Genomic DNA, 56504 nt, shown 5'->3' with positions numbered 1-56504 from the left:
CTGGAGGACAATCGCGGGATGGTCGCGATCGCCGAAACGATCGATAGCCGGATCAACCGCGAATATGTGATCTATCGCCGGGATCTGTGACCGGGCGGCGCAGGCCGGCAAGCGGAGCAACGCGGGAACGTTAGAACGGCGATCGGGGTTGTTGCAGGGCACGTCGGCGCGAGGCCGCGGCACCAGTCGAGGAACCGCATCGAGATGAAATCAGCGGACGGCAAAGCGGGAGAGCCCCGGTCGGGCGACGGCGCGGGCCCGCTCGGCTCCGTGTTGCTGGTGGAAGACGACGCGGTGCTGGCCCTCGCGACCGAGGACAGCCTGCGCGAGGCGGGCGCGAGCGAGGTGACCACCGTCGCTACCACTGCGGCGGCGCTCGACCAGTTGCGCGACAGCAAGTTCGACCTTCTGATCCTGGACGTGCACCTCGCCGATCGGGACGATGGCTGGGCTATTGCTGAGCTCGTCGCCCAGATCGGCCCGCAGCCTCCGCGGATCATCTTCTCCACCGGCGCGCCCGACTCCATTCCCGAAGAGATCGCCGAACTCGGCCCGGTGCTGGAAAAGCCATACGACTTTTCCGAGCTGGTGGCCCACGCCCGCGCCCCCCGCCGCAAGGGTCTGCTGGCGCTGTTCCGCCGCTAGGGCGCTCGAACTCCTTTTCCCCGGTCCGGCGCGCGATGCCGCGCTCCCACAGTCGCATCCGCTTCGCACGTAAGGGATCACGCACGAAAAAAAGGCCTCCGCTCGGTTTCGAGCGGAGGCCTTTCGGGATCGTATCACCTGCCGCTTGGACGGGAGGGGGGTCTCGGCGGTGACAAGGACATAATGCCCCGTTCGGAAAGGGGTTCCGGCAGCGAGGAAAAAATTTTCGCAGACCCTTGGACCAAGGGACTAACCCCCTATCCTGCTTGTCAAACCTCCCTCCAATCGGCAGGGACGGAACCGACCTCCGGACCGCTCGTTTATCGCGCGTCCAAACGGGAAAGGGATTCATGTCGCTCGGAGAACAAGTAGCCGCCAACCTTCCGTATCTGCGTCGCTACGCGCGCGCACTCACGGGTTCGCAGCAGACAGGAGATGCCTTCGTCCGCGCCACGCTGGAAGCGGCGCTGGAAGACGAAGATCTCAAACAATCGCTCCAATCGGGGCGGGTGCCGCTTTACCGCGCCTTCAACAAGGTGTGGTCGAGCGCTTACATGGAAGTGCAGGACGATGACGATACGTCCGGCTCCGGCGAGCACGAGAATGCCGCGCACAATCGGTTGAAGGCGGTCACGCCGCTGAACCGGCAGGCGCTGCTGCTGACCACGCTGGAAGATTTCTCCATCTCGGAAACCGCCGAGATCATGGACATGGAAGAAACCGATGTGGAAGCGATGGTGCAGGATGCCATCGCCGAAATCGATCGAGAATCGGCCACGTCTGTCCTGATCATCGAGGACGAGCCCCTGATCTCGATGCAGCTCGAGGATCTGGTGCGCGGCCTGGGTCACGACATCTGCGGCACCGCCGCCACGCGCACGCAGGCGCAGCAGGTGGTCGCGGAACAGACCCCCGGCCTGGTGCTCGCCGACATCCAGCTCGCCGACGGATCGTCCGGGCTCGATGCGGTGGACGACATCCTCGCGATGGGCAGTGTGCCGGTGATCTTCATTACCGCCTATCCGGAGCGGCTGTTGACCGGGGACCGGCCGGAACCGACCTATCTGGTTACCAAGCCGTTCCAGGAAGCGACCGTGCGCGCGGCGATCAGCCAGGCCCTGTTCTTCAATTCGAGCCGTCCGATCGACTGATCCGTCCGGCATATCGAATAGCGAAGCGCCCGACCGCCACTGGCAGTCGGGCGCTTTTTCTTTGCGTGAAGTCCCTAGCAGGCGATCCGTGGCTCCGGGCCGATATTCAGCCCTGCAAGTCGCCCATCTTGTTCCCATCCTTCTGCCGGCGGGCGCGCATGGCGAACTCGCTCGGCTTTCGGACCGGCACGGACAGCGTGCACTCGACGCCGCTCCGTTCGAAGCGCAGGCTGACAGGATGCTTGAGCTCGTGCGCGACGATCTTCTCCACCAGATCGGTGCCGAATCCGCGCTTGCGATCGGCGGGAACGCTCGGCCCTTCCGATTCGACCCACTCGATCCGCGCCAGATCGTCGCGAACCAGCGACCAGGTTACGCTGAGGTGGCCGCCCGCTACCGACAGCGCGCCATACTTGGCGGCGTTGGTGGCGAGCTCGTGCATCGCGAGGCCCAGCGACAGGGCATCGTTGGGCGCCAGCTCCACCAACGGACCGTCGATGGTCAGTATGGTTTCGTCCGAACGCGCATAGGGGGCGATTTCGGTCTCCACCACCGCGCGGATCGGCGTGGTGCCCCATTCCGAATTCGTGAGCAGGTCGTGCGTTGCCGACAGTGCGCGAATGCGCCCGTCCAGGCCGTTGGCGAACTCTTCCAGCGTGGTTGCCCGCCGCCGGGTCAGCGAGACGATAGACAACACATTGGCGAGGGTGTTCTTGACCCGATGGTTCAATTCGCGGGTCAGCGAATTGCGGATCGAATTCTGCTCGGCGAAGAAATCGAGCGAGGCCTGGTCCTCGTACGCCTGCTTCGTCAGCAGGCGCGCGACGATCATCGACAGGGTGGCGACGGCAAGGCCGAACAGCAGCGTTATCATCGACAAGGTCGACAGCAGTTTTCCGCGCTGGCTTTCCACCTGCACGGTCATCGGGCGGTTGGCGACACGCACCTGCGCGGTAACGTAGCGCCCGGTCCTGAACTCGGGCGCGTGCGTCGCCAGCAACGTGCCGCTCTCGGGCGTCCCATCGTACAGCCGGATACCGCGCGCATCCGATACCTCCGGCGTGAGGACCGATTCCAGAAAGTCCTCGCCGTCGAAGGGACTGTAGATGAAGCCGATCAGCACCCGCTTGCCGCCGCGGATCTGGAAGACCGGCATGTAGATCAGGAAACCCGCATGGTTCCCGGTACCTTCCTGCATCAGCTTTACGGGACCGCTCGCGGTGGGACGCATCGTGCGAACCGCTTCGTCCATCGCCGTCCGGCGGGTCGCTTCGGAATACATGTCGAAGCCCAGCGCACGGCGGCTGCGCTCGGTATCGGGTTTCAGGAACGTGACCGGTACGGCGAAGGGCTGGGTCGGCGGGGGTAGCGGATGCACCCGCATCTGGCCCGGCACCTGTTCGGTCATCGCCATTTCGAAGGCGCCGATCTGATTGCGCGGCACGATCTGGGCCCAGCCGATCCCCTCTGCCCCCCGATAATCGGAATCGATTCGCAGTTCGTTTACGAAACGGCGGAACAGGCTGGCCGGAACCGCGTCCACCGACCCGAACAGCGCGGCGCCGGCACGCAGATAGGAACTGGACGTGTTGCCGCGGCGATCGAGGGCGGAAGCGATCGAGCGGGCCGCTTCGTTGAGATGGGCACGCTCCTGGCGCTGTTCGCCCCGTTCGATGGCGAACACGCTGACCAGGGTTATCACGACAATCAGCATGAAGATTGCGAGCGGCAAAGCGCGGGGGAATCGGATCAGCCAGCGGCTGTTCCGGCGCAGATGAGTAGTAGGTTCCGGATTCAATTGATGCTTGCCCATTGCCGGAAGGGACACCGGCTACTTGCCAACTCTGCGTTGGGGAACCACATGGGATGAAATTCGTTCCTCGGTTTCTCATGGGATCGCGGACTTTTGGGGGCACACGCTGCCCTCTCGTCTGGAGGGAGCTCTTCGATAACGGCATGACATCTGACGAGACGAAAAAAGCTGGGGCGGGTCAGGCACGTACGACCGCGCATGCATCCGGCAAGGGCAGACCCGACTGGTCGTCGGGCCTGCGCAGATTATACGATTCGGTTGTCGACGAGCCGCTTCCGGACAATTTCAAGGACCTGCTGTCGCAGCTCGACAAGGACAGCGAAGGTTCGAAAGACGGGCAGGGATGAGTTCGACGAAACGAACGGCCGCCGAAAAGGCCGATTTCAAACGTGAGCTGACGGAAGTCGTACCACACCTGCGTGCTTTCGCGCGCGGCCTGTGCGGGCGCCCGGACATGGCTGACGATCTGGTGCAGGAAGCGTTGCTGAAGGCATGGGCCGCGCAGGAGCGGTTCGAACCGGGCACCAGCATGCGGGCGTGGACCTTCGTGATCCTGCGCAACGCCTATCTCACCGATATGCGGCGCAACCGCTTTCGCGGCGATTACGACGAGACGGTGGCCGAACGGATCCTGACCGCGCCGGCGGGGCAGGAGGAGCCGATCCACCTGTCGGACATGCACCGTGCCTTGCTGACCCTTCCCCCGGAACGGCGCGAGGCGCTGTTGCTGGTCGGGGCCGGGGGCTTCTCCTACGAAGAGGCGGCGACGATCTGCGGTTGCGCGGTCGGCACCATCAAGAGCCGCGTTGGCCGGGCGCGTTCGGCGCTCAACGCGATGCTGGCCGACGGGTCCATTCCCCAGCGCTCGCGTGCAGACGACGGCGCGCACCGCGCCATCCTCGAAGAGCTGGACGATGTCGCGGCGGGCAACGGCGTGGCCGAACCGACGCTCGGGCGGAAATAGGCTCCTCTGCGCGCGCCGCGTGAACACTCGTTCGCGGCGTTGCGCTATGGTATGGGCTGACCATGGAAACGATGTCGCCTGAGGGGACGCCGGAGGGGGCGGAGCGGTCGCCGTCCACCGATCCGCTCGGGGTGCAGGAGGACGTTTCCGCTCCTGCGCGGCAGATGACGTTCGCCGACCAGGAATTGCGGCTTATCAGTCTGCTCGTGCTTATTCTGGGCGCAGGCCTTTTCCTGGCCCTGCCTTTCGTCCTCTCGATCGGCTCGGTCGTCTTCCTGCCGGTGACGACCGCGATCATCTTCACGATCCTGCTCGCGCCGCTGGCGGATCGCCTGTCGGGTTGGGGCGTGCCCAACACGCTTGCCTCCATCCTCGCCATCCTGTTCTTCATCGGGGTGCTGGCGATCGCCTTCGCGGTGATCCTTCAACCCGCCATTTCGCTGTTCGATACACTGCCCGCCCTGATCGAGCAGGTCGGAGCGCGCTTCGCCGAGCTGCGCAGCCAGTTCGGCTGGCTCGCACGCGCCAACACGGTGTTGAACGAGGCGCTGGGTCAGGAGGGGAGCGACCGCGTCGTGCTCGCCAGCCCTTCCTTCGTGCAGGAACTGGCGATCGGCGCGCCGAGCGTCGTACTGGAGGTGCTGCTGACCTTCCTCATGACCTTCTTCATGGTCGAGGCGCGCATTCGCATGCGGCGCAACCTGCTGTTCGGGCGCAGCAGCTTCGGCACCAGCCTGAAGGCGGCGCGCGTGATGCGCGAGGTGCAGGATCGGGTGGCGGCCTATATCCTTACGGTGGCCTGGATCAATCTCGGGATCGGCGTGATCGTTACGCTAGGTGCGTGGATCCTGGGCGTCAGCGCCCCGATGATGTGGGGAGGCCTCGCCGCCCTGCTCAATTTCATCCCTTATATCGGCCCGCTGGCGATGACGACGCTGCTCGCCCTGTTCGGCATCGGCACGTCCGAAACGGTGTTCTGGGGGCTGATGCCGGCCGCCGCCTATCTGTGCCTGCATGCAGTGGAGGCGAACATCGTCACCCCGTCCATCCTCGGCGCGCGTTTCACCATGAACCCGGTGATGATCCTGATCGCGTTTTCCTATTTCACCTGGATCTGGGGTGCGCTCGGGGCGCTGCTGTCGGTCCCGCTATTGCTGATGCTGACCGCGTTCTTCGACCATGTCGGACGACCCAACCTGGTGGGGTTCATTTTCGGCGAGCCGCTGTTCGATGCTAGCGCCATGGCCGACGAACCGGACGAGGAAGCGGTCGAAACCTGACGAGGGTCGGTGGAAAAGCAAAAGGCCCACCATAACGGCGGGCCTTCCACGTTCTCGAACAATCGGATCAGCCGCTCAGGCGGGATATTCCCAGGTCGTTCCGCGCGCCAGATTGTCGCTCGCGAACTTCCAGTTGAGCTTGTCCTTCGTCAGCGCCTTCAGATATTCCGGCCGCGCGTTCTGGTGGTCGAGGTAATAGGCGTGCTCCCAAAGGTCGATCACGAGCAGCGGGTTGATGCCGTCCTGGTCGGCCAGCGTATCGCCGTCATGCGTTTCCTCGATCGAGAGCTTGCCGCCCTTCTCGGCCAGCCAGACCCAACCGCTGGCGAAGTGGCCGGCGCCGCGTTCCTGCAGCTTTTCCTTCAGATCGTCGAGCGAACCGAAGGCATCGTCGATCATCGCCTTCAGCTCGTCGCTGGGCGACACGTCTTCGCCGACCATCGAGTGCCAGTAGAAGCCGTGGTTCCAGCTCTGCGCCGAATTGTTGAACAGGCCCTGGTCGCTGCCACGCGCGGCGGCGACGACTTCTGCAAGCTTCTTGTCCTCGTGGTCGGTGCCCTCGATCGCCTTGTTGGTCTTGTCGATATAGGCCTTGTGATGCTTGCCGTGATGGTAGCTGAGCGTCTCGGCGGAAACGGCCGGGGCGAGCGCGCCGTCGTCATACGGCAGTGGGGTGACTTCGAATGCCAATGGTATTCTCCCGTTGCATGTTGGAAAATCGTGTCGTTCGCCCCACCAACGCATGGGCCGGGCGAGAGTTGCAGCTAGCGCTCAATTTCCCGATCGGTCGCCGTGGCCACCGCCACGTTCATCGTCACGTTCGCGATCGTGCGCATGATGTCGGGCAGCATCTCCACCGCCACCAGCAGCGCGAGCGGCTCTATCGGCACGCCCATGGCAAGCGCGATCGGCCCGATGGAAATGACGAAGCTGATCGTGCCGGGCAGACTGACCGAACCCACCGATATGACCAGCGCGACCGCGATGCCCGCCGCCAGCAGGCCGGGGGAGAGGGCCACGCCCGTCAGATGCGCGACGTAGATCGCCACCGCCATGTTCATGCCCGGGCTGGTCGCGCGAAAGATCGCGACGGCGAGCGGCAGGACGAAGTCGCTCGTCTCTTCGCGCAGGCGCAGGGTCCGCGCGCTTTCGAGCATGGCGGGCAGGCTGGCGAGCGAGCTTTGCGTCGAGAGCGCCACCGTCTGCGCGGGCAGGACCGCGCGGGCAAAACGCGCGAGGCCGACCCCGCCCGCCAGCCAGGCCAGCAGATATGCGGCGACCAGCGTCAGCGCCCCCATCGCGGACACCGTCAGGATGTAGTGCAGCAGCGTCAGGAACGCGCCGTTCCCGCCCGCCCTGACCGCGACGCCGAGTGCGAGCGCGAAGACGCCGACCGGCGCGACCCACAGCACCCAGCCGATGATGACCAGCATGGCATTGCCGAGCGCGCGGAAGAACCGCCGCAGGACGTCTCCCTGCCCGCGCGGCAAGCGCGACAGGGCGACCGCGAACAGCGCGAAGAAGATCGTCAGCGGCAGCATCGCGGTTTCCGCGGCGGCCGCGATCAGGTTGGGCGCGACGAGCGAGGCGATGAACTCTCCCACCCCCGGAACCTCTTGCGCCGGGCCATTCGCTCCGGCCGCCAGCAGGGCGTTTGCCGCGGCGGGTATCGGGAAAATGTCGAGCAGCAGCGGCATCAGCACCGCGCTCGCCACGCTGCCCAGCACCAGCGCCAGCGCCATCCAGCCCAGCATGCGCCGCGCCACCGCACCCGCCCGCGCCGCCTCCACCAGCTGGCTGATCCCCATCACCAGCAGCGCGCCGACCAGCGGGATGATCGTCATCTGCAAGGCGCGCAGCCACATCGCGCCGATGGGGGCGGTGATCGCGAGCACGGCCTCCTCGACCTGCGTGCCCGCCAGCAGCGAGCCGACCAGCAGACCTCCGACCAGCCCGGCAAGCGTCCACCAGACCGGAATCCGGATGCTTACCAGCCCGCCGTCGGCATCGCGGTCTTTCTCGCTTTCGGTTACGGCCATGCACCCACCCCTTCACATCGCGCGGATCACGCGTAACAGACGGGTGGCAAACAACATACATGCGCGCAATGCGGGAATGGATTGCAGATGGGACGCAAATTCTTCGGCACCGACGGGATTCGGGGCGAGACCAACACCGGGGCGATGACCGCCGAGATGGCGATGCGCGTGGCGCAGGCGGCGGGCGCGCATTTCCGCCGCGGCGACCATCGCCACCGGGTGGTGATCGGCAAGGATACCCGCCTGTCGGGCTATATGATGGAAAGCGCGCTCGTCGCGGGCTTCACCAGCATGGGGGTGGATGTCATCATGACCGGACCCCTGCCCACCCCGGCGGTCGCGCTGCTGACGCGCGAGATGCGCGCCGATCTGGGCGTGATGATCTCGGCCAGTCACAATCCCTATCGCGATAACGGGATCAAGCTGTTCGGTCCCGACGGGTTCAAGCTGGACGACGATACCGAGACCGCGATCGAGGCGCTGATCGAGCAGCAGCCCAGCCTGGTGCCGGCCGCCCATATCGGCCGCGCCCGCCGGATCGAGGATGCGCGCGGGCGCTACATCCACGCGGTCAAGCAATCGGTCAGCGACGACATCAGCTTCGACGGGCTGAAGGTGGTGATCGATTGCGCCCACGGGGCAGCCTATCAGGTCGCGCCCAGTGCGATCTGGGAACTGGGGGCGGAGATCGTGACGCTGGGCGTCGATCCCGACGGCACCAACATCAACGACGGGGTCGGCTCCACCGCGATCGCCGCGGTGCAGGCCAAGGTGATCGAGGAAGGCGCCGATATCGGCATCGCGCTGGACGGCGATGCCGACCGGCTGATCGTGATCGACGAGAAGGGGCAGGCGGTCGACGGCGACCAGATCATGGCCCTGATCGCGACGCGCATGGCGGAAAAGGGCGAGCTTACCGGCGGCGGCGTGGTCGCCACGGTGATGAGCAATCTCGGCCTCGAACGCCATCTGGCCGAGCGCGGCCTGACGCTGGAGCGGACCAAGGTCGGCGACCGCTACGTGCTCGAGCGTATGCGCGCGGGCGGCTTCAATGTCGGGGGGGAGCAGTCGGGCCACATGATCCTGCTCGATCACGCGACCACCGGCGACGGCACGGTCGCGGCCCTGCGCGTGCTGGCCAGCCTGGTGCGCGAGGGCCGCCCGGCGAGCGAGGTGCTGCACCGCTTCGAGCGCGTGCCGCAAGTGCTCCACAATGTGCGCTATGCCGGCGGTCACCCGCTCGAGGCGGACAGCGTGAAGGCCGCGATCGCCGATGCCGAGGCGGAGCTGGCCGACAAGGGCCGCCTCGTCATCCGACCGAGCGGCACCGAACCGGTGATCCGCGTGATGGCGGAAGGCGACGACGAAGCGCAGGTCGAGACCGTCGTTACGCGTATCTGCGATGCGGTGCGCGAGGCGGCCGGCTGATGCTGGAGATGCGGCCCGATTGCGAGCGCTGCGGCGTCGATCTTCCGGCGGAAGCTCCGGGAGCCTTCATCTGCAGCATGGAATGCACCTTCTGCGCGCAGTGCGCCGACGCGCTCGACGATCTCTGCCCCAATTGCGGCGGCGAAGTGATGGACCGTCCAACGCGGAGCAAGGCCTTGCAGCAGAAGTACCCGGCTTCCGCGCAGCGGCGGTTCGAGGCGTGAGCACTCCTCCGCGTATCCTCGCCATCGCGGGCTCCGACAGCTCCGGTGGGGCCGGCATCCAGGCCGATATCAAGACTGTCACCATGCTGGGCGGCTACGCCATGACCGCGATCACCGCGATCACCGCGCAGAATACGCGCGGCGTGCAGGCGGTCGAAACGCTGTCCGCCGACCTGGTCGGCGCGCAGATCGATTCCTGCATCGGGGATATCGGGGCGGACGCGATCAAGATCGGCATGCTCGGCTCGCCCGCCATCGCGCGCGCGGTAATCGAGCGGCTCGACAGCTTCGACGGGGCGGTGGTTTTCGACCCCGTTATGGTCGCGACCAGCGGCTCCGTTTTGGCGGACCAGGATACCATCGCCGCCTTTTCCCAGTTGATGAGCCGCGCGACGCTCGCCACGCCCAACCTGCCCGAACTCGCCGCGCTTACCGGCCTACCCTGCGACAGCCCGGACCAGATCGCCGGGGCCGCGACCCGGCTCGCCAGCGATTACGGTTGTGCGGTACTGGCGAAGGGCGGTCATGCCGAGAGCACGCGCGTGATCGACCGGCTGGTCCATGCCGACGGCTCCTTCGCTTCGTTCGACGATCCCTGGATCGATACGCGCCATACGCATGGCACCGGCTGTACGCTGTCGTCGGCGATCGCGACGCTGCTGGGCCACGGCCAGCCTCTCGAACACGCGGTGCGGCTCGGTCGACGCTTCGTGCGCGAGGCATTGCAGAAAGCGCCGGGTTTCGGTGCGGGGCATGGACCGCTGGGCCATCAGGCGGTGCGCGGCGACTGACCACGCCCAGCCGGGCAGCCCTACCGGTCGAGGTCGTAGAACTCGGCGATATGCGCCCACGCCTCTTCGGCCGTCTCGCACCAGGTGATGAGGTCGAGGTCGCGCCTCGACACGGTCCCTTCGTCGGCCAGCGCCTCGAAATCGACCACCCGGTTCCAGAAGTCCTTGCCGAACAGCAGGATCGGCATCGGCTTCATCTTGCCGGTCTGGATCAGGGTCAGCAGCTCGAACATCTCGTCGAACGTGCCGAAACCGCCGGGAAACACGGCCACCGCCTTCGCCCGCAGCAGGAAGTGCATCTTGCGCAGCGCGAAATAGTGAAAGTTGAAGCTGAGATAGGGCGTCACATAGTGATTGGGCGCCTGTTCGTGCGGCAGGACGATGTTCAGGCCGACCGATTCGCCGCCCGCATCGCTCGCGCCGCGGTTGGCGGCTTCCATGATCGACGGGCCCCCACCCGAACACACGACGAACTGCCGCTTGCCATTCTCGATGATCGCCTTCTCGGTGATCATGCGCGCCAGCGTATAGGCCTCGTGATAGTATTTCGCCTTGGCCGCCAGGCGCTCGGCCACCGGCTTCTCCTCCTCGGTCGCAGCTTCCACCGCGGCTTCGGCCTGTTCGGGCGAAGGAATGCGGGCCGAGCCGTACATGACGATGGTGGAGCCGACCCCGGCTTCCTCCAGCAGCATTTCCGGCTTCAGCAGTTCCAGCTGGAAGCGGACCGGGCGAAGCTCCTCGCGCAGCAGGAAGTCGCGGTCCTGGAAGGCGAGGCGATAGGCGGGATGGCGCGTCTGCGGCGTGTCGCTCGGCGATTTCTCGGAGAATTGCGCCTCTTCCTGCGCCTTGTAGAATTTCCGGTCGCCGATGGGGCTATCGTGTTCGTTCTTGTCGCTCATTGCTGCGGCCCTAGTGCGGGCCGCGCGGGTCGGCAATGGCGCTGTTATCGGCTCAGGACTTGATCCATGCCCGCAGGACGAAGGCGACCGCGCCCAGCGCCGCGACGCTCATCGCCCAGATCGCGGCCATCCAGGCGAGCCGCCGCCAGAGCGGGGCATCGTCAGCCTCGGACCGTTCGGGCCCCATCAGTGATAGCCCTCCGCCCCGACCTTGCCCCGGAACACCCAATAGGCCCAGGCGGTGTAGCCGATGATCAGCGGCATGGTGATCGCGACTCCGACCAGCATGAAGACCTGGCTGCGCTCTGGCGCCGCGGCGTCCCAGATGGTCAGGCCCGGCGGCACGACATAGGGCCACATGGTCACGCCCAGTCCGGCCATGCCGAAGAAGAACAGCGCCAGCGCCAGCCAGAACGGCTTCGAATGGCGCGCCGCCTTGAGCGAGCCGAGCAGCGCCACGGTCACCACCGCGGTCAGGATGGGCACGGGCAGCGCGTAGTAGATTTCCGGCGCGGACAGCCAGCGGTCGGCATATTCGGGCCGCAGGCCGAGATTGTATAGGCTGACCGCGCCCATCAGCAGCACGGTCGCGACCGTGGCCCAGCGGGCCAGCCGCCGCGCGCGATCCTGCACCTCGCCGTCGAGCTTCCACACCAGCCAGCATGCGCCCAGCAGGGCGTAGCCCGCCACGGTGCCGACCCCGGTCAGGAGCGTATAGGGCGTCAGCCAGTCCCACCAGCTGCCGCTGTAGGCGCGGTTGGTGACCTCGATCCCCTGCAGCAGCGCGCCCAGGATCATCCCCTGCGCCAGCGCGGCGACGAAGCTGCCGAGACTGAACCCCACGTCCCAGAACTTGCGGTGGGCATCGTCGCGCCAGCGAAACTCGAACGCCACCCCGCGAAAGACGAGGCCCAGCAGCATGGCGATGACCAGCGGATAGGTCGCGGGCAGGATTACCGCGTAGGCGAGCGGGAAGGCGGCGAACAACCCGCCGCCGCCCAGCACCAGCCAGGTCTCGTTCCCGTCCCACACGGGCGCGATCGAGTTCATCGCCCGGTTGCGGCCATGGCCCACCTCGAAGGCGGGGAAGAGGATGCCGATGCCAAGGTCGAACCCGTCCATCACCACATAGGCGAAGATCGCGAAGGCGATGATGAAGGCCCAGATGGTCGTGAGATCGAAATTCACCAGCATGCTCAGCGCTCCATCCCGGGCGGCAGCTTGTCGGCGTCGAATTCGATGCTTGCGCGCTGCAGCGCGGGCGTGATCCCGGCGGTGCGGATGGGGCCCTTCTCGCCGATCCGCACGCCGCGTTCGCCCGGTTCGGGGTTCTTGCGCATCAGGCGCAGGATATACCAGGTGCCGACCCCGAAGACCGCAAAATAGACCACGACGAAAGCGATCAGCGAGGCACCCACGGCGGGCGCGGCCAGCGGGCTCGCAGCCTCGGTCGTGCGCAGCATGTTATAGACCACGTAAGGCTGCCGACCGACCTCCGTCGTGACCCAGCCCGCGATCACCGCGACGAAACCGGCGGGCGAGATCAGGAGCGCCGCGCGGTGCAGCCATTTCCAGTCGTAGAGCCGCTTGCGCCAGCGCGCGACGAGGCTCCACAGTCCGATGCCGAGCATCGCGAAGCCGAGCCCGACCATGATCCGGAACGACCAGAACACGATCCCCACCGGCGGCTCCTCGTCGTCGGGAATGGTATCGAGCCCCGCGAGCGGCGCGTTGGGATCGTGCTTCAGGATCAGGCTGGAAGCCTTGGGAATCTCGACCGCGTATTTGACCGTCTTCTCGGCGCTGTCGGGAATGCCGAACAGGATCAGCGGCGCGCCGTCGGGATGGCTCTGGTAGTGCCCCTCCATCGCCATGACCTTCTGGGGCTGGTGCTCCAGCGTGTTGAGGCCATGCGCATCGCCCGCGAAGATCTGGATCGGCACGACCAGCGCCGCCATCCACATCGCCATGGAAAACATCTTGCGCGCGTGCGGGCTCGCCCGGTCGCGCAGCAGGTGCCAGGCCCCGACCCCGCCGACGACGAAGGCTGTGGTGAGATAGGCCGCAAGCACCGTGTGCACGAGCCGATAGGGGAAGCTGGGGTTGAAGATGATTGCCAGCCAGCTGTCGCCGGGCAACATCCGCCCGTCCGGCCCCATGATGAAGCCGGTAGGGGTCTGCATCCAGCTGTTGACCGACAGGATCCAGAAGGCGGAAATGGCGGTGCCGCCTGCGACCATGCAGGTGGCGGCGAAGTGCAGCTTCTTGCCCACCCGCTCCATCCCGAACAGCATCACGCCCAGAAATCCCGCCTCCAGGAAGAACGCGGTCAGCACCTCGTAGGCCATCAGCGGCCCGATCACCGGCCCCGCCCGGTCGGAAAACACCGACCAGTTGGTGCCGAACTGGTAGCTCATCACGATGCCGGAGACGACGCCCATGCCGAACGCGACGGCGAAGATCTTCAGCCAGTATTTGAACAGGTCGAGATAGAGGCTCTTGCCCGTTTTCAGCCACAACCCCTCCAGCACCATCAGATAGCTGGCGAGCCCGATCGAGAACGCCGGGAAGATGAAGTGGAAGCTCACCGTGAAGGCGAACTGGATGCGGGCGAGGATTATCGGGTCGAATGCGTCGAACATCTCGCCCGCACCCTAGGCGACGGGATGCCGGCGCGAAAGTGTCGCGTTTTCACCTTTAGTTGCGCATCCTGCAACAAGTTGCGGGAAACGGTGAAAGTCTGGAATGGATTTCGCAACTCTCGACTTAGGCGACCCGTCCTCGCAGCGCGGAAAGGTCGTATCCGGCATCGGCAGCCAGACGCAGACGCTCTTCAAGCTCGCGCTCATCCGGGTTGGCGATCGCGTCGAGCGTGATCGACCGCGTGCCCGACCGGCAATAGGCCAGCGTCGCGCCAGTCGCCTCCTGGCGCGCCGTACGGTGTGCAGCGACTGAATCGGGCGGGAACACGCCGCCGCTTATCGGAATATGGTGGAATGCCATGCCCTCGGCCTCAGCCGCAGCGCGCATCGTCGCGACGTCGGGTTGGCCAGGCTCCTCTCCGTCGGGCCGGTTACAGATCACGGTGGTGAAGCCGTCCGCCGCCAGCGCCGCCATGTCCTGCGGCGCGATCTGCGGCGCCACGGCGAAGTTTTTGTCCACCCGATTAATGATCACGTCTTTGCTCCTTCCCTCAGGCGCACCAGCGCCACGCCTGCCAGCATCGCTAGCACGAATATCGCCGCCGCGCCCGGATCGATCGCCAGCGCGGCGAAGCCCGGCCCGGGACATAGGCCCGCGATCCCCCAGCCGATACCGAACAGCGCTGCGCCTATCACGAGGCGTGGCGTCAGATCGTTGCGCCTCGGCAAAGCGAATTGCGCCTCGAAGAGCGGGCGCTCCATCCGACGCTGTATGCGCCAGGCGAGGGCCATCGTCACCACCGCGCCGCCCATCACGAAGGCCAGCGTCGGGTCCCACTCGCCGAAAAAATCCAGGAAGCCGCGCACGCGCGCAGGATCGGTCATGCCGCCGATTGCCAGCCCCGCCCCGAACAGGCAGCCCGCCACCAGCGCGACCAACGCACGCAATCTCATCCCAGCACCCGCCAATCGAGCACGTTCATCGCCGCTACGGTCGCGATGCCGGTCGCCATGAAGATCGCGGTCGCAAGCAGAGATCGCGGTGCCAGGCGGCTCATACCGCATACGCCGTGCCCGCTGGTACATCCGCTGCCCAGCCGCGTCCCGACGCCCACGATGAGCCCCGCGATCGCGAGCGGTACAGGCGCGGCGAAATGGCTCGGTAGTCCGCCTGTCACCACGCCGACGACGAGCGCCCCCAGCGGCAGGCCCAGCACGAACAGCCATGCTTCACCTCGGGACATCCCGCTGCCGCCCAATCCCGCGGCGCGCGTCGCGATGCCGGAAACCCCCGCGATCCGTCCATTGCCAAGCAGCATCAGCGCGGCGGCGAGCCCGATCAACACGCCGCCGACCAGCCCGGCAAGCGGAGCGGCCTCGGGAAATCCGGGCAAGCTCATGCCGCGCGCCCGGCGATCGCGATGCGAATGTGCATCTTCGGCTCCGTCACTGGTCGGGAAGGGTCACGGGCAAGCGTTCTATTTGTCCCTGCTCGCCGCCGTCAAGCGATCGGAAGTGGCGCCCGGTCTCGAGGGCCACGTTACAGCAGCGATAGCGAAGGAGGAATTGGATGCCCCGTGAGGATTCGAACCTCAATTGACGGAGTCAGAGTCCGTAGTCTTACCATTAGACGACGGGGCATCGGCCAGCGGGGTCCAGCGACCCACCTGTGGCGAGGCCCGCGCATCTAGTTTCGCCGCACCGGGCCGTCAAGGCCCCGAGGGCGACTGGCCGTCGAGGCGCGCGACTATCCGGCCATGCGCTGCCACGGCGGACGGCGCGCCAGCTTGCCCCCCGCCGTCCGATTGGCTAGGTTCCATCCCAAGTCCCCGTGCGGCCTTTCGCGCGGGAGGAAAAGAACGAGACATATCATGGCGGACATGAATCCGCCGGACTTCGACAGGAGGGCTGGCAAGACGGGGGAAGAACGGTCCGGCAAGGTAGCCGATTATCGCTACAAGAGACCCCCGCAGCCCGAAGACAAAGCCATCGCAGGCGGTGCGATCCGTTCGCGCGGACCGGGCCTATTGCCGCGTCGCGCAGCGCATCCCCGGCGACAGCGCCAGGCCTATGCTGCGCTCGACCTCGGCACCAACAACTGCCGCCTGCTGATCGCCCGCCCATCGGGCGAGAACTTCACCGTCATCGACGCCTTCAGCCGCGTGGTCCGGCTGGGCGAGGGATTGGCCGCGTCCGGCAAGCTGTCCGATGCCGCGATGGAGCGGACCATGGCCGCGCTGCAGGTCTGCGCCGACAAGCTGCGCCGCCGCAACGTCCATCTCGCGCGTTCGGTCGCGACGGAGGCCTGCCGCCGCGCCACCAACGGCCCCGCCTTTATCGAGCGGGTGCGGCAGGAAACCGGCATCGCGCTCGACATCATCTCGGCGCAGGAGGAGGCGCGTTTGGCCGTGCTGGGCTGTCACATCCTGCTGGAGCAGGGGCACGGCCCCGCCATCATCTTCGACATCGGCGGCGGATCGACCGAGCTGGTGCTGATCGAGCCGGGCGACGGGCCGGTGCCGCATATCGTCGACTGGCAGAGCGTGCCCTGGGGCGTGGTTTCCCTGACCGATACCGTCACGCGCCGGGGCGAAGGGAGCGAGGCGCGGGCCGATCGCTATGCCCGGATGCGCAAGACGGTGGACGATGCCTTCGCCGAGTTCGGCGAGCGCATCGCGTCTTTCGCGAAGCACGAAGACATCCGGCTGCTCGGCACCAGCGGCACGGTCACCACGCTTGCCAGCCTCTATCTCGAGCTGCCGCAATACGACCGGCGCGCGGTCGACGGGCTGATCGTGCCCTCCGCCGCGATGCGCGACATCTCCACCCGGTTGTCCACGATGAGCATGGACGAGCGCGGCACGCTGCCGTGTATCGGGCAGGATCGGGCGGAGTTGGTGGTGGCGGGCTGCGCCATCCTCGAATCGATCCTCGACCTGTGGCCGGCCGATCAGCTCGGCGTGGCCGATCGCGGTATTCGCGAAGGCATCCTGCGCAGCCTGATGGCGGCGGACTTCGCGGCGGAAATGACCCGCGAAGCGGTCCGCCGCACACGCGACGAAAGTCTCGCGAAGTGAGCCGCCTGCTGTTGGCCGGAGGCGCGGCATGAGCCGCGCCCGAAGCGATCCCGATCGCAAGCTGCGCAAGGCAAAGGGGCGCACCGCGTCCTCCGCCCGCTGGCTGGAACGGCAGCTCAACGACCCATACGTCAAGCAGGCGAAGGCCGACGGTTATCGCAGCCGCGCCGCCTACAAGCTGATCGAGCTGGACGAGCGTTTCGGGGTATTGAAACGTGCCACCCGCGTCGTCGATCTCGGCATCGCGCCGGGCGGGTGGAGCCAGGTGGTGCGCAAGCTGCGGCCCAAGGCTGCGATCGTCGGCATCGATCTGCTGGAAACCGAACCGATCGACGGCGTCACCATCTTCCAGATGGACTTCATGGCAGACGAGGCACCCGCGGCCCTGTCGCAAGCGCTGGACGGCGATCCCGATCTGGTCCTGTCGGACATGGCGGCCAACACGGTGGGGCATAAGCAGACCGACCACCTGCGCACGATGGGCCTGGTGGAGGCCGCGGCCTGGTTCGCGATCGAGACTCTGGCCCCCGGCGGTGCCTTCGTCGCCAAGGTGCTGGCAGGCGGCACGGATGCCGAACTGCTGGGCCTGCTCAAGAAGCATTTTCGCGCCGTGAAGCACGCGAAACCCCCGGCGAGCCGCAAGGGTTCGTCGGAGTGGTACGTCGTCGCGCAGGATTTCAAGGGCCGGGAGTAAAGCCCGGCCGCCTGATCAGTTGGTCCGTCTAATCAGTTGGAAGGCGCCGCGTTGTCACTCGCCACCGGCTGCTCGTCACCCATCGCATCGACCGCCGAATCGGGCTGCAGCGGCTCGCCCTCGACCACGCCGGGACCTTCGCTTGCACCATCCACGCCTTCGGCCGCGCCCTCTGCAGGCTCGGTCGCCTCGGGGGTCGGCAGCGGCGGGCCGCCACCGTTTTCACGCAGATAGAGAATCACATTGGCGCGATCTTCAGCCTTGCCGAGACCGGCGAAGCTCATCTTCGTGCCCGATGCGAAGGCACGCGGGCTCTTCAGCCAGGCGTCGAGGTTCTCGTAAGTCCAGGTGCCGCCATGGCCCGACAGGTCGCTGGAGAAGGCAAAACCGCCCCGTCCCTCGCCGATCTTCTCGCCCACCACGTGGTAGAGATTGGGGCCGATGCCGTTGGGTCCACCCTGCGCGATCGTGTGGCAGGCGGCGCATTTGGCGAAGATCGCCTCACCCTTCGTCGCATCGCCCTGCGCCAGCAGGGTCGCCAGCGAGGGGCCCTCTTCGGCGCTGGCATCGTCCGCGACGCCCTCGACGAAATAGCCTTCCTTCTCGGGCTCCTCGGAATGGAACACGCGGCTGCTGATGCTGGAAAGGCCCAGCGCCACGACGCCCGAGAACAGGACCCAGCCGAAAATGGTATTGCGGTTGTCGTTCATGCGGACGGTCGGCTTTCGCGATAGAAATTGGATGGAGGAGGTGTTTGCGCCGCGATCTAGTCAGGCGCGCGGGCGAAGGCAAGTCCCAAGCCGGTCCTCGAACCCCCGCGCGCGAGCGCGCTTGCGGCGAACCGGCCGGGCCGCTACCCGGCGCTCCACCATGAGCAGCTTCCCCGGCCCCGCCCTCGCGATGGTAGAGAAAATGCGCGCGGCCGCCGCCGCGCAGCCACACCGTGCGATCGCGTTGCAGGGATCCCCCGGCGCCAATTCGCACCGCGCGGCACAGGAATATGCGCCGGACATGCTGCCCCTCCCCTGCTTCTCGTTCCGCGACGCGATCGAGGCGGTGCAACAGGGTACGGCCGGTTGCGCGATCATCCCGATCGAGAACAGCCAGCACGGGCGTGTGGCCGACATCCATTTCCTCCTGCCGGGCAGCGGGCTGAAGATCGTGGGCGAGCATTTCATGCGTATCGAACATGCGCTGATGGGTCTGACCAAGGGGCCGTACACCGCCGCCTACAGCCACCCGCAAGCGCTCGGCCAGTCGGCGCAGTTCCTGCGCGAGCGGAGTATCGTGCCGCTCAGCCATGCCGACACGGCGGGGGCCGCGGCCTTCGTCAAGGAACGCGGCGATCCCAGCCTCGCCGCCATCGCGCCCGCCATCGCGGCCGATCTCTACGGTCTCGAAATCGCCGAGCGCAATGTCGAGGATGCCTCCGACAACACGACTCGTTTCGTGGTGCTGGCACAGGAAGGAATCAACCCCGCGGACCTCATCGGCGAGACCGCGATGACCACGTTCGTGTTCGAGGTGAAGAACATCCCCGCCGCGCTGTACAAGGCGCTGGGTTGTTTCGCGACCAACGGCGTCAACATGACGAAGCTCGAAAGCTACCAGCAGGGCGCGAGCTTCGCAGCGACCACCTTCTATGCCGATATCGAAGGGGTGCCGGGCGAGGCGCGCGTCGATACCGCGCTGGAGGAGCTGGCGTTTCAGACCAGCGCCGTGCGCCTGCTCGGCAGCTACCGCCAGGCGCGCAAGCGGGGCTGATTGCCGGTCGCTCCACGGTCTGGTAATATCGCGTTGCCATGAAACAGGCCCCTGAAATCTTTCGCTATATTTCGCGCCAGGAGCTGGCGGCGCTCAGCCGCAAATCCGACGCGCGCGCCTTTGCGACGATCGGCTGGCAGGCGCTGCTGGCGATTGCAGCCTTCGCGCTGGCGATCGCCTGGCCCAATCCGCTGACCGTGCTTGTCGCGATCGTGATCCTGGGTGGGCGAATCCAGGCCTTCGGGATCATCACCCATGATTGCGCGCACGGAGCCTTCTTCCGCACGCCCGCGCTCAACCGCTTCGTCGGCAAGTGGGTCAGCGGCGCGATCGCGCATGTCCCGCTCGATCTCTATCGCCGCTATCATCTCGATCACCACCGGCATGCGGGCACGGCGGAAGATCCGGACCGGTGGATGGTCAAATCCTATCCCGTCACCCGCGCCTCGCTGAAGCGCAAGCTGATCCGCGACGTTACGGGGCAGACGGGATTTCGCGACCTGATGGCGGAGATCAACGGTTTCAAATGGTCGCAGACCGGACCCTCGGTGCTGTTCCATGCGATGCTGTTCGTCGCCCTACTGGCGGCGGGCGCACCGTGGGCCTACGCGATGTGGTGGGCGGCGCGGATCTTCGTCTATCCCGCGACCATGCGCCTGCGGCAGATTTCCGAGCATGGCGTCGCGAAGGACCGCGACCATCCGGATGCGCGGGTCAATACCGGCACCACCATCCCGCATTGGTGGGAAGCGCTGCTGTTCAGCCCGTGCAACGTGAATTACCACGTCGAGCACCACATCTTCGCCAGCGTGCCGCCCTATCGCCTCCCCGCCCTGCACCGCCTACTCGCATCGCGCGGCTATTACGCAGCGCACGATTGCATCGCCCGCGGGTTCAGCGACGTGCTGACGCGCGCGACCAGGCCCACTTCCGCCTGAGGCGGAACGAGTCGGCCCACCATCCATTGAAGGGGGCGATGGACGCGGGGAGAGTTGCGTCCAGATAAGGCATGCAAAGCAGGGGGAACTGCGATGAATTACCAATTCGACCAGTCGATGGCGATGAGCCTCGCGCAGAAGGCGATTATGATCGTCGTGATCATCGTCGTCACCTGGCTTCTCGCCAGAGCGGCCAAGTGGGCTTTCGCCAAGCTGGTCGACAAGATCGCGTTCTTTCGCCGCGGGACCGGCTCGGGCAGCAGCCTGGGCGAATCGCTGGGGCGGATCGTCTCGCTGCTGATCTGGCTGCTCGGCCTGATCGGTGTGCTGCAGGTGCTCGACCTTGGCGGCGTGATGCAACCGGTGACCAACCTGCTCAACGCGATTGTGGCCTTCATCCCGAACCTGATCGGGGCGGGCCTGATCCTGTTCATCGGCCTGATGGTGGCAGGGATCGTGCGCGACCTGGTGGTCACGACCCTGCAAACGGTGGATTTCGATCGCTGGGCCAACCGCGCGGGTGCCGACAACGTGACCGGCAACAACGCGATCAGCCGCACGATCGGCGTCATCGTCTATGTCCTGATCGTCATTCCCGTCGCCATCCTGGCGCTCGACGCGCTCGACCTCGAAAGCATCGCGGGACCGGCCAGCGACATGCTGCGCATGATCCTCGACGCGATCCCGCGCATCATCGGCGCCGCGATCCTGCTCGGCATCGGCTATGTCATCAGCCGCTTCGTGGTCGACATCCTGAAGCAGCTCATGGCAGGCTTCGGCGTCGATCGTGCGCTGGGCGAGACCGGTCTGCTGCCCGAGGGCACCCTGGCAAGCAGCATCATCGCACGCGTGGCGCAGATCGCGATCATCCTGTTCTTTGCCATCGCGGCAACACGTCTGCTCAACTTCCCCGAACTGACCGCCATCCTCAACGAGGTGCTGGCGCTCGGCAGCCGGGTGGTGTTCGGCGCGGTGGTGATCGGCTTCGGCTTCCTGATCGCGAACCTGCTGGCGCGGGTGATCGGCGGGACCGAGGGCGGCAGCACCGCCGCGACCATCGTGCGCTGGGCGACGATCGTGCTGTTCACCTTCATGGGGCTGCAATTCACCGGCGTGGGCGAGATCATCACGGAAACCGCCTTCACCGCCATCGTGATCGGCATCGCGGTGGCCGGCGCGCTCGCCTTCGGTCTCGGCGGCCGCGCGTGGGCCGCGCGCCAGCTCGACAAGTGGGACGAACGGACCGCTGCGAGCCCGGGCACCGCGCCGCGCCGCCCCGGGAGCAAGCCCACATCGGCCCCCGAGTCCGACGAGCCGCTGCCGCCGGGGGCCTGATCACTCGTCGCCCGGGGGCTTCACCGCCCGCCGCCAAACCGATACGGGGCGCAGGGTCATGATCCTGCGCCCCGCTTCCCATGCAGATGCTCCCGCCCTCGCCGCGCTAGGCCGCGACAGCTTCTGCGCTGCGTTCGAGCATCTCTACACCCCCGGCGACCTCGCCACCTTTCTGCGCGAGGTCTATTCCGAAGAGGTCGTCGCGCGTGAGATCGCCGATCCGCGCTGCACCCATCGGCTGGCGGAAGGCGAGGACGCTCTGATCGGCTTCTGCAAGCTGATCCACCCCAGCCCCTACGCAGCGCATTCCGACGCGGCGAACCCGATCGCGCTGGGTCAGCTCTACACCGCCCCCGGCCGTACCGGAGAGGGGATCGGCGCCGCTCTGATGGACTGGGCCGAGGCCGAGGCGCGCGAGCGCGGTCACGATGCGATCCAGCTATCGGTATGGAGCGAGAACCGCGGGGCGCAGGCGTTCTACGCCCGCTACGGCTTCGCCAAGATCGCCGATATCGATTTCTGGGTCGGCAACCACCGCGACGACGAGTGGCTGCTGGAACTCAGGCTCTGACGTTACCAGTCGTTGCCCGCGGCAACGGCGCGCTCTTCCGCCGCGGTGCTCTGCCTTCCCAACACCGCATTGCGATGCGGGAAACGACCGAACCGGGCGATCATGCGATAATGGCTGCGCGCGAAGGGCATGCCGAAGCCGCGCCCGAGCTGCGTGAACAGCCGTAACGATAAGAGCTGGTCGGCAATCTGCTCGCTATGCATCAGCGGCATGTAGAGAAACTGCCGCTCCGCCTTCTCCATCCCCCGGTCGAACCCGCGCGCCATGGCGGTCTTCGCAATGGCGCGGGCTAGCGGATCCGTGGCGAAGGCGGTGGCCGAATCGCGAAACAGGTTGCGCGGGACCTGATCGAACAGCAGCACCGCGCCCAGCGCATCGCCGGGGGAGCGCGCGAAGCTTTCCGCAGGTTGCGTGTAGAGCGCCGCCCAGTCGCGCGCGAAACGGCGGCGCAGCATCGCATCGACCGCGTCCGACTGCCGGAAATGGTCGGCCGGCTCCAGCGCGTGGAACCACACCTGCAGCAGCTCTGCCGCCCAGCGCCGATCGGCTCTCAAAGCCATTTCAGCTTCTTGAAGATGGCCAGCAGCAGCACGCCGATCCCGCCGCACACGCCCGCGACCCACCAGAACGCATGCCCGTTCTCCACCCCCGGCATCCCGCCCACATTGATGCCGAGCAGGCCGGTCAGGAAACTGAGTGGCAGGAAGATGCCCGCCACGATCGTCAACATGTAGGTCGCGCGTTCGTTGCTGGCGAGCGCGCGGGTCCGCAGCTCGTCCATCAGCACCACCGCGCTTTCCTTGCTCACGTCGATATCGTCCAGATAGCGGCGCAGCCGGTCGATGGTCTCGGCGATCTCGCGCCGGTCGTGATCCTCGAACCACGGGGGCGCGTCGCGGCTGATCGCCTCCAGCGCGACGTGCTGCGGCCCCATATGGCGTTGCAGGCCCAGGCAGTTGCGGCGGATGGTGGCGATCTTTTCCAGCATCTCCTCCGGATCGTCGTCCATGTCCTCTTCCTCGAGCATGTCGATATGGTCGTTCATGTCGACGATGGACTGGTTCATGCGCGTGACCATCGCCTCCGTTAGCTCCGTCACCACCGCGCCTGCATCAGGTGGACCCGCCCCCTTGTCGATCGCGGCGAGCACGTCGCGCGGGGTCTGCAGGGGAAACCGGCGCAGCGTGACGAGGCGCGTGCCGTCGCTCCACACCTGCATCGACACCATGTCTTCCGGCTCCGCCCCCGGATTGAAATTGATGCCCCGCAGGGTCGCGACCAGCGCATTGCCTTCGCGAAAGGCACGCGGCCGCGTCGCGTCGCTGGTCAGCAGCTCCGCCGTCGGTTCGGGAATGGCGAACCGTTCCTGCAGCCATTCGTAAATGCCGGGCACGGTGCGGCACAGATGCATCCACAGCACCGCCCCGTCCGGCCCGGGCTGCCAGCTCTGGATTTCGTCCCATCCGATCGGGCGGCCACCACCCTTCCCGTCCAGCACGCGGGCGAATAGCAGGGGCGTGTCGCCTTGCGTTCCGTCGGTATTACCGCCGCGTGATGCCATGCTTTTCCTACGCCCCTGGTCGATGCTATGGCGCGTTCATGCCCCATACCCTCTCAAAACCGCAATATGGCGCGATTATATCCCGCGACGCACGGGAAGTTTTTTCCCCTCCAGGACACTGTTCCAAGTGTTCCATCCTGTTGGAATTGCCCCGATGAGTATCGACACCATTCGCCCCTGGCGCACCATCGAACGCCGCAAGTGCCGCCAGATCATGGTCGGCAGCGTTCCCGTGGGCGGCGATGCGCCGATCACGGTGCAGACCATGACCAACACCCCGACAGAGGATGTCGGCGCGACCATTGACCAGATCCGCCGGTGCGAGGATGCGGGCGCGGACATCATCCGAGTCTCCTGCCCGACCGAGGAGGCGACCGCGCATTTCGACCAGATCACGCGCGCGTCGAACATCCCGATCGTCGCCGACATCCACTTCCACTACAAACGCGCGCTGGAGGCGGCGGACAAGGGCGCGGCCTGCCTGCGGATCAATCCTGGCAATATCGGTTCGTCCGATCGCGTGGCGGAGGTGGTGCGCGCCGCGAAGGCGAACGGCTGCGCCATCCGCATCGGCGTGAACGCGGGTAGCCTCGAGAAGGATCTGCTGGAAAAATACGGGGAACCGTGTCCCGAGGCGCTGGTCGAAAGCGCACTCGACCATATCAAGCTACTCCAGGATCACGACTTCCACGAATTCAAGGTGGCAGTGAAAGCCAGCGACGTGTTCCTGGCGGTCGCGGCCTACCAGGCGCTGGGCGAAGCGGTCGATTGCCCGCTGCACCTGGGCATAACCGAGGCTGGGGGGCTGATCGGCGGCACGGTCAAATCCTCCATCGGCATGGGCAATCTGCTGTGGGCCGGCATCGGCGACACGATCCGCGTCAGCCTCTCGGCCGAGCCGGAGGACGAGGTTCGCGTCGGCTTCGAGATGCTGAAGGCGCTGGGCCTGCGCACCCGCGGCGTGCGGGTCGTCTCCTGCCCCAGCTGCGCGCGCCAGGGCTTCGACGTGATCCGCACCGTCCAGGCGCTGGAGGACCGGCTGCAGCATATCAAGACGCCGCTGTCGCTGTCCGTCCTCGGCTGTGTGGTCAACGGCCCGGGCGAGGCGCGCGAGACGGATATCGGGCTGACCGGCGGCGGCAACGGCAAGCACATGGTTTACCTGTCGGGCGTGAAGGATCATCATATCGAGAACGCCGACATGCTCGACCACATCGTGCAGCTGGTCGAGGAACGCGCCGCCGCCATCGAGGCGGAATCGACCGACGCGGGCGAAGCCGAGCCGGTGGCGGCGGAGTGAACGCGGTAATCCGCGCAATTGGCGGTGGGCTACGGACGACATTCATTGGCGGGGCGTCGCTATTCCGCTTCGCCCCGATCATCCCTCTGCTGGCGATCGTGCCCGAATTCGTGCAGCATATCGCCGAGATAAAGCTGGGCATGTTTGCCAGCAAGGATGCCTTCAACGCGTTGGCGATGGACCCTACCCGTTGGGCGTTCGGCTATGCCAAACTAACCGGCCTCGCGCTGGCGATCTTCGCTGCCGCGCGTTTTCATGGCGGTGCGCGGCACCGTTGGTGGGACTTGAGGACAATCGCCTGGGGCCCGTTCCTGATCGCGATAGGTGTGAACGCGGTCGTGACGGCGATCGGCTATGCGCTGGGACAGGTCCTTAGCGGCACCACTCTTCAGGTCGTCACGGTCCTCTACCAGATCGCAACGCTTCCAATGCTGATCTTCCTGGTCGGACCGCTGCTGGGAGATCGATCCATGACATTGCGCCGCGCCTACACCTCCGGATGGCTCCGTGCGCTACTCGCGGGCGCGCTCTTCATGCTCGCGGCGCTCCCGGCGCAGCAGCTTCACCAGCTCGATCATACGCTGGCGATGGGTCAACCTAGCGCGGTCGTATGGGGATTGATGACATGGGATTCCCTGCTGGTCGGACTGATGGCATGCTGGATGGGATCGGGCCTCGCCGCCGGGTACTGGCTCGGCCGCCCGCCCGCTACGGGAGGCGATCGTTCGGGGACGCCGATACATCCGGCCTCCACCGCCTGACCTTGCTCCACGTCGTTCATCACGTCGACTACATGGCACCGCCGCCGGAGCGGGGCACGTTCAAGTTCGACAAGTACCAGCTGGTCATGCGCATCTTGCGCGAGAGTGGCTATCCGCTGGCCGAGCACGCGCCGCCGCCCTGCCCACGCGAATGGCTGGAGGCGGTGCATGACCCGGCCTATGTCGAGCAGGTGCTGACCCAGACCGTGCCGCGCGAGCGGGAGCGGCGGATCGGATTCCCGGTGACCGCGCATATTGCGCAGCGCGTGCAGCACACCAATGGCGGCACCTGGCTCGCGGCGCAGCTGGCGATGGAACACGGCTACGCCGCCAACAGTGCGGGCGGCAGCCACCACTCGCTGCACGAAGGCGGGGCCGGTTACTGCGTCTTCAACGACCTTGCGGTGGCGGCCAACCGGCTGCTGGCACAGGGTGATGTGCGGCGCATCCTGATCGTCGATTGCGATGTTCACCAGGGCGACGGCACCGCCAGTCTGATGGCCGGGCGCGACGACGTCTTCACTCTCTCGCTGCACGCCGAAAAGAACTTCCCCGTCCGCAAGGCGCAATCGAACCGCGACGTGCCGCTGCCGGACGGGATGGGGGACGCAGCCTATCTTGAGGCACTGGCACGGCATCTGCCCGAGGTGATGGACGCGTTCGCGCCCGACCTCGTGCTCTATCAGGCCGGGGTCGATCCGCACCGCGACGACAAGCTCGGCCGGCTCGCGCTGAGCGATGCGGGCCTGGACGCGCGCGACCGCTATGTCGTGGCCGAGGCGCGTCGGCGCGGCCTGCCGGTCGCGAGCGCGCTCGGCGGCGGATACGGCGCGGACCAGCATGAGGTGGCGGGTCGCCATGCCCGATCCATGCTCGCCATGGCGCAAGAGAATGCACGGTTCGCTCCACCGATCGCAAGCACCGTGGCGAGCAGCGCGCCTGCGATGAACGACGAACGGTGGCGCTTCCACGCCGAAACCTCGGGAGGCAGTGCCGCTCGCGCTTCAAGGCCCCGTTAAGCCGCGCTATGGCACACATGAACGATGAAGCGTCGCGATCTCCTCAAATCATCTCTCGCGGTCGGTGCGGCAAGCCTGCTGCCCGGGCGGGTCTTCGCTCAACCGATCGCGGGTAACGTGCGCGACCGGCAACTGGCCGAGATCGCCAAGCGCGAACTCGCCAAGGCCGGCAGTGTGATCTGGCGCCCCGATATCGTCGGCATTGCCGATTTCGGGCTGCATTCCTCCCAGCGCCGGTTCCACTTCGTCGATCTCGAACGCGGCGAAGTGCGCTCGCATTACGTCGCCCACGGCATGGGCTCCGATCCGGAGCACGATGGCTGGCTCAACACCTTCTCCAACCGGGAAGGCTCCAACCAGACCAGCCGGGGCGCGTTCATCACCTGGGAATGGTACAAGGGCCGCTACGGCACCTCGATTCGGCTGGGCGGACTCGATTCGACGAATTCCAACGCGCTCGAGCGTTACATCGTGATGCACCGCGCATCCTATGCCGAGCCCGAACACATCGCGCGCTACGGCAAGCTGGGACGGTCGAACGGCTGCTTCGCCATGGGCGAGGCGGAGTTCAAGCAGGCCCTGCTCAACCTGTCCGGCGGGCGGCTGCTCTATTCCGAGCGCCTCGGCTTGGCGGAAGACGGTTCCACCGCCGCGTCGCCGACGGAGGAAGGCCCGCGCCTGATCCTGCCGGGCGAACCGACCGATATGCAGCGCTACAACCCCGGGGCCTACTGACCGCCCGGGCCGCGCCCGGTCAGGTCTTCAGGTCGTCCACGATCTCCACCACTTCCTCGCTCGTCTTGCGCGCCCGGTTGGCCACGCGCGGCTGATCGAAGGAAGCGATGACCGGCGCGTCGCGGTCGTAGATGTCGTCGAACTTCGCCAGCTTGCCATCGATGTTCGTCGCCATGGTGAAATAGGTGATGTAGACCGGCATGCTCTTCTGGAACGCAACCCGGGTGTATTCGCCCGAAGTCAGCTTCTCCACACCCTCTTCCGCGGTCAGGCCGGCCTGCAGGATGGCCAGCGTCAACGCGAGCTCGCTCGCCCGCTCGGTGCGGATGCAGCCGTGCGACAGCGCCCGATCGCTCTGGTTGAAGAGCTGGCGCGCGGGGGTGTCGTGGAGGAAGATCGCATGCGGATTGGGCATGTCGAGCTTCATCAGGCCCAGCGAATTGCCCGGCCCCGGCTGCTGCACCACGCTGATATAGCCGTTCTCGCCCCGGGTCGCCTTGTAGCCCGCATTGCGCGCCCAGCCGGGATTGTTGAGCACCTTGGTGCCCAATCCTTCGCCCTTTACGATCGATTGCGGCACGGTCCAGGTGGGGTTGAGGATCACACCTTCGACCTGCTCGGCAAGTTGCGGGGTCGCGGTCCGACCGGGTTTTCCGACCACGGTCTTGTACGTCCGCACGATCTTGTCGCCGACCTTCAGGCGCAGCTGGAACTCCGGCACGTTGGTGATGAGATACTGCGAGCCCAGATCGCGCGCCAGCCAGCGCCAGCGATCCATGTTCGCGCGCACCAGCCGCGCTCGGTCGGAGCCCGGCTTCGCCTTCGCCAGCTCCGCCTTCAGTACCGCGTAATCGGGGTGAACCGGCGCAACGGACTTCAGCGCAGCGGCCAGGTCGTCGCTTTTCAGTGCCGTCGCCATGACCGTCCCGGTCGGATAGCGATCGGGGTCGGGATCGACGACGAACCACTGCTTGCGCGCCGCCATCGGCGTGCGGCCGTCGCGCATGTCCTCGATCAACCACACGAAGCGCTGGCTGGCCGCATCGTCCAGCGCCGCCCCATCCCCCGCATCGATCGCGGCCCGCAGCCCAGCTAGATCGTAATCGGAAGGTTCGAGACCCTCTTTGCCGATCGACTCGATCAACGACACCAGCGAGCGCGCCTGAGCAGCGCTCCAGTGCTGGATCAGGGGATCGACCTTCTGCACGACCGGATCGCTGTAGGCCGCGAACGCCGAGTCGACCGTAGGGCGGTCATAATCCGGGTCCTGCGAATCTGCCTGCGCAGGCGTCTTCGGCGCAGCGGCGGGCGCGCGCTCCTGCGGCAGCAGATTGGCCGGGTCGGCGGACTGCGCTTGACCGGGAGCCGTGAAGGCGAAGCTCGCCCCGGCGAGGAGCAGCGAGAGGGAAAGGGTTCTGGGCATCGGGGACATATCCGTATGGGTCGGCGCGTCTAAAGAGAACGCGGTGCGCGGCAAATGTGCCGCAATCGCTCCCCGTCATCAAGCATCCCGGCTTGCAGGAAGCTGAATCGAGGGCGGTTTGCGGCCCGGCGTGACAGCCATGCAACGTGGGGGTAAGCCACTGGACCGATGGGCCGCGAGCATCCCCTTCTGCCGATCCTCGCCGCCTTCGCGGGGATCGGGCTGCTTGCCCTGATGGATGCCTTTATGAAAGGTGCGGCCTTGGCCCTGGGGGCCTACAGTGCCAGCCTGTTGCGCTCGGCCTTCGCGCTGGTCTTCGCCCTTCCTGTATGGCTGGCGACGGGCGCGCGCAGGCCGCCTGCGCCGGTGTTGCGTATCCACCTGCTGCGCGGCGTGGTCGCATCGATCATGGCGCTGGCGTTCTTCTATGCGCTGACCAAGCTGCCGATCGCGGAAACTATCGCGATATCCTTCGTCGCACCGCTCGTCGCACTCTGGCTTGCCGCGATCATGCTCGGGGAGACCATCCACCGCCGCGCGATTTGGGCGGCAGTGCTGGGTCTCATCGGTACGCTGATCATCGTGGGCGGGCGGATCGGGCAGGAAAGGATGACGCCCGACGCGGCGATGGGTCTAGCAGCAATCCTGTTTTCGGCGCTGCTCTATGCATGGAATCTCGTGCTCATGCGCCGTCAGGCCACGCTGGCGCCGCCGCTGGAGGTGACGGTGTTCCACGCCGGCATGGGAGTGATCGTGCTGGGCCTGTTCGCACCGTGGCTGTTCGAGCTTGCCACACCGGCCGCGATACCGGGCGTCGCCATCGCAGGTGCCCTCACCGCGTGCGGATCGCTGGTGCTCGCCTGGGCCTACGCGCGGGCCGAGGCGCAGATCCTGGTGCCGATCGAATATTCCGGCTTTCTGTGGGCATCCCTGTTCGGCTGGCTCTTCTTCGCGGAGATCGTGCGCGGCACCACCATCCTCGGCGCGATGCTGATCGTGGTCGGCTGCTGGATCGGGGCCCGGCGAAACGAGCCCGAACAGGCCCGGGTTTAGCGCCGCGTCAGGGGCGCTCACCTTGACGGCGCGCGTTGCATGGCGCAACGGATCGGCACATTCGCGGCGCTCGACCATTGGTCTGTCGAGAACCCCGCTTCTATCGACAGTGAAAGGACAGGCTTCCCCATGACAGAGGTCGGCAAGGACACGCTCGGCACCCGCAGCACGATGACCGTTGATGGCAAGGAGTACGCTTACTACTCCTTCGCGAAGGCGGCAGAGAAAGTGGGAGACGTCAGCCGCCTGCCCTTCAGCATGAAGGCGCTGTTCGAGAACATGCTGCGGTTCGAGGATGGCGGCAAGACCGTCTCCACCGATCATGTGAAGGCGATCGCCGACTGGCAGAAGAACCCGCATACGGGCGGCGAAATCCAGTATCGCCCCGCGCGCGTGCTGTTGCAGGATTTCACCGGCGTTCCCTGCGTGGTCGACCTCGCGGCGATGCGCGATGCGATCGCCTCGCTCGGTGGCGACACCGCCAAGATCAACCCGCAGGTCGCGGTGAACCTCGTCATCGACCACTCGGTGATGGTCGACGAATTCGGCCATCCCAAGGCGATGGAACAGAACATGGCGCTGGAATACCAGCGCAATGCAGAGCGCTACGACTTCCTCAAATGGGGCTCGAAGAGCTTCGAGAACTTTCTGCGGTGCCCCCGGGCACCGGCATCTGCCACCAGGTGAACCTGGAACACATCGCGCAATGCGTTTGGACCGATAGCGATCAGGACGGCACGCAGGTCGCCTATCCCGACACCTGCGTCGGCACCGACAGCCATACCACCATGGTCAACGGCCTGGGCGTGCTGGGCTGGGGCGTCGGCGGGATCGAGGCCGAGGCAGCGATGCTGGGCCAGCCGATCTCCATGCTAATCCCCGAGGTCGTCGGCTTCAAGTTCACCGGCCAGCTGGCCGAAGGCGTGACCGCGACCGACCTCGTGCTGACCGCAACCCAGATGCTGCGCCAGCACGGAGTGGTCGGCAAGTTCGTCGAATATTTCGGCCCCGGCCTCTCGACCCTGAGCCTCGCCGACCGCGCGACGCTCGCCAACATGTCGCCGGAATACGGCGCGACCTGCGGCTTCTTCGGCATCGACGACAAGACGCTCGACTATCTGCGCCTGACGGGCCGCGAGGAGCACCGCATCGCGCTGGTCGAAGCCTATGCGAAGGAGCAGGGCTTCTGGCACGATCCGGCCAATCCGGATCCGATCTTCTCCAGCACGCTGGAGCTCGACCTGTCGAAGGTCGTCCCCAGCCTCGCCGGTCCGAAGCGCCCGCAGGACAAGGTCGCGCTGCCGGAGGTGGACGAGCTGTTCAATTCCGACCTCGAGCGCCTCTACAACAAAAGCGCGCCCGTTCGCGTCGATGTGAATGATCGCGACCACGACATCGGCGATGGCGATGTGGTGATCGCCGCGATCACCAGCTGCACCAACACCTCCAACCCCGACGTGCTGATCGCCGCCGGCCTCGTCGCCCAGAAGGCGAACGCGAAGGGTCTTAAGCCCAAGCCCTGGGTGAAGACCAGCCTAGCCCCCGGATCGCAGGTCGTGACCGACTATCTGGTGAAATCCGGCTTGCAGGACGATCTGAACGCGATCGGTTTCGACCTCGTTGGTTACGGCTGCACCACCTGCATCGGCAATTCGGGTCCGCTGGCCGAGCCGATCAGCAAGGCGATCAACGGCAACGACATCGTCGCTGCGTCGGTGCTGTCGGGCAACCGCAACTTCGAAGGCCGCGTCTCGCCGGACGTGCGCGCGAACTTCCTTGCCAGCCCGCCGCTGGTGGTTGCCTATGCGCTCAAGGGAACGGTGACCGAGGACATCACCGAAACCCCGATCGGGCAGGACCAGGACGGCAACGACGTCATGCTGGCCGATCTGTGGCCGACGACACAGGAGATCGCCGATCTGCGCGCGGCCAATATCGATCGTGGTATGTTCGAGCGCCGCTATGCCGACGTCTACAAGGGCGACGAGCACTGGCAGGCGGTGAAGGTCGAGGCGTCCGATACCTACAACTGGAACCCGGGCAGCACCTATGTCGCCAGCCCGCCCTTCTTCGACGGGATGGAGATGACCCCCGCGCCGATCGCCGACATCGTCGAGGCGAAGCCGCTTGCGGTGCTGGGCGATTCGGTCACGACCGACCACATCTCCCCCGCTGGATCGATCAAGGAAGACAGCCCGGCAGGCCAGTACCTGCGCGAGCATCAGGTCGCGAAGGCGGACTTCAACTCCTACGGCTCACGCCGGGGCAACCACGAAGTCATGATGCGCGGCACCTTCGCCAATATCCGCATCAAGAACGAGATGGTGCCGGGCGTCGAGGGCGGCTTCACCACCTACGAGGGTGAACAGATGCCGATCTACGATGCGGCGATGAAGCACCGCGAGGACGGCACTCCGCTGGTGGTCGTCGCGGGCAAGGAATACGGCACCGGCTCCAGCCGCGACTGGGCGGCGAAGGGCACCATCCTGCTGGGTGTGCGCGCCGTGATCGTGGAAAGCTACGAGCGTATCCACCGCTCCAATCTGGTTGGAATGGGCGTCCTGCCGCTGCAATTCAAGAACGGCGAAACGCGCGAAACGCTGGGCCTTAAGGGTTCGGACAGCTTCACCATAAAGGGGCTGTCGGGCCTGACGCCGAGCCAGGATGTCGAGGTCGAGGTGACGCATGAGGACGGTTCGTCCTTCACCTTCACCGCCAAGTGCCGGATCGATACCGAAAACGAGATGGATTATTACCGCAACGGCGGCATCCTGCAGTACGTGATCCGCAAGCTGGCGGCCTGACCGCCGCCGCCAGCCTGCCGCAAAAGGGCGGGGGGGGCGGAGCCCGCTCGGCGCGGGCAAGACCAAGCGAACAATACGAAGGGGGCGGCTCTTGGTGGAAGAGCCGCCCCTTTCCCGTCCTTGATCGACTCGGAAACGATCAGGCCACGCCCCCGGCGAGCAACGCGCCTCCGGCCGCGGTGGCGGATAGCTTCACGAGGGCCATGTTGAGCCTTCCTGTTCCGAGCGGGCGGTACCTTGGGCCGCAGAGTCCGGCTGAGGGCGCTTCCCGCGTTTCGAGGAGCCTTTTTTCGGGCGCCGCCTCAAGGCAGGCCCAGCTATCCCGCTATGGAACCGAAGTACCGGGCTTCGTTGCGATATCGCTAGGGCTCGCCGTCGAAAAGGCTGGCTTGGGACCCCCCGCGCGTATCGGTCGGGGGCGTGCGCTCCAGATGCTGCCACCCGCGATCGTTCAGGCAGCGGCCGCGCGCGGTGCGCGCCACCAGGCCGAGCTGGATCAGGTAGGGTTCGACCACATCCTCGATCGTGTCGCGCGGCTCGGCCAGCCCCGCGGCCAGCGTTTCCACGCCGACCGGCCCGCCCTTGTAGATGTCGGCGATCATCAGCAGGTAGCGCCGGTCCATCGCGTCGAGGCCGAGCCGGTCGACCTCCAGCCGCGACAGCGCCGCATCGGCGACCTTCGCGGTTACCATGTCGTCGCTTTCGACATGGGCGAAGTCGCGCACCCGGCGCAGCAGCCGTCCGGCGACCCGCGGCGTCCCCCGGCTACGCCGCGCGATCTCGCGCGCCCCGCCCTCGTCGATCGCCAGGTCGAGCAGCCCGGCCCCCCGCGTTACCACGCGCAGCAATTCCGCCTCGGTGTAGAAATTCAGCCGGACCGGGATGCCGAAGCGATCGCGCAGCGGCGTGGTAAGCAGCCCCTGCCGGGTGGTCGCGCCGATCAGCGTGAAAGGCGGCAGATCGATCCGCACGCTGCGTGCCGACGGCCCCTCCCCGATGATGATGTCGAGCGCGCGGTCCTCCATCGCCGGGTAGAGCACCTCCTCCACCACCGGATTGAGGCGGTGGATCTCGTCGATGAAGAGGACGTCGTTGGCTTCCAGATTGGTCAGCAGCGCGGCGAGATCGCCCGCCTTGGCGATCACCGGCCCGCTGGTGGCGCGAAAGCCCACGCCCAGCTCGCGCGCCACGATCTGCGCCAGCGTGGTCTTGCCCAACCCCGGGGGGCCGAAGAACAGCGTGTGGTCCATCGCCTCGCCCCGCGCCTTGGCCGCGGCGATGAACACGGCCAGGTTCTCCTTCGCCGCCACCTGCCCGACGAACTCGCGCAGGGATTTGGGCCGCAGCGCCGCATCGGGATCGTCCGGTTGCCGGTCGGGCGTGTGGAGAGGGGCGGAATCGGTCATCGCGCGCCGTTCCCAGATGCCAAGATGGATCCTGAAACGAGTTCAGGATGACGGGGGGAAAGCGTCATAGTCACCCCGCCGCCCGCTTCAGCGCGACGCGGATGAGGTCGCTCTCGCTCGCGCCGTCGCCCAGTTCGCCCTGCGCCGTCGCTACGGCACGGGCCGCGACTGCGGGTTTGAAGCCGAGATTCTCCAGCGCGGAGACCGCGTCGGCGTTGGCGCTGCCTTTCGGTAGCGTCACGCCCGCCCCACCAGTCGATCCACCGGGCAGCGCGCCCGCCTTGTCCTTCAGCTCGTTCACGATGCGGCCCGCCAGTTTCGGCCCCACCCCTTGCGCGCGTGCCACGCTGGCCGCGTCGCCCGCCGCGCAGGCATCGCGCAGCTCGCCCGGGCTCAATGCCGAGAGAATGGCCAGCGCCACTTTCGAGCCCACGCCCTGCACGCCGGTCAGCAGGCGGAACCAGTCGCGCTCGCCGCCTTCCGCGAAGCCCAGCAGGCGCATGTCGTTCTCGCTCACCTGCAAATCGGTGTAGAGCGTGCACGCCTCCCCCACCTCGCCGAGCGCAGCGAGCGTCTTGGCCGAGCAATGGACAAGATAGCCCACGCCCGACACGTCGATCACCGCCCAGTCGGCACCGGTTTCGTCGAGGAGGCCCCGAAGTTTCGCAATCATATGGCGCGCTTCGCGATCATGAGGTCCCTTCTGCGCTGACACTTCGCTGCTTGAGCGCGTTTTGTTCCCTGCCCGAGCCGATTCGATTTGGCCAGAGCGAGCACGCGAAACCCTACAGGATGGAACACTTGGAACAGTGTCCAGGGGGCGAAAAATCTTCCGCTCCGATCGCAGCAAATCGTGCGTAATCAGCATGTTGATGGAGCGAGCGCGCATGGACCGGTTTTATCCGAGCGACCGCGAAGTAGGAAAGATGCGCCCGCGCCACGAAGAGCTATCGCATTGCATGCTCGACAGCCGCGTTTGCCGCGATAGAACGCAGCGCCATGAGCTGGAACAGCTTCGGCCACCTCCTCCGCTTCTCCACCTGGGGGGAAAGCCACGGCCCCGCGATCGGCGCGGTGGTCGACGGCTGCCCGCCGGGGATTGCGTTGACGGAAGCCGACATCCAGCCCTTCCTCGACGCGCGCCGTCCGGGGCAGAGCCGCTTCACCACCCAGCGGCAGGAGCCGGATCAGGTCCGCATCCTGTCGGGCGTGTTCGAGGGGCAAACCACCGGCACGCCGATCAGCCTGATGATCGAGAACGTCGATCAGCGCTCGAAAGACTATTCGGAAGTGGCGAAGGCCTATCGCCCCGGCCATGCCGATTACGCCTACGACGCAAAATACGGCCTGCGCGACTATCGCGGCGGCGGCCGGTCTAGCGCGCGCGAAACGGCGATGCGCGTCGCGGCCGGTGCGGTCGCGCGGCTGGTCGTGCCGCAGGTAAGCATCCTCGCCTACGTCGCAGAGATCGGCGGCGACCGGATCGACCCGGTCAATTTCGATGCCGACCAGATCGCGCAAAACCCCTTCTGGTGTCCCGACGCCGACGCTGCGAAGCGCTGGGAGGCGCTGGTCGACGAGGCGCGCAAGGCCGGCTCCTCGCTCGGCGCGGTGGTCGAATGCGTGGCGACGGGCGTGCCCGCGGGCTGGGGCGCGCCGCTTTATGCCAAGCTGGATGCCGAACTCGCGGGTGCGATGATGAGCATCAACGCGGTCAAGGGCGTGGAGATCGGCGAGGGGTTCGCCGCTGCGCGCCTGCGCGGGGAAGAGAACGCGGACCCGATGCGGCCGGGCGAGAACGACGGCGGCCCCCGCTTCCTCGCCAATCATGCAGGCGGAGTCGCGGGCGGCATCAGCACCGGCCAGCCGGTCACCTGCCGCGTCGCGTTCAAGCCGACCAGTTCCATCCTGACCCCGGTCGAAACAATCGACAGCGATGGCGAAGCTACCGAGATCGCCACGAAAGGGCGGCACGACCCGTGCGTGGGCATTCGCGGCGTCCCGGTGGTGGAGGCGATGATGGCGTGCGTGCTGGCGGATCAGAAACTGCTCCACCGGGCGCAATGCGGGTAATCTGCCTGGCCTGAAGGCCGCCACTGCCGCGCCCTTCGATCGGACAACGCGCAGGTTCCGACCGCGATCATTGATATTTCCGATGTTCGCAATCGCACAAAGCCGCTTTTGTGCGGCGCAACAGTGCTTATCTGGTGCTCACGACAGTTTCACACGAGCAAAAGGATATTGCACCCATGGGTATCATCGGAAGCCAGATCAAACCGTTCAAGGCCACTGCGTTCAAGGCGGGCGAGGACTTCTTCGAAGTCACCGACGAGGACGTGAAGGGTAAGTGGGCGGTATTCTTCTTCTATCCGGCCGATTTCACCTTCGTCTGCCCGACGGAGCTGGAGGACATGGGCGAGAAGTACGACATGCTCCAGAAGATGGGTGTCGAAGTGTACGGCGTTTCGACCGACACGCATTTCAGCCACAAGGCCTGGCACGACACCAGCGAGCGCATCGGTAAGCTGAAGTTCCCGTTCCTGGGCGACCAGCTGCACACGCTGTCCAAGAACTTCGACGTGCTGCGTGAAGACATGGGCCTGGCCGATCGTGCGACCTTCGTCGTCGATCCCGATGGCGTGATCCAGATCATGGAACAGACGTGCGAAGGCGTGGGTCGCAACGCGAACGAGCTGGCTCGCAAGATCAAGGCCGCGCAGTATGTCCGCGAGAACCCCGGCCAGGTCTGCCCGGCGGCATGGGAAGAAGGCAGCGAGACGCTGTCCCCCTCGCTCGACCTCGTCGGCAAGATCTAAGCACCTGACACTATCGGCCCGTCGCGACCGGCGGGCCGCTTCTCTCACGGCCCGGGTTTCCCACCCCCTCCCCGGGAAATCCGGGCCGTTCTGTATCCCGCCCCTATTTGGAGACGCCCCATGCTCGACGCATCGATGACCCAGCAACTGAAGCAGTATCTCGGCAATCTGCGCGAGCCGGTGGAGCTTGTCGCCAGTCTCGGCGACGATCCGAAATCGGAGCAGACGCGCGAGCTGCTGGAGGAGATCGCGGCTCTGCACGACGATGTCAGCGCCAGCTTCGACGGCACCGACGAACGCAAGCCCAGCTTCATCATCCGCCGCGCCTCGGATGCGGAGAAATGGGTCCGCTTCGGCGGGCTGCCGATGGGGCACGAATTCACCTCGCTCGTGCTCGCGCTGCTGTGGGCAGGCGGCCATCCGCCCAAGGTCGAACAGGACGTGCTCGACCAGATCGCGGAGCTGGAGGGCGACTACGCCTTCGAGATGTATTTCTCGCTGTCGTGCCACAATTGCCCCGACGTGGTGCAGGCGCTGACCCTGATGGCGCTGTATAACAGCCGCATCACCGCCACTCTGATCGAGGGCGGTACGTTCCAGGACGAGGTCGAGAGCCGCGACGTGATGGCGGTGCCCGCGACTTTCCTCAATGGCGAGATGTTCGCCAGCGGGAAAATGGGCGTGGAGGAAATCCTCGCCAAGCTCGACAGCAATGCCGGGGCGCGCTCGGCGGCGAAGATGGCGGACAAGGACCCGTTCGAGGTGCTGGTGGTGGGCGGCGGCCCGGCCGGCGCGGCGGCGAGCATCTACACCGCGCGCAAGGGCTTCTCCACCGGCATCGCGGCGGAGCGGTTCGGCGGGCAGGTGCTCGACACGATGGGGATCGAGAACTTCATCTCCGTCCCCTATACCGAGGGGCCGAAACTTGCCGCGCAGCTCGAAAGCCATGTCGGCGAATACGACATCGACGTGATGAACCTGCAGACCGCCGCGCGCCTGATCCCGGCGGAGGAGAAGGGCGGCTATCACGAGGTGGTGCTGGAGAACGGTGCCTCGCTCTATGGCCGCGCGGTGGTGCTGACGACCGGCGCACGCTGGCGCAATCTGGGCGTGCCGGGCGAGCAGGAATATCGCAACAAGGGCGTTGCCTACTGCCCGCACTGCGACGGCCCGCTCTACAAGGGCAAGCATGTCGCGGTGATCGGCGGCGGCAATTCCGGCGTCGAGGCGGCGATCGACCTCGCTGGAATCGTCGGCCATGTCACGCTGATCGAGTTCGACGGCCAGTTGCGCGCCGACCAGGTGTTGCAGGACAAGCTGCGTTCCATGCCCAATGTCGACGTCATCGTCTCCGCGCAGACGACCGAGATCCTGGGCGACGGCAGGCGCGTGACGGGCCTCAATTACAAGGACCGCAACGCCGGGGTCGACAAGACGGTCGAGCTGGAGGGTGTGTTCGTGCAGATCGGCCTGATCCCCAACACCGACTGGTTGAAGGACAGCGGGATCGAGCTGTCGCGCCACGGCGAGATCGTGATCGACGAGAAGGCCGCGACCAGCCTCGACGGCGTGTTCGCGGCGGGCGACTGCACCACCGTGCCCTACAAGCAAATCGTGATCGCGATGGGCGAAGGCTCCAAGGCGGCGCTGTCGGCCTTCGACTACCTCATCCGCAACGTCGCGCCGCAGGAGTTCGCCGAAGCCGCCGAATAGGGCGGTTCGCGAAGCCAGCCAAGGCCCGCCCCGCCTGCGTGGCGCGGCGGGCCTTTTCGTGTCCGGCGCAGCTTACGCTCGATCCGTCGCGAGAACGCCCCGTTCGATCAATACATGCCAACTAATCGATTGGACTGATCAGGCTTCGGGGGTCATCCTCTCTCCCATCACGACTCGGGCATGGGCCCGGATACGAAAGAGGAGAGCAGGACATGGATGCCAAGACAGGATCGATCGGCGGTGGATGCCCGGTTACCGGAGACGGCGGGGTTCGCGCCCTGCTCGGCCGGACCAATCGCGACTGGTGGCCCGATTCGCTCGACCTACATATCCTGACCCAGGGCGGGCAGTCGCCCGATCCCATGGGCGAGGATTACGACTACGCCGAGGCGTTCAACGCGCTCGACTACACCGCGCTGAAGGAAGACCTGAAGGCGCTGATGACCGACAGCCAGCCCTGGTGGCCGGCCGATTACGGGCATTACGGCCCGTTCTTCATCCGCATGGCGTGGCACGCCGCGGGAACCTATCGCACCGGCGACGGGCGCGGCGGCGCGTCGAGCGGCCAGCAGCGCTTCGCCCCACTCAATTCCTGGCCCGACAACGGCAATCTGGACAAGGCGCGCCGCCTGCTCTGGCCGATCAAACAGAAATACGGGAAGCATATCAGCTGGGCCGACCTGTTCGTGCTGACCGGCAACATGGCGATCGAATCGATGGGCGGCCCCGTCTTCGGCTTCGGCGGCGGGCGCAAGGACGTCTACGAACCCGAGCAGGACATTTACTGGGGTTCGGAAGAGGAGTGGGTCAACGAAGGCGTCGAGACGCGCATCATTCCGGACGAGGGCAAGGCGCTGGAGAACCCGCTGGCGGCGATCCAGATGGGGCTGATCTACGTCAATCCGGAGGGGCCGGGCGGCAATCCGCACGATGCGGAGGGCATGGCGCGCGACATGAAGGAAACCTTCGCCCGTATGGCCATGAACGACGAGGAAACGGTCGCGCTGACTGCCGGGGGCCACGCCTTCGGCAAGTGCCATGGCGCGGTTCCGCCGGATCAGCTCAGCGGCGCGCCCGAAGCGGGTGAGATGCACCTGATGGGCTTCGGCTGGGCGACCGATGCCGAGCAGATCGAGCAGGGCCACATCACCACGAGCGGGATCGAGGGTGCGTGGACGCCCAACCCGACGCAGTGGGGCAACGACTATTTCCGCCTGCTGTTCAAATACGAATACGAGCTGGTGGAAAGCCCGGCGGGTGCCAAGCAATGGCAGCCGATCGACCAGGAAGAGGCCGATATGGCCCCCGATGCGCGGGACCCGTCGAAGAAGGTCCCGACCATGATGACCACCGCCGACATGGCGCTGAAGCGCGACCCCGATTATCGCAAGATTTCGGAGCGCTTCATGAACGATCAGGCGGCGCTCGACGATGCCTTCGCCCGCGCCTGGTTCAAGCTGACCCACCGCGATATGGGGCCGAAGGTCCGCTATCTCGGCCCCGACGTACCGAGCGAGGACCTGATCTGGCAGGACCCGATCCCCGCCGGGAAGGAAGCGTCGGACAGCACGGTCGCCGACTTCAAGCAGAAGGTGCTCGATAGCGGGCTGACGGTGTCAGAACTGGTGAAGGCCGCGTGGGCTTCGGCCAGCACCTATCGCAAGTCGGACCATCGCGGCGGCGCGAACGGGGCGCATATCCGCTTCGACGAATTGAAGAACTGGGCCGTCAACGACCCCGAAGAGCTGGGCAAGGTGCTGGGCAAGCTCGACGAGCTGCGCGGCGACCTGTCGCTGGCCGACGCCATCGTTCTGGGCGGCGCGGCGGCTGTCGAGAAGGCGGCGAAGGATGCCGGTTTCGACGTCTCGGTCCCGGTCACCACCGGGCGGGGCGACGCGAAGCAGGAGGATTTCGACGCGGAAAGCTGGGAGCCGCTGGAACCCTTCGCCGATGGCTTCCGCAACTATCTGAAGACGAAGGCGAGCGTGAAGACCGAGGACATCCTGATCGACCGGGCCAGCCTGCTGGGCCTGTCGATCCCGGAAATGACCGTGCTGGTCGGCGGGCTGCGCGTGCTGGGTGCGAATACCGGCAATTCCGATCACGGTGTCTTCACCGATCGCAAGGGCCAGCTGACCAACGACTTCTTCACCAACCTGCTCGACATGAACACCTTCTGGGAAGTGGTCGACGAGAGCGGTGACGAGGAGTTCGTGGGCCGCAACCGCAAGGACAAGGCGCATCGCTGGACCGCGACCCGCACCGACCTAGTGTTCGGTTCCAATTCGCAGCTGCGCTCCGTTTCGGAGGTCTATGGCGAGAACGGCAACGAACAGAAGTTCGTGGACGATTTCGTGGCCGCCTGGACCAAGGTCATGGACGCGGACCGGTTCGATCTGACCTGCGCAAAATATCACCGCTGATTGCGGTGGCCCGTTCGGGCAGCGAGGGGCTCCGGCAGCGATGCCGGGGCCCCTTGTGCATTCAGCCCCCGCGGCGCAGCACCAGGTAGAGCGCACCGTCGCCCCCGTGGCGCCGGTGCGCCTTCCTGACCGCCGCTATGGCGCTGCCGTGTTCGCTGGCGGCAAGCCAGTCGAGGATCTTCGCACGGATCGCCCCGCGCCGCTCCCCCCGGTCGGCGGGATCGACCGGGCGGGCCTTGCCGGTGACGACCAGCACCACGCGGGCCTCCATCGCGCGTGCCTGCGTCATGCCGTCCATCAGGCGGCGATAGGCCGCGTCGAGCCCGTGTCCGTGCAGGTCCAGCGATACGTCGGGCCGGATGTCGCCGCCCTTGAGCCGCCGCTCCCAATGCGAATCGAGCTGGCTGCGCGCTAGTGGCCGGACCTGTGGGGGCGGGGGCGGAGGGGCCGGTCGCACCGGCTTCGCGCGCTGGAACGGCGCGGCCTTCGGTGCAGGCGTAGGCGGTAAAGGCGCGGGCGGCGCTGGCACAGCCGGGGGTGAAGCGGCCTGGGCGCGGGCGGCGCTGGCGGGGGCGCGCCGAACGAGCGGCGTCACCGACTTCGCCAGCGCTTCCCACGCCGCAGCCTCGCCCGCCGACAGGCCGCGCGGGTGGCTCATCGCCCGGTCAGGCGCGCATATGTCCCCACCGGCAGCAGCACAAGCGCCTGCCCGCGCGCGCTCATCCCGCCCGCGATCTCTCGCGCGCGCGCGCCATTGCCCCAGAAGGTATCGAAGCGGTTCGAGCCCTTGATCGCCCCGCCGGTATCCTGCGCGATCCACAGCCCATTCGCTTCCGCCCGGTCCGTCTGCAACACCACCGGCGCACCATAGGGGACGTAACGCGGGTCGACCGCGGCACTGCTTTCCCCGCGCACCGGCACGCCGAGCGAACCGAGCGGTCCGTCCGTGGTCAGTTCGCGGAAGAAGATGTAGCTCGGGTTCTCGTGCATCAGCGCCTGCCCCTCCACCGGGTGGTCGCGCAGGTAAGCGACGATCCCCTGCATGGAGGAGGCGTATTGCCCCGGCCCGTCGCCGAAGAGGCCACGCTCTCGCATCAAGGCACCGATGGCGGTGTAGCCGCGGCCGTTCTGCCCGGCGTAGCCGATCCGCATCCGCGACCCGTCCGGCAGGCGCAGCAGGCCCGATCCCTGGATCTGGAGGAAGAAGAACTCGATCGGGTCGGCGACCCAGGCGATCTCCAGCCCGCGCCCCGCCAGCGCGCCCGCGTCGATCGCGGCGCGGTCGAAATAGGGCACGAACGCCCCCGTCTCGTCATAGCGGCCGAGCGGTGGATTACCGGTGCGCTCGCTCGCCAGCGTGTCGGCGGGCCATGCGCGCACCAGATCGGCGGGCACGGCATAGACCGGTGTGTCGTAGCCGGGGATGCGCGTGCGGCTGCCGAGGATTTCGGGTTCGAAATAGCCGGTGGCGAACGCCTTCCCGTCGCCGATCCGGACCGTCTCGAACTGCGTGGCGAAGAAACGGAGCGCGTCGCCGTCCGACCAGTTGGCGGCGGCGGTGCAGGCCGGCTGCCAATCGGTGGGCCGCGTCAGGCCGCTACGGTCGTCCTTGGTCGTAAGCCAGCGGCACGATCCGCGGAAGGCCGAGAGCGCGTCGCTTGCGTCGCGCGGCGTCAGGGCCAGCGATTCGAGCGCGGGGCCGCGCGCGAGATCCGCCGCCGCTGCATTGTCGGGCCGGGGCCCCTCGGGCAGCGGGATGACCGCATTGGGCGGCTTGGGTATGACCCCGGCACAGGCGCCAAGGACGAGCGGCGCAGCAAGCGCCAGCAGCAGGCGTGACATGCGGGCCATCGGCCTGCCCTCCCCTTCGGTTGTCGCGCCGCCGCCCGGAGCGGCAGACGCGAAAGGCCCCTCAGCCTTCGTCGGTTTCGTCGAGTATCCAGTGCGGCCCGGCGGCGTTCACATCGCGCGCGAAGGTCCAGATGTCGCGACTTTCGATCGCATCGTCGAGCGAGCCGGCCACGAGATTGCCCTCGCTGTCGCGCGTAACCGCGGCGATGTCCGATACGAAACGCACGGTGATGCGCGCGGTGCGCCCGTCGAGCACGGCGTCGCGGATCGTCGCCTCCTCGATCCGGATCAGGCGGTTTTCCATGACCTCGCCCGCTTCTTCACGCGCGGTGATCGCACCTTCGAAGCTGGCATAGACATCGTCGTCGCATAGTTCGCGCAGCGTCTCGCGGTCGCCCTTCCAGAACGCCTCCAGCACCATGCCGTAGGCCGCCTTAGCACCGTCGACGAAGCGCGTGATGTCGAAGGAACGGTCCGCCGCGGCAATATCGCGAATGCCGTCCTGCACGAACGGCAGCGCGTTGGCCGGAACCTGATCGTCCGCCGCGGCCTGGACCTGCTGCTTCTCATGCTGCGGATCGGGGGCACGCGGCGACTCGAACCGGTGCGGCACCGGCTCTTCCTCGTGCTCGGCCCGGCGACCGAGGACGGAATAGAGCCTGAGGCCGAGAAAGGCGGCGATCATGGCGAGGATGACGATTTCGTAAATCACGGCTTGGCAGTCACCTGTGGCTTCGCGGGCGGGGCGACTGGGCGCCCCGGGGATTCATTACGGTTCTACTCCCAAATGGTGGACAATATCAAATAGACAACGGCTGAACCGCGAATGCGGGCGGTCGCGGGGCGCAAGGGCGGCACGTCGCACCGCATTGCGAGGAGCGGGCCTTGGTGCTAGGCGCGCGGACCATACCGAAACCATAGCAGGGGGCGGGCGATCCGCAGTCGCCCCTCCCCACTTCGCATCACGACAGGAAAGAAGAGCAGCACATGGCCGACGAAGGCGACATTCTCACCGATCTGGGCATGGACGGCCCGGCTGGCAGCAACGGCAACGGCGCCGACAACGGCCCTGCCGCGGGCATCGTGACGCAGTATATCAAGGACCTGTCGGTCGAGAATCCGAACGCGCCGGCCTGCTATCAGTGGCAGGACCAGCCGCAGATCGACCTGCAGTTCAACATCGCCTCCAACCCGGTGAACGACGAGATCAACGAGGTCGAGCTGAAGATCACGGTCGATGCCAGCTGCGAGAGCGGCAAGATCTACCTGATCGAGCTGCATTACGCGGCGCTGGTCGGCATGCGCAACGTGCCCGACGATCAGGGACACATGTTCCTTTATGCCGAGGCTCCGCGCCTGATCTTCCCCTTCGCCCGCCGCATCATCGCCGACGCGACGCGCGACCTGGGCTTCCAGCCGCTGATGATCGATCCGATCGATTTCAACGGCCTCTACATGCAGCGCCTGGCCGAGAAGGGCCAGGAAGAAGGCATGGGGTCCGTGCCCGGCAGCGCGGACGCGAACTGACGACCGCCACCGCCGGGCCGCGCGAGGGAGAGCCATGCATGCTCCCGGCTGACCGGCGGATCGTGGGCGGAGAGTCCCGGTGAATCTGGTCAAGTCGCTCGGCTCGGTCGGCGGGCTGACGCTCGTCAGCCGGGTGCTCGCGCTCGGGCGCGACGCGCTGCAGGCGCGCTATGTCGGCGCGGGCTTCGCGTCGGACGCCTTTCTCGTCGCCTTCCGTCTGCCCAACATGTTCCGCGCCCTGTTTGCGGAAGGGGCCTTCTCCGCCGCCTTCATCCCGATGTTCAACCGCCGCGTGGCGGAGGGCGGCGGACGGCACGCCGGGGTGGATTTCGCGGAGCGGACGCTGGCGATCCTGCTGCCGGTCCTGATCGTTTTCACCGCGGCGATGATGATCGCCGCTTGGCCGGTGACCTACGCGCTATCGGGCGGGTTCAACGATCCGACGCCCGCGCAATTCGCCTATGCGGTAACGCTGTCGCGGATCACCCTACCCTATCTGCTGATGATCTCGCTGGTCTCGCTACTGGGCGGAATTCTCAACTCGCTGGAACATTACTGGGTCAACGCCGCCGCACCGATCCTGCTCAACGTGGCGATGATCACCGGGCTGGGGCTGTTCCATGGCGAGAACCCCTACGAGACCGCCTGGGTGCAGGCCCTGTCCGTAACGGCGGGCGGTGCCCTCCAACTGCTGTTCCTGATCTGGGGCTGCCGCCGCATCGGCTTGCGCCTGAAGCTGCGCCGCCCCCGCATCGATCCCGAAATGCGACGGCTGTTCAAGCTGATCCTGCCCGCCGCCGCCGGATCGGGCGCCATGCAGATCAACCTGCTGGTCTCCACCGCGCTGGCCGGCAGCCTGCTCGATCCCGGCGCGATCAGCTACATCTACTACGCCGACCGGTTGAACCAGTTGCCGCTGGGCCTGATCGGCATCGGGCTGGGCACCATCCTGCTGCCGACGCTGTCGCGCATGCTCAGCAACGGGCAGGACGAGACGGCGATGCATACCCAGAACCGTGGGATCGAGCTCGCCCTGTTCCTGACCCTGCCCGCGACGGTCGCTTTCCTGACCATCGCGGAGCCGATCATTCGGGGGCTGTTCCAGTACGGGGCCTTCAGCGCGAGCGATACCGCCGCGACGGCGGGCGTGCTCGCGGCCTTCTCGCTCGGCCTGCCGGCCTATGTCCTGATCAAGGTCCTGACGCCCGGTTACTACGCACGTTCCGACACGAAGACGCCGGTGCGGTTCGCGATGATCGCCATCGCGCTCAACATCGTCGGAAACGTGGCGCTGATCCCGACCATCGGCGTGCTCGGCCCGCCGCTCGCCACCGCCTTCTCGGCCAGCGTCAATACCGCGTTGCTGTACCTCACCCTGCGCCGTCGCGGCCAGTTCGCCGCAGACCGGCAATTGCTCCACCGCCTGCCCCGGCTGGCGCTGGCAGCGGTCGTGATGGGGGCGGCGCTGTTCGCGGTTCGCCCATTGGTGGCACCGTTCATGGCGGGGACCATGGGGTGGCGGGCGGCGGCGCTCGCCGTGCTGGTCGCGGGCGGGGGGATCGTATACCTCGCCGCCAGTTTCGCGACCGGCGCCTTCCGGCTAAGTGACGTGAAGGCGCTGGTCCGCCGAACGCCCCCGCCCCCGCAAGAGGACACCGAATAGATCATGCGTATCGTTTCCGGCATCCAGCCGACCGGCAATCTCCACCTCGGCAACTATCTCGGCGCGATCCGCAACTGGGTCCGGATGCAGGACGCGCTTGCGGAAGGGAGCGAAGCGCTGTTCTTCCTGGCCGATCTGCATGCGATCTCGATGCCGCACGATCCGGAGACACTGCGGCGCGGTACGCTGGAAATGGCCGCGGCGCTGGTCGCCTGCGGCATCGATCCGGCGCGCTCGGTCCTGTTCAACCAGGCGCAGGTGCCCCAGCATGCGGAGCTGCAATGGCTGCTCAACGGTACCGCGCGGATGGGCTGGCTCAACCGGATGACCCAATGGAAGGACAAGGCGGGCAAGAACCGCGAAGGGGCCAGCGTGGCGCTGTTCGCCTATCCGGTGCTGCAGGCGGCCGACGTCCTGCTCTACCAGACGACGCACGTGCCTGTGGGGGAGGACCAGAAGCAGCATCTGGAGCTGGCGCGCGACATCGCGCAGAAGTTCAACAACGATTTCGCCCCGAAGGATGAAAACGGGGAGGAAGCACCGGTGTTCACCCTACCCGAGCCCTATATTCCGCCGGTCGCCGCGCGGATCATGTCGCTGCGCGACGGGACCGCGAAGATGAGCAAGTCCGATCCCAGCGACATGAGCCGGATCAACCTGACCGACGATCCCGACGAGGTGATGAAGAAGGTCAAGAAGGCGAAGACCGATCCCGAGCCGCTGCCGTCGGAGCGCGAGGGGCTGGACGGTCGTGCGGAGGCGCTGAACCTCGTCACCATCTACGCCGCGCTGGCGGACGAGCCGGTCGATGCGGTGCTCGCGACCCATCGCGGGCAGGGCTTCGGCGCGTTCAAGCCGGCGCTGGGCGAATTGCTGGTCGAAACGCTGCGCCCGATCTCCAGCCGTTTCGGCGAGCTGATGCAGGATCGCGAGGCGCTCGACGCGATCCTCGCGCGCGGCGCGGCGAAAGCGCGCGAGCGGGCGGTACCGACCCTCGATGCGGCCTATACCGCTCTGGGGTTGGTGCGCGGCTAGAGCGTGGCGGCGGGAACCGCGCGCTCCGCCAAGCATCTGATATCGATAGGACTATTCAATCCGGGTTCAGCCCGACTATGATAGGCAACGACTCATCGTAGGGCATGCTTGTCTGCGCCGTGGCGGGTCAACCGCAGTCGCTTCGCATCCCGAACCAACGAAAGGGTTGCAAACAATGACGAAATTCTCGCTTCTCCATCCGGCGAAAGGACGCCTGTTCAAGGCGGCATCGGTGCCGTTGCTGCTGGCCAGCCTGGCCGCGTGCGCATCGCCCTTCTCCGCCGACGTCTCGCGGTTCCGCACGCAATTGCCGGCGCCGCAGGGCCAGACCTTCGCCGTCGTGGCGGAAGACCCCGCTCTGCAGGGCGGCCTCGAATTCTCGCAATATGCGAACTACGTCGCGGACGAGATGCAGCGGCTCGGCTACACGCGCGCCGCATCGCCCGAGACGGCCAACCTGATCGTCCAGTTCGACTATGGCGTCGATAATGGGCGCGAGCGGGTCCGCTCCACCGGTCTGAACGATCCGTTCTACGATCCGTGGTACGGCTATTCTCCGTATTACCGCAGGCGTTTCTACGGAGGCTGGGGCTACGGTTTCTACGATCCGTGGCTCGCCCCCGGCCCCGACATCCGCAGCTACACGGTCTATAACAGCGACATCGAGCTGAAGATCGACAATCGCGCGACGGGGCAGCGACTGTTCGAAGGCCGCGCCGAAGCGGTTTCGACCAGCAAGCGCCTGCAATATCTGGTGCCCAATCTGGTCGAGGCGATGTTCACCGACTTCCCCGGCGATTCGGGCGAGACGGTCCGCATCACCGTTAAGCCGGAGGACGGCGGGCGCCGCTAGAACAGCGCGCTGCCTCGTTAGGTACATGACAACCGCCCGGGGCCATGGCGTTCCGGGCGGTTTCTTTTTTCGGGGCGAGACACGAAGGAGGAGCGTTGCCACGCTGGCCGCCGCGGGGCGGCGAAGGGATGTTCCCGCCGCCGACGCGCCACGGAGATGGATAGCCCAAACGCCGGAGCGCGGGCGTGGCTGGGGCGACAGGTCGATAGACGGGCGCGATCTTTGCGGGGCGCGATGGACACGGGCGGCCCGTTTCTGCTTTACCACAATTCATGAAGCGCTCTCTTCTCGCCGCCGCGACAGCGGCGCTATGCGTGCAGCCAATGATCGCGCAGGCCGACACCGCGCCCGATCCGTTGGAATTCGTCGATCCGATGATCGGCACCGGCCCCGAAGGACACACCTTCCCCGGAGCCACCGCCCCCTTCGGCATGGTGCAGCTGTCGCCCGATACCGATGCGACCTGCACCGTCCGCGACTGCTACGCCCACGCGGCGGGCTATTCCTACCACGATCCGACCATCCAGGGATTCAGCCACACCCATTTCTCGGGCGCGGGGCATTCCGATCTGGGCGATGTGCTGATGATGCCACAGGTGGGCGCGGTGCTGCTCGATCCCGGCAGCGCGGACGATCCGGATGCGGGCTACCGCCAGCGTTTCAGCCACGACACGGAGATCGCCAGTCCCGGCTATTACGCGGTCACACTGGCCGATAGCGGCATAAGGGCGGAGCTGACCGCGGGCACACGGACCGGCGTACACCGCTATACCTTCCCGGCGGGCGAGGAGGCGCACCTGCTGCTCGATCTGCGCAGCTCGCTCTACGACTATCCGGGCAAGGTGCTGTGGTCGGGGCTGCACCTGCGGCCCGACGGGGTACTGACCGGCTTTCGCGAAACACGCGGGTGGGCACCGGGGCGCAAGCTGTATTTCGCCATGCGCTTCTCCGCCCCGCTGACCGGTCACGCCTTCCTCGATCGCGACGAGGACGTGCCATACAAGGGCTTCCAAGGTCCCGGCCGCGGCAGCGAGGCTCTGGCGGAGAAACTGGGCAAGGCGCTGGAGGCGCGGCTCGATTTCGGCCAGCTCGACGCCCCGCTGGAGGTGCAGGTCGCTTTGTCGGGCGTCGACGAGAACGGCGCGGTGGCAAACCTCGCGGCCGAAGGCGCGGGCTTCGACACCACGCGCGCAGCGACCGAGGCGAAGTGGCGCGAGGCGCTGGGGCGTGTGGATATCGCAGCGCCCGGCCCGATGCGGACCAATCTCTACACCGCGCTCTACCACGCGCTGCTCGCGCCCAGCGTGTGGAGCGATGCCGACGGGCGCTGGCGTGGGCCCGACGACCAGGTGCATCGGGCCGAAGGCTATACCCAGCGCTCCACCTTCTCGCTGTGGGATACGTTCCGCGCGGAGCATCCGCTGCTGACGCTGGTTCAGCCCGAACAGACCACCACCGACACCGTCCGCTCGCTGATCGCGAGCCAGCAGGCGAGCCCCTGGGGCATCCTGCCCGTGTGGCAGTTCGCGGGGCGCGAGACGTGGACCATGATCGGCTATCACGCCGTGCCGGTGATCGCCGACGCCTATATGAAGGGCATGCGCGATTACGACGCGAACGCGGCGCTCGATGCGATGGTCGCGAGCGCGACCTACGCGCCCTATGGTGGCTTGGGCGATTACATGAAGCTTGGCTACGTGCCGATCGACCGCGAGCCCGAAGCGGCATCCAAGACGGTCGAATACGCCTATGACGACTGGACCATCGCGCGCATGGCGCGGGCGATGGGCAGCGACGACGTGGCGCAGCGGTTCGAGCGGCGCGCCGGATACTGGCGCAACAGCTTCGACGCGAAAAGCGGCTGGCTGCGCGCGCGCAAGGCGGACGGCAGCTTCCGCACCCCCTTCGATCCGACCGCGATCAATTACGGCTCGGATTATACCGAGGGCAATGCGTGGCAGTATTCGTGGTTCGTGCCGCAGGACCAGGCCGGGCTGTTCGACCTGCTCGGCGGCGACGCAGCGGCGATCGCAAAGCTCGACGCGATGTTCGACTTCGACAATTCAGGGATCGACTACAGCCATGCCGAGGACATCGCCGGGCTGATCGGGCAGTACATCCACGGCAACGAGCCGAGCCACCATGTCGCCTATCTCTACGACTTCGCCGGTGCGCCTTGGAAAACGCAAGGACGGCTGAAGCAGATCGTCGACAGCCAGTACAAGCCGAGCCCCGACGGCCTGTCGGGCAATGACGACCTCGGCCAGATGTCGTCGTGGCTGATGTTCACCGCGCTCGGCTTCTACCCCGTTACGCCGGGATCGAACCAGTACGCGATCGGCCGCCCGTTCGTGGATCGTGCCGCGATCACCCTGCCGAACGGCAAACGCTTCACGGTGGAGACCATAGGGCTGTCGGACGATCACCCCTATGTCGGCGCGGTCGAGCTCAACGGCGAGCCGCTGACCCGCAGCTGGATCGGCGACGACGAGATCCGCGCCGGGGGCACGCTGCGCTTCACCATGCAGGCGCTGCCGAACAGGGACTGGGGCCACGCGAAGTCTGCGCGCCCCTATTCGATGTCGGCTGCGCGCTAGGTCAGCCGCCCACGGCAGCCGTGTCGTTGGCGCGGTTCGCGTCGGGCAGCTTGTGGTCGGGGTCGATCGTCGCGCTGACGACCGTCTTGCCTGCCGGGATCGTAACTGCGGTGGCGCTGTTCCGGATCCAGCTATCGGCGGGCAGGCGAATGTCCTCCTGACTGCCGTCGGCGTAGGAGACCCGCAGCGTCGCGGGCATGACCAGCCGATCGTGGCTGCCGACCGTAATCTTCGTCATCCCGTCCGTTCCCGCCTCGATCGCGTCCACACCCAGATCGAGCGACCAGTTGTGGGCAAACCAGCCGCGCCAGAAATAGGACAGGTCCTCCCCCGCCCCGCTTTCCATCGCGCGGAAGAAGTCCGCCGGCTTGGGATGCTTGTACGCCCAGGCATCGATATAGCGGCGGAAGGCCGGATCGAACCGTTCGGGCCCCAGAATCTCCTCGCGCAGCAGGACCAGCCCCAGCGCGGTCTTGAAGTAGGTCAGCGGGTGGCGGTATTTCTCGACGATCGTGTCGGTTCGCGCGAGGATCGGCGGCGCGTCGGCATCCTGCAGCAGTGGCAGGATCTCGTCCACCGGATTGCCTCCGCCGGGCGCGTATTCGCCGTCGCGCTTGGGCGCAAATTCGCCATCGTTGAAATCCTCCGACTCGTAGACGTCGATGAAGGTGTTGAGCCCTTCGTCCATCCACGCGTGGCGCCGCTCGTCCGAGCCGACGATCATCGGGAACCACGAATGGCCCAGCTCGTGCGCGGTCAGCCAGAACAGCATGGTGTCGGGCGTGTCCGCCCCGTCGAAGGCGAGCCCCGGATATTCCATCCCGCTCTGCGCGCCACCGACATTGACTGCGGTAGGCCAGGGATAGGGATACCACCGGCGCGAGAAGTTCTCGATCGTGTCCTTCAGATATTCGGTCGAGCGCGCCCAGCCGTCGGCCCCGGCAGCCTGCGGCGGATAGACCGACATTGCGAGCGCCGAGTTGCCGCCCGGCAGGTTGATCCGCGCCGCGTCCCACGCGTAGTCGGGCGAGGCGGAGAAAGCGACGTCGCGCGTGTTCGCCATGCGGAAATGCCAGGTCAGATCGCCGCCCCGCTGGGGCCGGCTCGCCGGATCGCCCACTTCGGCGGGCGTGCGGATCATCACCGTCGCGTCGCTGGTGCGCGCCTGTGCCAGCCGCTCCTGCTGGCGCTTCGTCAGCACCTCGCCCGGATTCACCAGTTCGCCCGTCCCGGCGACGATCATGCTGGCGGGCACGGTGACGGAATAGTCGAAATCGCCGTATTCGAGGTAGAATTCCTGCCCGATGAAGGGCGCGGTATCCCATCCGCGCACATCGTCGTAGACCGCCATGCGCGGATACCATTGGGCAAGGTCGTACATCGTCCCGCCCTTCACCTGGCCCCAGCCCATCCGGCCGCCCCACTCGCCCGGAATGGTGAAGTGCCACGCGATGCGGACGCGGATCGTGCCGCCATCGCCGGCGAGGCTTTCGGGCAGCATGATCTGTAACCGCGTATCGTCGACCAGATATTTCGCCGCGACCGTGCGACCGTCCCGCTCCACCTCGACCCGGTCGAGCACCATGCCATCTGTCTGACCGCGCGACGCCCCGCCGCCCGCGAACACGGCCCGGCTGCGGTCCTTGTAGATGTTCTGGTCGAGCTGCAGCCACAGCGAATCGAGCGGTCCCGGGCTGTTGTTGGTGTAGGTTATCACCTCCTCGCCCGTCAGCGTGGGCGCGGTCGCATCGGGGTGGAGCGTGGCATTGATCGTGTAATCGGCGCGGTTCTGCCAGTATTGCGGGCCGGGCGTCCCGTCCGACGCATGATAGACCGTGACCGGCAAATCCTTCTCGAACGGCGCGAAGGCGGCCTGCGGATCGTACTGCGCCGCCGCGGGCGTGGCGACGCATACCAGCGTGAGCGCGGACAGAAACGGGCGGAGGGATAAAACTGCCATGGGGCGCGCGGGCCTTTCTGCTGGAGAGCGAACGTGCGAGCACTGCATGGGCCGCCCGCAACGGTCAATGCTCGGCGAGCCTAGACAACACGCGGTCCCGCGTTCTAGCGGCGACGCCCATGACCGCGAACAAACCCGGCGATCCCACGACGCTCAACCGCCTGTACGGCCGCTCGAAAGGCAAGGCGCTGCGCGCGAGCCAGCAGGACCTGCTCGACAAATTGCTGCCGCAGGTTGCGGTGCCAGAGGACGGCGAAGTGACGGCGGAGCGGCTGTTCGGCCAAGCGGCGCCGCTGCATTTCGAGATCGGCATCGGCGGGGGCGAGCATCTGGCATACCGCGCCGACATGCTGCCCGATCACGGCTTCATCGGCGCGGAGCCCTTCGTCAACGGGGTGGCGCAGGCGCTGACCCATGTGCGCGACGGGCCAGAGGGCAACGGGCCGCTGCGCAATGTGCGCCTGCATATGGGCGACGCGCTGCAGGTGCTCGATCGCATTCCGGACGGATCGCTCAGCTTCGTTTATCTGCTCCATCCCGACCCGTGGCCCAAGGCGCGCCATGCGAAGCGGCGGATGATGAACGACGGGCCGGTGCGAATGATCGCCGACAAGCTGAAGCCGGGCGGCGAATTCCGCTTCGGCACCGACCACGCCATCTACCTGCGCCACGCGCTGATGGTGATGCGCCGCTTCACCGATGAGTTCGAATGGCTGGTCGAAGGGCCGAAGAGCTGGCAGCGCCGCCCCGGCGGCTGGCCCGAAACCCGCTACGAAGCGAAAGCGCGCAATGTCTTCGAGCACGAGGTGTGGTACTTTCGATTCAGGCGACGCTAGACTACGCTGATGTTGTAAAAACAACGACTTAGCGCAAAACACTTACGCCAGAATTGCCTCCAATTCGCCCCTTTTTCCGCTTGCGTGATTACCCGGTGATTGCCAGAAAAGGCCACGAGGTATCGCATGGCAACAGGAAAAATCAGCAAGCGCGCGGTCGATTCGCTCCCGGTTGGACCAAAGGAAAACTATCTTTGGGACACCGATCTCAAGGGCTTTGGCGTCAAGATTACAACTGCTGGATCAATCAGTTACATAATCCAGTTCCGAATGGGCGGACGAGAAGCGAAGACCCGTCGTTTCACGATCGGATCACATGGATCGCCTTGGACACCGACTACTGCACGCTTGGAAGCTGAGCGATTGTTGGTGATTGTTGCGCAGGGCATTGATCCGGTTGATGCGGAAAAGCAGCGCCGCCGGGAAGCTGTCGACCTCGCCTTCTCGAATTACGCTGACCTCTTCACTCGCTCCTGCAAACGCGAGGGATGGCGTCGCCTCGTGGAGCGATCCATTCGCCTCTACCTCAAGCCCACATTCGGAATGAAGGCGCTGCCAGCGATTACGAAGATCGACGTCGTTTCGGTTCTCGATCAGATGCCGCCCAAGCAGGTGGCAAACCGGCGAAATGTCTTTGCCGTTATGCGCCGCCTGTTTCGCTGGGCCGTCAGTCGCGGAGATATCGATCGCAATCCGATGGAGGGCATGGAAACGCCGCCTCCGGTCAAGCCACGAGAGCGCTGGCTCAAGGATGGCGAACTCCGCCATATCTGGAATGCGGCGCCGGAATGTCATCGCTGCTTTGGTCCAATTGTCAGGCTTCTGATCGTAACCGGACAGCGCCGTGAAGAAGTCTCCGGGATGCACTGGCAGGAGCTCAGTCGCAGCGAAAGATTATGGACCCTGCCCGGATCTCGAACCAAGAACGGAGAACCTAACTCCATTCCCCTCAACGATCTTGCAATCGCCGAGCTCGACCGGGAGGCTCGCGGCGAGAGGTGGCCGCGTAAGGGCCGTGTTTTCGCGACAGCTAGCGGGGCGGGCTTTACGGGATACGCCAAAGGGAAGGTGAAGCTCGACAGCCTGATCGAGGAACGTTGCGAAGAGCCGCTCGAAGCCTGGCGCCTTCATGATCTACGACGAACCCTCGCAACGAACTTCCAGCGGCTTGGCGTTCGGTTTGAAGTCACCGAAGCCGTTCTCAACCATGTGGGCGGATCTCGCGCCGGAGTCGCCGGCATCTACCAGCGCCACGACTGGAAGGACGAAAAGCGCCAGGCGCTCGATGCCTGGAATGACCACCTCGCGACGGTTCTGTCCGAGAGTGGGGAGACGACCTAAAATATTGGCGAGGGCTAGGGCGTCTGCTGGTTCAAACGTCCGACAAGAGCGGGTACCAGATCCTCAATGTGTTGATGATATGCGCGTACCGCTCGGTTTGAGCCATCGAACCCTTGCTGCGCTTTTCGCTCAATTTGCTCAAGGGCATGCGGCGCGCCAGGCCAAATCACCGGCTCGAGTTCACGTAGCGGATGGAGTCTGTCGCTAATGCGTTCGACCAAATGTACGCGAAACCGATTGCCTGAGCTTGCCGCGATGTCTCTGAAGGCGCGCGCCAATCGGTCGGCATAAGCACCTCGCGTGTCGTTTGATCCTTCGTTGATTGTCAGTGATTTGTGATCGTTGTCGGGAGCCTGCTCCAAAAGCAGGGCGTTGACTTGCAGAATGTCGCGCAAGGCCTGTTCGGTAAGCAGCGGTACGCGAAATCCTTCGCCGGGCGTGAGGTCGACCAGCCCTTCACCGACAAGCTGGTTCAGGCTGTCTCTTACCGGCGTCATGCTCACTCCGAAATCGTCAGCGAGTCGCATCGCCTCAAGCTTCGTACCGGCCCGGAAGCGCCCTTCCAGCAATGCATCTTTCAACCGCCTGTACGTAGGCTCGAGGACGTGAGCGGGACTCATCGTCCGCCGCGGCGCGTCTTGGCGAACTCACGAACCGCTTCTTTCTGGTCGGGGCGCAGACTATCGGTTGCCTGAGGGAATTCGGGCACCTTGTCGCTCAGCAAAACCGACGGGCATTGCCCTTCGAAATTACCCAGGTTCGGACGGTGCTGCACATATCCGGCGAGCTCGGCGAGTTCGGGAGAGAACTCTTTTGCTACTGCTGGTGGATGGGCCAGCCAGAGATTCTCGTAGGGTTTGAGCCAGCCGAGACTGTAGCCGATTACGACACCGCGGCGGACATCCTCGGTCTGGTTTGGTCCCGCTCCATGGACGGTGGAGCCGAGAAAGCAGATCGCATCGCCGGGCTTGCAAACAGCTACTATGGGATCGTCGAGACTTTCGAGATTGTCGACAGGCTTCCTGTGCGTCCCGGGGTAGATGCGTGTCGCGCCATTGAGGCGAGTAAATTCGGTCAGCGGCCAGATGACGTTGAGAAGATATTCGTGATCGCCCTTGCGGCCTGCCCACATATCCTGATCGCAATGCGGAAACTGTTCTATCTCGCCGGGATGGATCGCGATCGCCTGGGCGACATTGAGCTGTATCCGGTCGCAGGCGCTGCCGAGAATTGCGCGGGCGAGCGATAGGACTAGCGGCTGCAGGACTAGATCGCCTGCGACCTGCGACCGGCGAAGCAGGCTTCCAAACCGTTTGGTCCGATGGCCATAGAAGTCTCCCTTGCCGAGGGGCGCCTGCGCAAATGCACCTTCCAGGTCGGCATCGAGTGCGGCGATCTGTTGCTCGGCGACAAGCTGCGGAATGATGCAATAGCCATCCTCTTGCAGCTGATCGAGCCAATGCGCCTCCCTCGGCCCAGTCATGCTGCCAGCTCCATGCCGCCATAGGCTTCCGGCTTAGGATTGCGGCAGTAGATCCCTGCGTTGGCGAGTTGCGCGCGTGTATCTTGGTC

General features: G+C 66.1%; 54 protein-coding genes, 1 tRNA gene and 1 pseudogene (2 of these 56 running past the window's edge). 32 read left to right on the top strand and 24 right to left on the bottom strand.

Going from position 1 to position 56504, the window contains the following annotated elements; all coding sequences use genetic code 11:
• From F7D01_RS08565 to F7D01_RS08555, 3 genes are all read left to right on the top strand, one after another.
• A protein-coding gene (locus F7D01_RS08565) for a GNAT family N-acetyltransferase (RefSeq protein ID WP_215227203.1) crosses the window boundary here: on the top strand, positions 1–90 show its 3' portion. 1068 nt of this gene lie to the left of the window's left edge; only the last 90 of its 1158 coding nucleotides appear in the window; its start codon lies beyond the left edge, outside the window; the stop codon is at positions 88–90.
• Between the two features lie 114 nt (positions 91–204).
• Positions 205–645 carry a response regulator gene (locus F7D01_RS08560; protein ID WP_215227202.1) on the top strand — a complete coding sequence of 147 codons (441 nt, stop codon included), beginning with the start codon at positions 205–207 and terminating at the stop codon, positions 643–645.
• A 350-nt stretch (positions 646–995) separates the two neighbouring features.
• Entirely contained in the window at positions 996–1796 is an 801-nt protein-coding gene (locus tag F7D01_RS08555; protein WP_215227201.1) for a response regulator, read from the top strand.
• Positions 1797–1902: 106 nt separating this feature from the next.
• Here the strand turns inward: F7D01_RS08555 and F7D01_RS08550 are convergent, their stop codons facing one another.
• Positions 1903–3510 carry a CHASE domain-containing protein gene (locus F7D01_RS08550; RefSeq protein WP_251566650.1) on the bottom strand — a complete coding sequence of 536 codons (1608 nt, stop codon included), beginning with the start codon at positions 3508–3510 and terminating at the stop codon, positions 1903–1905.
• A 242-nt stretch (positions 3511–3752) separates the two neighbouring features.
• On the opposite strand from F7D01_RS08550, the gene F7D01_RS08545 reads away from it, so the two are divergent.
• From F7D01_RS08545 to F7D01_RS08535, 3 genes are all read left to right on the top strand, one after another.
• Positions 3753–3956 (top strand): NepR family anti-sigma factor, encoded by a 204-nt coding sequence (locus F7D01_RS08545; RefSeq protein WP_215227199.1) that lies wholly within the window; start codon positions 3753–3755, stop codon positions 3954–3956.
• Positions 3953–4573, top strand: coding sequence for a sigma-70 family RNA polymerase sigma factor (locus F7D01_RS08540; protein WP_215227198.1), 621 nt, complete (start codon positions 3953–3955; stop codon positions 4571–4573). Before F7D01_RS08545 ends, F7D01_RS08540 begins: the two co-directional genes overlap by 4 nt.
• Positions 4574–4635: 62 nt before the next feature.
• Positions 4636–5853 carry an AI-2E family transporter gene (locus tag F7D01_RS08535; RefSeq protein ID WP_251566648.1) on the top strand — a complete coding sequence of 406 codons (1218 nt, stop codon included), beginning with the start codon at positions 4636–4638 and terminating at the stop codon, positions 5851–5853.
• A 75-nt stretch (positions 5854–5928) separates the two neighbouring features.
• Here F7D01_RS08535 and F7D01_RS08530 read toward each other — a convergent pair whose 3' ends face one another.
• Both F7D01_RS08530 and F7D01_RS08525 read right to left on the bottom strand, forming a co-directional pair.
• Complete coding sequence (locus tag F7D01_RS08530; protein ID WP_215227197.1) at positions 5929–6543, bottom strand: superoxide dismutase; 615 nt, start codon at positions 6541–6543, stop codon at positions 5929–5931.
• Positions 6544–6617: 74 nt separating this feature from the next.
• Positions 6618–7892, bottom strand: a complete 1275-nt coding sequence (locus F7D01_RS08525; RefSeq protein ID WP_215227196.1) for a dicarboxylate/amino acid:cation symporter — start codon at positions 7890–7892, stop codon at positions 6618–6620.
• A gap of 87 nt (positions 7893–7979) precedes the next feature.
• On the opposite strand from F7D01_RS08525, the gene glmM reads away from it, so the two are divergent.
• From glmM to thiD, 3 genes are read left to right on the top strand one after another with little or no spacing between them, the layout of a single operon-like run.
• Complete coding sequence (gene glmM / locus F7D01_RS08520) at positions 7980–9320, top strand: phosphoglucosamine mutase (RefSeq protein WP_215227195.1); 1341 nt, start codon at positions 7980–7982, stop codon at positions 9318–9320.
• Positions 9320–9544 carry a DUF1272 domain-containing protein gene (locus F7D01_RS08515; protein WP_215227194.1) on the top strand — a complete coding sequence of 75 codons (225 nt, stop codon included), beginning with the start codon at positions 9320–9322 and terminating at the stop codon, positions 9542–9544. The genes glmM and F7D01_RS08515 overlap by 1 nt, the downstream gene beginning before the upstream one ends.
• A complete protein-coding gene (gene thiD, locus F7D01_RS08510) occupies positions 9541–10335 on the top strand; it encodes a bifunctional hydroxymethylpyrimidine kinase/phosphomethylpyrimidine kinase (RefSeq protein WP_215227193.1) in 795 nt (264 codons plus the stop codon). The genes F7D01_RS08515 and thiD overlap by 4 nt, the downstream gene beginning before the upstream one ends.
• A gap of 20 nt (positions 10336–10355) precedes the next feature.
• On the opposite strand, the gene F7D01_RS08505 is transcribed toward thiD, so the two are convergent.
• From F7D01_RS08505 to F7D01_RS08470, 8 genes are all read right to left on the bottom strand, one after another.
• A complete protein-coding gene (locus tag F7D01_RS08505; protein ID WP_215227192.1) occupies positions 10356–11234 on the bottom strand; it encodes a TIGR00730 family Rossman fold protein in 879 nt (292 codons plus the stop codon).
• 52 nt (positions 11235–11286) lie between these two features.
• Positions 11287–11421 carry a DUF2474 domain-containing protein gene (locus tag F7D01_RS08500; protein ID WP_215227191.1) on the bottom strand — a complete coding sequence of 45 codons (135 nt, stop codon included), beginning with the start codon at positions 11419–11421 and terminating at the stop codon, positions 11287–11289.
• Entirely contained in the window at positions 11421–12428 is a 1008-nt protein-coding gene (cydB, locus tag F7D01_RS08495; RefSeq protein WP_305825941.1) for a cytochrome d ubiquinol oxidase subunit II, read from the bottom strand. Before cydB ends, F7D01_RS08500 begins: the two co-directional genes overlap by 1 nt.
• Positions 12429–12430: 2 nt before the next feature.
• Entirely contained in the window at positions 12431–13876 is a 1446-nt protein-coding gene (locus tag F7D01_RS08490; protein ID WP_215227190.1) for a cytochrome ubiquinol oxidase subunit I, read from the bottom strand.
• A gap of 124 nt (positions 13877–14000) precedes the next feature.
• Complete coding sequence (locus tag F7D01_RS08485) at positions 14001–14411, bottom strand: TIGR01244 family sulfur transferase (protein ID WP_215227189.1); 411 nt, start codon at positions 14409–14411, stop codon at positions 14001–14003.
• Positions 14408–14830 carry a DUF6691 family protein gene (locus tag F7D01_RS08480; protein ID WP_215227188.1) on the bottom strand — a complete coding sequence of 141 codons (423 nt, stop codon included), beginning with the start codon at positions 14828–14830 and terminating at the stop codon, positions 14408–14410. The genes F7D01_RS08485 and F7D01_RS08480 overlap by 4 nt, the downstream gene beginning before the upstream one ends.
• Positions 14827–15276 carry a YeeE/YedE family protein gene (locus F7D01_RS08475; RefSeq protein WP_215227187.1) on the bottom strand — a complete coding sequence of 150 codons (450 nt, stop codon included), beginning with the start codon at positions 15274–15276 and terminating at the stop codon, positions 14827–14829. Before F7D01_RS08475 ends, F7D01_RS08480 begins: the two co-directional genes overlap by 4 nt.
• Positions 15277–15443: 167 nt before the next feature.
• A tRNA-Gln gene (locus tag F7D01_RS08470) sits at positions 15444–15517 on the bottom strand.
• Positions 15518–15747: 230 nt separating this feature from the next.
• On the opposite strand from F7D01_RS08470, the gene F7D01_RS08465 reads away from it, so the two are divergent.
• Together F7D01_RS08465 and F7D01_RS08460 are read left to right on the top strand one after the other, a co-directional pair.
• The gene (locus F7D01_RS08465; RefSeq protein WP_215227186.1) at positions 15748–16953 is read left to right on the top strand and encodes a Ppx/GppA phosphatase family protein; all 1206 of its coding nucleotides are present in this window, start codon (positions 15748–15750) and stop codon (positions 16951–16953) included.
• Positions 16954–16981: 28 nt separating this feature from the next.
• Positions 16982–17647 (top strand): RlmE family RNA methyltransferase, encoded by a 666-nt coding sequence (locus F7D01_RS08460; protein ID WP_215227185.1) that lies wholly within the window; start codon positions 16982–16984, stop codon positions 17645–17647.
• A gap of 32 nt (positions 17648–17679) precedes the next feature.
• On the opposite strand, the gene F7D01_RS08455 is transcribed toward F7D01_RS08460, so the two are convergent.
• A complete protein-coding gene (locus tag F7D01_RS08455) occupies positions 17680–18357 on the bottom strand; it encodes a cytochrome c family protein (RefSeq protein ID WP_215227184.1) in 678 nt (225 codons plus the stop codon).
• Between the two features lie 160 nt (positions 18358–18517).
• On the opposite strand from F7D01_RS08455, the gene F7D01_RS08450 reads away from it, so the two are divergent.
• From F7D01_RS08450 to F7D01_RS08435, 4 genes are all read left to right on the top strand, one after another.
• Positions 18518–19411: a prephenate dehydratase gene (locus tag F7D01_RS08450; RefSeq protein WP_215227183.1), complete on the top strand. Its 894-nt coding sequence runs from the start codon at positions 18518–18520 to the stop codon at positions 19409–19411.
• A 38-nt stretch (positions 19412–19449) separates the two neighbouring features.
• Positions 19450–20349 (top strand): fatty acid desaturase family protein, encoded by a 900-nt coding sequence (locus F7D01_RS08445; protein WP_215227182.1) that lies wholly within the window; start codon positions 19450–19452, stop codon positions 20347–20349.
• Between the two features lie 93 nt (positions 20350–20442).
• Positions 20443–21684, top strand: coding sequence for a mechanosensitive ion channel (locus F7D01_RS08440; RefSeq protein WP_215227181.1), 1242 nt, complete (start codon positions 20443–20445; stop codon positions 21682–21684).
• A 58-nt stretch (positions 21685–21742) separates the two neighbouring features.
• The gene (locus F7D01_RS08435) at positions 21743–22255 is read left to right on the top strand and encodes a GNAT family N-acetyltransferase (RefSeq protein ID WP_215227180.1); all 513 of its coding nucleotides are present in this window, start codon (positions 21743–21745) and stop codon (positions 22253–22255) included.
• Between the two features lie 2 nt (positions 22256–22257).
• On the opposite strand, the gene F7D01_RS08430 is transcribed toward F7D01_RS08435, so the two are convergent.
• Both F7D01_RS08430 and F7D01_RS08425 read right to left on the bottom strand, forming a co-directional pair.
• Positions 22258–22815, bottom strand: a complete 558-nt coding sequence (locus F7D01_RS08430) for a DUF924 family protein (RefSeq protein ID WP_215227179.1) — start codon at positions 22813–22815, stop codon at positions 22258–22260.
• Entirely contained in the window at positions 22806–23816 is a 1011-nt protein-coding gene (locus F7D01_RS08425; RefSeq protein WP_215227178.1) for a zinc transporter ZntB, read from the bottom strand. Before F7D01_RS08425 ends, F7D01_RS08430 begins: the two co-directional genes overlap by 10 nt.
• Positions 23817–23976: 160 nt before the next feature.
• Between F7D01_RS08425 and ispG the strand changes: the two genes are divergently transcribed.
• From ispG to F7D01_RS08405, 4 genes are read left to right on the top strand one after another with little or no spacing between them, the layout of a single operon-like run.
• On the top strand, positions 23977–25116 hold the full coding sequence (ispG, locus tag F7D01_RS08420; protein WP_215229729.1) for a flavodoxin-dependent (E)-4-hydroxy-3-methylbut-2-enyl-diphosphate synthase: 1140 nt from the start codon (positions 23977–23979) through the stop codon (positions 25114–25116).
• Positions 25113–25877: a hypothetical protein gene (locus F7D01_RS08415; protein WP_215227177.1), complete on the top strand. Its 765-nt coding sequence runs from the start codon at positions 25113–25115 to the stop codon at positions 25875–25877. Before ispG ends, F7D01_RS08415 begins: the two co-directional genes overlap by 4 nt.
• Positions 25878–25909: 32 nt before the next feature.
• Positions 25910–26896: a histone deacetylase gene (locus F7D01_RS08410; protein WP_215227176.1), complete on the top strand. Its 987-nt coding sequence runs from the start codon at positions 25910–25912 to the stop codon at positions 26894–26896.
• Between the two features lie 24 nt (positions 26897–26920).
• On the top strand, positions 26921–27631 hold the full coding sequence (locus F7D01_RS08405; protein WP_215227175.1) for a murein L,D-transpeptidase catalytic domain-containing protein: 711 nt from the start codon (positions 26921–26923) through the stop codon (positions 27629–27631).
• Positions 27632–27650: 19 nt separating this feature from the next.
• Here the strand turns inward: F7D01_RS08405 and F7D01_RS08400 are convergent, their stop codons facing one another.
• Positions 27651–29054, bottom strand: a complete 1404-nt coding sequence (locus F7D01_RS08400; protein ID WP_215227174.1) for a L,D-transpeptidase family protein — start codon at positions 29052–29054, stop codon at positions 27651–27653.
• Positions 29055–29222: 168 nt separating this feature from the next.
• On the opposite strand from F7D01_RS08400, the gene F7D01_RS08395 reads away from it, so the two are divergent.
• Positions 29223–30107 (top strand): DMT family transporter, encoded by an 885-nt coding sequence (locus F7D01_RS08395; protein ID WP_215227173.1) that lies wholly within the window; start codon positions 29223–29225, stop codon positions 30105–30107.
• 129 nt (positions 30108–30236) lie between these two features.
• Positions 30237–32911: pseudogene (gene acnA, locus F7D01_RS08390) on the top strand (aconitate hydratase AcnA).
• A 362-nt stretch (positions 32912–33273) separates the two neighbouring features.
• Here the strand turns inward: acnA and ruvB are convergent.
• Positions 33274–34317: a Holliday junction branch migration DNA helicase RuvB gene (ruvB, locus tag F7D01_RS08385; protein ID WP_215227172.1), complete on the bottom strand. Its 1044-nt coding sequence runs from the start codon at positions 34315–34317 to the stop codon at positions 33274–33276.
• Positions 34318–34387: 70 nt separating this feature from the next.
• Positions 34388–34990 carry a Holliday junction branch migration protein RuvA gene (gene ruvA, locus F7D01_RS08380; protein WP_215227171.1) on the bottom strand — a complete coding sequence of 201 codons (603 nt, stop codon included), beginning with the start codon at positions 34988–34990 and terminating at the stop codon, positions 34388–34390.
• Between the two features lie 326 nt (positions 34991–35316).
• On the opposite strand from ruvA, the gene aroC reads away from it, so the two are divergent.
• From aroC to katG, 4 genes are all read left to right on the top strand, one after another.
• The gene (gene aroC / locus F7D01_RS08375) at positions 35317–36390 is read left to right on the top strand and encodes a chorismate synthase (RefSeq protein WP_215227170.1); all 1074 of its coding nucleotides are present in this window, start codon (positions 35317–35319) and stop codon (positions 36388–36390) included.
• A 176-nt stretch (positions 36391–36566) separates the two neighbouring features.
• On the top strand, positions 36567–37133 hold the full coding sequence (ahpC, locus tag F7D01_RS08370) for an alkyl hydroperoxide reductase subunit C (RefSeq protein ID WP_215227169.1): 567 nt from the start codon (positions 36567–36569) through the stop codon (positions 37131–37133).
• 120 nt (positions 37134–37253) lie between these two features.
• Complete coding sequence (gene ahpF, locus F7D01_RS08365) at positions 37254–38846, top strand: alkyl hydroperoxide reductase subunit F (RefSeq protein WP_215227168.1); 1593 nt, start codon at positions 37254–37256, stop codon at positions 38844–38846.
• A gap of 212 nt (positions 38847–39058) precedes the next feature.
• Positions 39059–41269, top strand: a complete 2211-nt coding sequence (katG, locus tag F7D01_RS08360) for a catalase/peroxidase HPI (protein ID WP_215227167.1) — start codon at positions 39059–39061, stop codon at positions 41267–41269.
• Between the two features lie 61 nt (positions 41270–41330).
• Here the strand turns inward: katG and F7D01_RS08355 are convergent, their stop codons facing one another.
• The 3 genes from F7D01_RS08355 to F7D01_RS08345 form a co-directional block, all read right to left on the bottom strand.
• Positions 41331–41927 (bottom strand): Smr/MutS family protein, encoded by a 597-nt coding sequence (locus F7D01_RS08355; protein ID WP_215227166.1) that lies wholly within the window; start codon positions 41925–41927, stop codon positions 41331–41333.
• Positions 41924–43111 carry a murein transglycosylase A gene (locus F7D01_RS08350; protein WP_215229728.1) on the bottom strand — a complete coding sequence of 396 codons (1188 nt, stop codon included), beginning with the start codon at positions 43109–43111 and terminating at the stop codon, positions 41924–41926. The genes F7D01_RS08355 and F7D01_RS08350 overlap by 4 nt, the downstream gene beginning before the upstream one ends.
• Before the next feature lie 70 nt (positions 43112–43181).
• Complete coding sequence (locus F7D01_RS08345; RefSeq protein ID WP_215227165.1) at positions 43182–43832, bottom strand: Tim44/TimA family putative adaptor protein; 651 nt, start codon at positions 43830–43832, stop codon at positions 43182–43184.
• A 275-nt stretch (positions 43833–44107) separates the two neighbouring features.
• On the opposite strand from F7D01_RS08345, the gene secB reads away from it, so the two are divergent.
• From secB to F7D01_RS08320, 5 genes are all read left to right on the top strand, one after another.
• The gene (gene secB, locus F7D01_RS08340) at positions 44108–44647 is read left to right on the top strand and encodes a protein-export chaperone SecB (RefSeq protein WP_215227164.1); all 540 of its coding nucleotides are present in this window, start codon (positions 44108–44110) and stop codon (positions 44645–44647) included.
• 79 nt (positions 44648–44726) lie between these two features.
• Positions 44727–46310: a murein biosynthesis integral membrane protein MurJ gene (gene murJ, locus F7D01_RS08335; protein WP_215227163.1), complete on the top strand. Its 1584-nt coding sequence runs from the start codon at positions 44727–44729 to the stop codon at positions 46308–46310.
• Positions 46311–46313: 3 nt separating this feature from the next.
• On the top strand, positions 46314–47345 hold the full coding sequence (trpS, locus tag F7D01_RS08330) for a tryptophan--tRNA ligase (protein ID WP_215227162.1): 1032 nt from the start codon (positions 46314–46316) through the stop codon (positions 47343–47345).
• Between the two features lie 175 nt (positions 47346–47520).
• The gene (locus F7D01_RS08325) at positions 47521–48198 is read left to right on the top strand and encodes a DUF4136 domain-containing protein (RefSeq protein WP_215227161.1); all 678 of its coding nucleotides are present in this window, start codon (positions 47521–47523) and stop codon (positions 48196–48198) included.
• Positions 48199–48470: 272 nt separating this feature from the next.
• Positions 48471–50795: a GH92 family glycosyl hydrolase gene (locus F7D01_RS08320; protein WP_215227160.1), complete on the top strand. Its 2325-nt coding sequence runs from the start codon at positions 48471–48473 to the stop codon at positions 50793–50795.
• A gap of 1 nt (position 50796) precedes the next feature.
• Here the strand turns inward: F7D01_RS08320 and F7D01_RS08315 are convergent, their stop codons facing one another.
• The gene (locus F7D01_RS08315) at positions 50797–52755 is read right to left on the bottom strand and encodes a M1 family metallopeptidase (RefSeq protein ID WP_215227159.1); all 1959 of its coding nucleotides are present in this window, start codon (positions 52753–52755) and stop codon (positions 50797–50799) included.
• A 119-nt stretch (positions 52756–52874) separates the two neighbouring features.
• Here F7D01_RS08315 and F7D01_RS08310 point away from each other — a divergent pair, with 119 nt between their 5' ends.
• Complete coding sequence (locus F7D01_RS08310; protein ID WP_215227158.1) at positions 52875–53591, top strand: tRNA (guanosine(46)-N(7))-methyltransferase TrmB; 717 nt, start codon at positions 52875–52877, stop codon at positions 53589–53591.
• Between the two features lie 126 nt (positions 53592–53717).
• Positions 53718–54932, top strand: a complete 1215-nt coding sequence (locus tag F7D01_RS08305; RefSeq protein ID WP_160661909.1) for a site-specific integrase — start codon at positions 53718–53720, stop codon at positions 54930–54932.
• A 14-nt stretch (positions 54933–54946) separates the two neighbouring features.
• Here the strand turns inward: F7D01_RS08305 and F7D01_RS08300 are convergent, their stop codons facing one another.
• The 3 genes in view from F7D01_RS08300 to F7D01_RS08290 are tightly spaced (at most 35 nt apart) and all read right to left on the bottom strand, a layout consistent with a single transcriptional unit that may run on beyond the window.
• On the bottom strand, positions 54947–55513 hold the full coding sequence (locus F7D01_RS08300) for a GntR family transcriptional regulator (protein ID WP_230279203.1): 567 nt from the start codon (positions 55511–55513) through the stop codon (positions 54947–54949).
• Between the two features lie 35 nt (positions 55514–55548).
• Positions 55549–56415 carry a phytanoyl-CoA dioxygenase family protein gene (locus F7D01_RS08295; protein WP_215227157.1) on the bottom strand — a complete coding sequence of 289 codons (867 nt, stop codon included), beginning with the start codon at positions 56413–56415 and terminating at the stop codon, positions 55549–55551.
• Positions 56412–56504 carry the 3' portion of an acyl-homoserine-lactone synthase gene (locus F7D01_RS08290; protein WP_050775909.1) on the bottom strand. The gene runs 534 nt beyond the window's last position, so 93 of the gene's 627 nt are visible here — the last part of the coding sequence; its start codon lies off the right edge, out of view; the stop codon is at positions 56412–56414. The genes F7D01_RS08295 and F7D01_RS08290 overlap by 4 nt, the downstream gene beginning before the upstream one ends.

The organism is Erythrobacter sp. 3-20A1M, from assembly GCF_018636735.1.
Classification (GTDB): Bacteria; Pseudomonadota; Alphaproteobacteria; order Sphingomonadales; family Sphingomonadaceae; genus Alteriqipengyuania.
Note: the sequence above shows the minus strand (reverse complement) of the source record. Positions and strands in the feature narration are given on the sequence as shown.

Excerpts from the sequence above, each read along its gene's own strand:
- F7D01_RS08435 (WP_215227180.1), top strand. The coding sequence starts at position 21,743 with ATGATCCTGCGCCCCGCTTCCCATGCAGATGCTCCCGCCCTCGCCGCG.
- F7D01_RS08430 (WP_215227179.1), bottom strand. The coding sequence starts at position 22,815 with ATGGCTTTGAGAGCCGATCGGCGCTGGGCGGCAGAGCTGCTGCAGGTG.
- F7D01_RS08535 (WP_251566648.1), top strand. The coding sequence starts at position 4,636 with ATGGAAACGATGTCGCCTGAGGGGACGCCGGAGGGGGCGGAGCGGTCG.
- F7D01_RS08305 (WP_160661909.1), top strand. The coding sequence starts at position 53,718 with ATGGCAACAGGAAAAATCAGCAAGCGCGCGGTCGATTCGCTCCCGGTT.
- F7D01_RS08545 (WP_215227199.1), top strand. The coding sequence starts at position 3,753 with ATGACATCTGACGAGACGAAAAAAGCTGGGGCGGGTCAGGCACGTACG.
- ruvB (WP_215227172.1), bottom strand. The coding sequence starts at position 34,317 with ATGACCGATTCCGCCCCTCTCCACACGCCCGACCGGCAACCGGACGAT.
- F7D01_RS08315 (WP_215227159.1), bottom strand. The coding sequence starts at position 52,755 with ATGGCAGTTTTATCCCTCCGCCCGTTTCTGTCCGCGCTCACGCTGGTA.
- F7D01_RS08525 (WP_215227196.1), bottom strand. The coding sequence starts at position 7,892 with ATGGCCGTAACCGAAAGCGAGAAAGACCGCGATGCCGACGGCGGGCTG.
- F7D01_RS08465 (WP_215227186.1), top strand. The coding sequence starts at position 15,748 with ATGGCGGACATGAATCCGCCGGACTTCGACAGGAGGGCTGGCAAGACG.
- F7D01_RS08515 (WP_215227194.1), top strand. The coding sequence starts at position 9,320 with ATGCTGGAGATGCGGCCCGATTGCGAGCGCTGCGGCGTCGATCTTCCG.
- F7D01_RS08475 (WP_215227187.1), bottom strand. The coding sequence starts at position 15,276 with ATGAGCTTGCCCGGATTTCCCGAGGCCGCTCCGCTTGCCGGGCTGGTC.
- ahpF (WP_215227168.1), top strand. The coding sequence starts at position 37,254 with ATGCTCGACGCATCGATGACCCAGCAACTGAAGCAGTATCTCGGCAAT.
- F7D01_RS08505 (WP_215227192.1), bottom strand. The coding sequence starts at position 11,234 with ATGAGCGACAAGAACGAACACGATAGCCCCATCGGCGACCGGAAATTC.
- F7D01_RS08540 (WP_215227198.1), top strand. The coding sequence starts at position 3,953 with ATGAGTTCGACGAAACGAACGGCCGCCGAAAAGGCCGATTTCAAACGT.
- F7D01_RS08320 (WP_215227160.1), top strand. The coding sequence starts at position 48,471 with ATGAAGCGCTCTCTTCTCGCCGCCGCGACAGCGGCGCTATGCGTGCAG.
- F7D01_RS08460 (WP_215227185.1), top strand. The coding sequence starts at position 16,982 with ATGAGCCGCGCCCGAAGCGATCCCGATCGCAAGCTGCGCAAGGCAAAG.
- F7D01_RS08490 (WP_215227190.1), bottom strand. The coding sequence starts at position 13,876 with ATGTTCGACGCATTCGACCCGATAATCCTCGCCCGCATCCAGTTCGCC.
- F7D01_RS08405 (WP_215227175.1), top strand. The coding sequence starts at position 26,921 with ATGAAGCGTCGCGATCTCCTCAAATCATCTCTCGCGGTCGGTGCGGCA.
- F7D01_RS08440 (WP_215227181.1), top strand. The coding sequence starts at position 20,443 with ATGAATTACCAATTCGACCAGTCGATGGCGATGAGCCTCGCGCAGAAG.
- katG (WP_215227167.1), top strand. The coding sequence starts at position 39,059 with ATGGATGCCAAGACAGGATCGATCGGCGGTGGATGCCCGGTTACCGGA.
- F7D01_RS08455 (WP_215227184.1), bottom strand. The coding sequence starts at position 18,357 with ATGAACGACAACCGCAATACCATTTTCGGCTGGGTCCTGTTCTCGGGC.
- aroC (WP_215227170.1), top strand. The coding sequence starts at position 35,317 with ATGAGCTGGAACAGCTTCGGCCACCTCCTCCGCTTCTCCACCTGGGGG.
- F7D01_RS08550 (WP_251566650.1), bottom strand. The coding sequence starts at position 3,510 with ATGCTGATTGTCGTGATAACCCTGGTCAGCGTGTTCGCCATCGAACGG.
- F7D01_RS08480 (WP_215227188.1), bottom strand. The coding sequence starts at position 14,830 with ATGAGATTGCGTGCGTTGGTCGCGCTGGTGGCGGGCTGCCTGTTCGGG.
- cydB (WP_305825941.1), bottom strand. The coding sequence starts at position 12,428 with ATGCTGGTGAATTTCGATCTCACGACCATCTGGGCCTTCATCATCGCC.
- F7D01_RS08355 (WP_215227166.1), bottom strand. The coding sequence starts at position 41,927 with ATGAGCCACCCGCGCGGCCTGTCGGCGGGCGAGGCTGCGGCGTGGGAA.
- F7D01_RS08350 (WP_215229728.1), bottom strand. The coding sequence starts at position 43,111 with ATGTCACGCCTGCTGCTGGCGCTTGCTGCGCCGCTCGTCCTTGGCGCC.
- ruvA (WP_215227171.1), bottom strand. The coding sequence starts at position 34,990 with ATGATTGCGAAACTTCGGGGCCTCCTCGACGAAACCGGTGCCGACTGG.
- trpS (WP_215227162.1), top strand. The coding sequence starts at position 46,314 with ATGCGTATCGTTTCCGGCATCCAGCCGACCGGCAATCTCCACCTCGGC.
- glmM (WP_215227195.1), top strand. The coding sequence starts at position 7,980 with ATGGGACGCAAATTCTTCGGCACCGACGGGATTCGGGGCGAGACCAAC.
- F7D01_RS08325 (WP_215227161.1), top strand. The coding sequence starts at position 47,521 with ATGACGAAATTCTCGCTTCTCCATCCGGCGAAAGGACGCCTGTTCAAG.
- F7D01_RS08560 (WP_215227202.1), top strand. The coding sequence starts at position 205 with ATGAAATCAGCGGACGGCAAAGCGGGAGAGCCCCGGTCGGGCGACGGC.
- F7D01_RS08395 (WP_215227173.1), top strand. The coding sequence starts at position 29,223 with ATGGGCCGCGAGCATCCCCTTCTGCCGATCCTCGCCGCCTTCGCGGGG.
- ahpC (WP_215227169.1), top strand. The coding sequence starts at position 36,567 with ATGGGTATCATCGGAAGCCAGATCAAACCGTTCAAGGCCACTGCGTTC.
- F7D01_RS08425 (WP_215227178.1), bottom strand. The coding sequence starts at position 23,816 with ATGGCATCACGCGGCGGTAATACCGACGGAACGCAAGGCGACACGCCC.
- F7D01_RS08445 (WP_215227182.1), top strand. The coding sequence starts at position 19,450 with ATGAAACAGGCCCCTGAAATCTTTCGCTATATTTCGCGCCAGGAGCTG.
- F7D01_RS08500 (WP_215227191.1), bottom strand. The coding sequence starts at position 11,421 with ATGGGGCCCGAACGGTCCGAGGCTGACGATGCCCCGCTCTGGCGGCGG.
- F7D01_RS08450 (WP_215227183.1), top strand. The coding sequence starts at position 18,518 with ATGAGCAGCTTCCCCGGCCCCGCCCTCGCGATGGTAGAGAAAATGCGC.
- F7D01_RS08310 (WP_215227158.1), top strand. The coding sequence starts at position 52,875 with ATGACCGCGAACAAACCCGGCGATCCCACGACGCTCAACCGCCTGTAC.
- F7D01_RS08410 (WP_215227176.1), top strand. The coding sequence starts at position 25,910 with ATGGCACCGCCGCCGGAGCGGGGCACGTTCAAGTTCGACAAGTACCAG.
- F7D01_RS08555 (WP_215227201.1), top strand. The coding sequence starts at position 996 with ATGTCGCTCGGAGAACAAGTAGCCGCCAACCTTCCGTATCTGCGTCGC.
- F7D01_RS08295 (WP_215227157.1), bottom strand. The coding sequence starts at position 56,415 with ATGACTGGGCCGAGGGAGGCGCATTGGCTCGATCAGCTGCAAGAGGAT.
- secB (WP_215227164.1), top strand. The coding sequence starts at position 44,108 with ATGGCCGACGAAGGCGACATTCTCACCGATCTGGGCATGGACGGCCCG.
- F7D01_RS08400 (WP_215227174.1), bottom strand. The coding sequence starts at position 29,054 with ATGCCCAGAACCCTTTCCCTCTCGCTGCTCCTCGCCGGGGCGAGCTTC.